Raw genomic sequence first — 56,960 nt, forward strand, 5'->3', positions numbered from 1 at the left:
GAACTCGACCTGCAGCGCCCGCGGCAGCGCGAGCCCGTAGTCGCGCTCCAGGAGATACGCGACCCCGCCCTTCCCGGACTGGCTGTTGACGCGGATCACGGCTTCGTAGCTGCGGCCGACGTCGGCGGGATCGATCGGCAGGTACGGGACCTCCCAGATGCCGGAGCCGCTCGCGCGCTGCGCGGCCAGTCCCTTGTTGATGGCGTCCTGGTGCGAGCCCGAGAACGCCGTGTAGACGAGCGTCCCGGCGTAGGGGTGGCGCGGGTGCACGGGCAGGCGGTTGCAGTGCTCGGCGACCGCCACCAGCGCGTCGATGTCGGAGACGTCGAGCCTCGGATCGACGCCTTGCGAGACCAGGTTCATCGCCAGCGTCACGACGTCGACGTTGCCGGTCCGCTCGCCGTTGCCGAACAGCGTGCCCTCGACCCGATCCGCTCCCGCCATCACGGCAAGCTCCGCCGCGGCGACCGCGCAGCCGCGGTCGTTGTGGGGATGGACGCTCAGGACGATGGCGTCGCGGCGGGTGACGCGGCGGCCGAACCATTCGATCATGTCGGCGTAGACGTTCGGGGTCGACATCTCGACCGTCGCGGGCAGGTTGAGAATGATCGGGCGCTCGGGCGTCGGTTGCCAGAGGTCCATCACGCGCTCGCAGATCTCGATCGCGAAATCGAGCTCGGTGCCGGTGAAGCTCTCGGGCGAGTACTCGAAGCGGACGTCGGTCGCGGGCATCGTCGCCGCCAGCTCGCGCGCGACCCGCGTGCCCTCGGCCGCGACGTCGACGATGCCCGCACGGTCGAGCCCGAAGACGACCCGCCGCTGCAGGGTCGAGGTGGAGTTGTAGAGGTGGACGATCGCGCGGCGCGCGCCGCGGATCGACTCGAAGGTGCGGCGGATCAGTGGCTCGCGGGCCTGGGTCAGCACCTGGATCGTGACGTCCTCGGGGATCGCGTCGGCCTCGATCAGCCAGCGCACGAAGTCGAAGTCGGGTTGCGAGGCGCTCGGGAAGCCGACTTCGATCTCCTTGAATCCCATCGCGACCAGGGCCTCGAACATGCGCCGCTTGCGCTCCGGACCCATCGGCTCGACGAGCGCCTGGTTGCCGTCGCGGAGGTCGACGCTGCACCAGAGCGGCGCCCGCGTGATGGTGCGATTCGGCCAGGTGCGGTCCGGAATGTCGACCGGCGTGAACGGTCGGTACTTGTCGACCGGCATCGGTCGCTTCGTTGGGATGGGCTGCGTCTTCATCTCGTCGTCCTCCGGGTTCGTCCACCGCTGTGGCGGGCCGGGTCGAGGGATGAAGCGCGGATGCCAGAAACGAAAAACCCCCTCCGGCCGGGCAGCGGGAGAGGGTTTGCAGAGACGCGCGTTCTAACGCGGGCTCAAGGCTCCACCGCCACGGGCTCGACTAGCCCTAGGAGTAGGCCGAGAAGCAGCGTGTGCGCTCGCGACGTCATGGTGCGTCCTTCTTATGCGAGCCGCGCGCGCGGGGTCAAGTAGCTACTCGTCGCGGCGCGCGCGAAACGGCCGGTCGCTATGGTCCTGCCACTCGAGAAGGAGGCCCATGCCATGACCAGGACCGTCGTTGCGTCGCTCGCCGTGCTGCTGCTCGTCTCCGCTCCGGCCGCCGCCAAGAAGACCGAGCCTCGCCGGCGTTTGTCGTCGCGCATCGCCGCGGAAACGTTGCAGCCCGGGAGCCCGTTCGACTGCGACACCCCGCGCGGCAGCGCCTGGTTCGGGTCGACCGCGCGCTGCCTCGCCGAGCTCTGCCGCGGCCGCAACGTCACCAACGCCGCGGTGGTCGGCGGCGACGGCCGGCTGCGCGCGAATCCGTGCGTGCGGCGCATCGACGACCGCCGCTGAGCAGCCGATCGGTCTCGGGTCTGGTGCCGTGCCATGCGCCGCGCTAGCGTTCGTCGGATGCACCACTACTCGTATCGAGAGTACCTCGCCCTCGAAGAAATCAGCAACGTCAAGCACGAGTTTCTCGACGGCGAGATCTACGCCATGACCGGCAGCTCGGTGATGCACGCCGGGCTCACGGCTGTCGTCTCGGGCATGCTGCTCCAACAGCTCCGGTACGGACCCTGCCGCGTCTTCAGCTCGGATCTGCGGGTTCGCGTATTGGCCACGGGGCTCGCCACGTATCCCGACGTGAGCATCATTTGCGGCGAGCCCGAGCTCGATCCCGAGAGCAAGCACACGATCACGAATCCGCGCGTCGTCGTCGAGGTGTCGAGCAAATCGACCGAGCGATACGACCGCGGTCTCAAGCTGCAACACTACCAGAAGATCCCGACGCTCGGTGCCGTCGTGCTCGTCTCGCAACGTGCGCAACGCATCGAGGTGTGGTCGCGCGGACCCGACGACGCGTGGACGAGCCGCGTGAGCGGACCGGGCGAGGTCGCGGACATCCCCGCCATCGAGTGCACGCTCCGCGTCGACGAGGTCTATCGCTAGCCCCGACACGCGCTCATTCGCGAAGCGCGCTGCCGAGCGCGATGGGTCCCGGATAGGCGAAGAGCGCGGGGGCTAGATCGTTCGCACCCGCTCGAGCACGCGTAGGAGCTCGCGGTTGAACACGTCGGGGTGCTCGGGGTGCATGAAGTGCCCGCCCGGCATGCCCGACGATCACCGCAGGCGTGCCACCCAGGGCGTCGACGAGCGCGAGCAGGTCCCGCCCGAGCGTGTCGGAGTCGTAGGCCTCGGTCGGCGGCACGTCGGTCGGCGCGTAGCCGCGTGTGAAGACGGCGACCGCGCGGAACCCCGCGGCGGCGAGCCCGGGGCGCGTCGCGTCCCACGAGTGGGCGGTGTCGGGGAAGCCGTGCACGAGCAGCACGAGCGGCCCCGTACCGGACTCGAGGTAGCCGAAGCGCAGGCCGTTGGCCGTGACGAAGCGCACGTCGTCGTCCATGGCTCCGGCTCGTAGATGCGCCGCCGAGCCGCGGCAGGTCGTCGCGGTCGTTGCAACGCGCCGCGGCCGCCCGCATCATGCCCGCGATGTCGTTCTTCCTCGTCGAGGTCTCCGAAGAAGAGATCCGCCGCGAGCGCCAGAAGGCACGCGATCTCCGCGCGACCCAGTGGTGGAAGCGCAAGCGCGCTGCCGGGATCTGCCAGCACTGCGGCGGCAAGTTCGCGGCCGAGGATCTCACGATGGACCATCTCGTGCCGATCGTCCGCGGCGGCAAGTCGACGAAGGGAAACGTCGTGCCGAGCTGCAAGCCGTGCAACACGGCGCGCAAGCACGACCTCCCATTCTGACGACGCTCTGACGAGCGCCGCCGCCGCTCGGACACGCGGGCGCGAGCCCCGTCTCAGCCGGCGCCGCCGTACGCGTCGATCATCCCGTAGCGGCGATACGCCCCGAAGAAGCCGTGCTCGTGGAGACCGTAGCCGACGGCGCCGTCGCTCGCCTCGAAGCGCGCGACGTGGTCGATGACGCCGTACTGTCCGAAGGACGCGATCTCGGCGACCGGCTTCACGAAGCCCTGCACGACCAGCGGTCCCTGGTACATGCCGTGGCGCCAGTCCTGCTCCATGCCGTAGCCGGTGCCGACGGTGAGGAAGCACGACGTGAGGAGGGTCGCGCGTACGTCGAAGGCGCCTCCCGGCGCGTGCGGAAACGACAGCAGCGACGATTCGATCATGCGCGTGCCGGGCGTCAGCACGTGGCGGTGCTCGGGGCGTCCGAGGTGCTGCGGGCGCTTCGCGGGATCGGCCCAGATGCGGACCGCTTCCTCGAGCGGGCGCTCGCCGTCGTCGGTCTCGTTCAGGATGTAGAGGATGGAGTAGTCGCGAAACTGCATCGGCGAGTAGTTCCACATGCCCGACATCTGGCCCTCCGCCTGGCGGATGCCGGGGTGCTCGGGCTCGCCGACGGGGCGGACGCCCCACGAGCGGTCGCGCGTGCCCCACCAGCGGTCGGGGGTGGCTGCGAAGGTCTCGCCGCCGATCGTGAGCGTGCCGGTCCAGCAGCCGGTCTGCGCGAAGCGCTTCGAGTCGAACAGCACGCGGCCGTACTTCCGGATGAAGTGCTGCGGCTCCTCGAAGGCCGGGACCGCCCCTTCCCAGGTGAGGTCGAAGGCGAGCGAGTGCTCGCTCGGCTCGAGGATCACCCGGACGCGCTTCAAGCCCTCGAGCACCTCGACGCGGAAGGGTCCGACGCTCGTGTCCATGCGGTCGCCGAGCTCGCGCGACGCGCGCACCACGTGGTGCTGGTCGCCGCGCCGCGCGCAGGCGAACGCGTCCTGCACGCCGAGGTTCGGGTACTGCCCCATCCCCATCACGAGGAAGAGCTCGTCGCTCGAGCCGTGCAGGTTGAAGTAGTAGCGATCGTAGAAATTGCGGTCGCTGGTGCCGACGTTGCGGATCACGTCGGCGATCTGGTGCAGCGGGTAGTCGTCCATCCGGGAGAGCATGGCGGCGGTCCTAGCCCGCATTTCTCACCAGGTCCACGTCGCGAGAGGGCCACGCGTGCGTGCACCCGGCGCGGCGACTGTGATAGCAGGCCCCGTCATGCCGATCCCGCAGGCCCGCGACGTCGACGCCACCCGCGGAGCGCTCGGCGCCTGGCTCGCCCGCAAGCTGCCGGCTGCGGCCGACGTCGCGATCGGCGAGGTCGGTCTCCCGAGCGGGAGCGGCTTCTCGAACGAGACGCTGCTGATCGAGGCGTCATGGCGCGAGGACGGCGCCCCCGTGAGCGCCCGCCTGGTCGCGCGCGTGAGGCCGACCGCCTACGCCATCTTCCCCGAGTACGACCTCCACCGGCAGTACCGGACGATGGAGCTGCTCGCGCCGAGCGGCGTCCCGGTGCCGCGCATGCGCTGGTACGAGGAGGATGCGAGCGTCCTCGGTCAGCCGTTCTACGTGATGGACCGCGTCGACGGCGTGATCCCCGCGGATCATCCGCCGTTCGCGACGAGCGGCTGGCTTTTCGATGCGCCGCCCGACCAGCAACGCGTGCTCGCCCGCTCCGCGCTCGCGGTCCTCGCCGACCTGCACCGCCTCGACTGGCGCGCCCTCGGCTTCGAGTTCCTCGCGCGTCCCGAGTACGGCGCGACTCCGTTCGAGCAGCAGCTCGGCTACTACGCGATGATGCTGCGCTGGGCCGCCGCCGGCCGCGCGATGCCGGTCGTCGACGCGACGCTCGCGTGGCTCCAGGGGCGCCGTCCGGAGGACGAGCCCGCCCCGAGCCTCACCTGGGGCGACGCCCGCATCGGCAACATGATCTTCCGCGATTTCCGTCCGGTCGCCGTGCTCGACTGGGAGATGGCGACGCTCGGTCCGGGCGAGGTGGACCTGGCGTGGTGGCTCGTCCTCGACCGCTACCACACGGAAGGCGTCGGCGCCGCGCCGCTTCCCGGTTTTCCGTCGCGCGCCGAGGTCATCGCGCAGTGGGAGGAGGGCGTCGGGCGCCGCGCGCGCGATCTCTTCTATTACGAGGTGTGGGGCGCGTTCCGTTTCGCGCTCGTGCTCATCCGGATCGCCGACCAGATGACCGAGTACGGCATCATGCCCGAGGGCTCCGGCTTCGAGCGCAACAATCCGGCGACGCAGATGCTCGCGAAGATGCTGGAGCTGCCGCCGCCGGCGTGAGTGGCCGGGTGGGCGGCTCCGTTTCGTTTCGGCCGGGATGGCCGCCGTCCGGGTTCAGCGCCGGCGGACGCGGTTCGCCGTCTCCCACACCGTCTCGAGCGCGCCCGACTCGCCGAGGAGCTCGTCCGGGTTGCGCTTGTCGATGTGGCCGATGAGCCCGCGGTAGACGCCGTAGCCGATCAGCTCGCGCAGACGCGGCGAGAAGCCGCGCGCGATCTCGCGCGGGATGCCGAGCTGCTGGTTTTCTTGTTGGCGCACCCAGCCCGCGCAGTAGTTCATCGCGATGCCGATGCGGACCGCGCCGCTCCGGTTGGCGCCGCCGCCGTGCCAGAGGCTGCCGTGCCAGACGAGCACGCTGCCGCGCCGCATGGCCGCCGGGATCGACGGGTGCTCCGAGCCGTACACGGGGCTGTGGTCGCGTCGGTGCGAGCCGGGGATGATGCGCGTGGCGCCGTTCTCCGCGGTGAACTCCGTGAGCGCCCACATCGTGTTGCAGACGGTCGCCACGTGCGGCTTCGGCAGCGGCAGGAGCTGGTCGTCGGCGTGGATCGGCTGCGCGATCTCGCCCGGGTGGATCGCGATCGACGAGAGCGACGACACCAGACATCCCGAGTCGAGCACGCCCTCGACGACGGGGAGCACGCGCGGGTGCACCGGGATCGCCTCGAAGGCCGGTCCGTGGACGAGCAGGTTGTAGACGCGCTTGGTCCGGCGGCCCTCGAAGTCGTTGCTCGCGAAGGCGACGGCAAGCGCGCGCTCGAGGTCGTCGAGCGTGGCGACCAGGGTGTCGGCCTCGCCGGTCGAGAGGACGTCCTCGACGACCGTGTAGCCGTCGCGCTCGATACGGGCGAGATGCTCGGCGGTATCGGTCATGCGGGCGTCTTACTAACGTCGGGCGTGGCGCGTCCATCCGGGGTGCGCCGCGTCCGTGCTTGCCTCGCGCGGCGACGACTGCTTTGAAAGCGCCTCCGCGGAGGAGGTCACACCATGAAACAGCTGCCGCTCGCCCACGTGCACTCCGGCAAGGTGCGCGACATCTACGCCGTCGGCGACGACACGTTGCTCATGGTGACGAGCGACCGCCTGTCGGCGTTCGACGTCGTGATGGTCGAGCCCATTCCGAACAAGGGCCGCGTGCTGACCGCGATGACGGCGTTCTGGTTCGAACTCTTCGAGGGCATGGTCGGGAGCCACCTCCTCTCGACCGATCTCGCCGATCTGCCGCCGGAGGTGCGCGGAGAGGAGGATCTCGCCGGCCGCGTGATGCTTTGCCGGCGCGCGGAGATGCTGCCGGTCGAGTGCATCGTGCGCGGCTACATCACCGGCTCGGCGTGGAAGGAGTACAAGAAGAGCGGGACGATGCACGGCGCGAAGCTCCCCGCGGGGCTCCTCGAGTCGTCAGAGCTTCCCGAGCCGGTCTTCACGCCGTCGACGAAGGCCGCGGTCGGCGATCACGACGAGAACATCTCGTTCGGGGCAGCCGTCGACCTCGTGGGCCTGGCGCTCGCGACGCGGCTCCGCGACGTGAGCCTCGCGCTCTACTCGCGCGGCGCCGCGTGGGCGCGCGAGCGCGGCATCATCATCGCCGACACCAAGTTCGAGCTCGGGCGCATCCCGGGGACCGGCGAGCTCGTGCTGTGCGACGAGGTGCTGACGCCCGACTCCTCGCGCTTCTGGCCGGTGGCCGAGTGGACGCCCGGGAAGACGCCGCCGTCCTTCGACAAGCAGCCGGTGCGCGACTATCTGGAGACGCTCGACTGGAACAAGACGCCGCCGCCGCCGCCTCTGCCCCGAGCGGTCGTCGACGCCACGAGCACGCGCTACGTCGAGGCCTACGAGCGCATCACCGGCCGGCGCTTCGCCGATTGGCCCGGCGTGCGCTGACGGCGGCGTTCGGGCACGCCCGACGGGCCACTCGCGGAGCCGGAGCGCTTCGGCGGCGGAGGCCGGTGGATGCGCGCGTGGCGGGCAATCGTGGTAGATCCCGGCCATGCCCGACCGCATCGTCGTTCGCGGGGCGCGCGAGCACAATCTCCAGAACGTCGACGTCGAGATCCCGCGCGAGAAGCTCGTCGTCGTGACCGGGCTCTCCGGCTCGGGCAAGTCGTCGCTCGCGTTCGACACGCTCTACGCCGAGGGGCAGCGCCGCTACGTCGAGTCGCTCTCGGCGTACGCTCGGCAATTCCTCGAGCAGATGGAGAAGCCCGACGTCGATCAGATCGAGGGCCTGTCGCCGGCGATCGCGATCGAGCAGAAGACGGCGAGCAAGAACCCGCGCTCGACGGTCGCGACCGTCACCGAGATCCACGATTATCTACGCCTGCTGTACGCGCGGTGCGGTCGCGCCCATTGCCCGCAATGCGGCCGGCCGATCGCGTCGCAGACGGTGCAGCAGGTCGTCGACCGCCTGCTCGCGCTCCCCGAGAAGACGCGGATCAATCTCTACGCGCCGGTCGTGCGTGGGCGGAAGGGTGAGCACCGGCGCGAGCTGCGGGAGCTCCGCCAGGCGGGCTTCGTGCGCGTGCGCGTCGACGGCGAGCTCCGGGAGCTCGCGGACGACATCGTGCTCCCGAAGACCGTCGCGCACACGATCGAGGTGCTGGTCGACCGGCTCACCGTCCGCGCCGGTCTCGAGAAGCGGCTCGCCGACTCGCTCGAGACGGCGTTCGCGCGCGGCGACGAGATCGCGCGTGTCGAGCGCCTCGCCGAGGACGGCGGCGTCGCCGAGGAGATGCTCTTCAGCCGCCGCTTCGCGTGCGTCGAGTGCGGGACGTCGCTACCCGAGATGAGCCCGCGCATGTTCTCGTTCAACAGCCCGCAGGGCGCGTGCCCGGCCTGCAACGGCCTCGGCGTGAGCCGGTACTTCGACCCCGACCTCATCATCCCCGACGTACGGAAGAGCCTCGCGGCCGGCGCGGTCGCCACCGTCGACCGCAAGACCGCCGCCCAGCTTGGCAGCGTGTTCGCGGCGCTCGGCGCGCGCTACGGGTTCCAGCTCGCGACGCCGTGGGACGAGCTCTCCCCGGCCGCGCGCAAGGTCGTGCTCGAGGGTACGGGCGGCAAGGAGCTCGAGATCGCGTACCGCAAGGACGGCAGGCACCACACCTTCGCGCGGGCGTGGGAAGGCCTGGTCGCGTTCTTGCAACGGCGCTACGAGGCGACGGAGTCGCCGTGGCTGCGCGACGAGCTCGAGAGCCTCATGAGCTCGCGGCCCTGCGCCGCGTGCGGCGGCGGCCGTCTTCGCCGGGAGAGCCTCGCGGTCAGGGTCGGAGGCAGGACGATCGCCGAGGTTTCGCGGCTCTCGGTCGGCGAGGCGGGCGCGTTCTTCGGCGCGATCGACCTCTCGCCGCATGAGCGTGAGATCGCCCGGCTCCTCTTGAAGGAGATCCGCGACCGCCTCGGCTTCCTGCAGCAGGTCGGGCTCGCGTACCTGACGCTCGACCGCACGAGCGCGACCCTGTCCGGAGGCGAAGGGCAACGCATACGCCTCGCGACCCAGATCGGGTCGAGCCTCTCGGGCGTGCTCTACATCCTCGACGAGCCGTCGATCGGCCTCCACCAGCGCGACAACACGCGGCTGCTGGCCACCCTGCGGCGCCTGCGCGACCTCGGCAACACGGTGCTCGTCGTCGAGCACGATCGCGACACGATGCTCGCTGCCGATCACGTGATCGACATGGGGCCGGGCGCGGGTCGGCAGGGCGGGACGATCGTCGCGGCCGGGCCGCCGGCCGAGGTGATGGCGAATCCGCGCTCGCTCACGGGCCGCTATCTCGCCGGCGCCGTGACGATCCCGACGCCGGGGAAGCGTCGCGCCGGCTCCGGCTGGAACCTCGTGATCCGGGGCGCCCGCGAGCACAACCTGAGGAACGTCACGGTCGAGATCCCGCTCGGCACGATCACGTGCGTGACGGGCGTCTCGGGCTCCGGAAAGAGCTCACTCGTGATCGACACGCTCTACCGGGCGCTCGCCCAGAAGCTGAACGGCAGCCGCGAGCGCGCCGGCGCCTACGACGAGCTCGAGGGGTGGCAGCTCCTCGACAAGGTGATCGACATCGACCAGGCGCCGATCGGCCGGACGCCGCGCTCGAACCCGGCGACCTACACGGGACTCTTCACCCACGTCCGCGAGGTGTTCGCGCAGCTCCCGGAGGCGCGGGCGCGCGGCTACGATCCGGGACGCTTCTCGTTCAACGTGAAGGGCGGTCGCTGCGAGGCCTGCAAGGGCGACGGCGTGCTGCGCATCGAGATGCACTTCCTGCCGGACGTCTTCGTGACCTGCGACGTCTGCAAGGGGCGCCGCTACGCCCGCGAGACGCTCGAGGTCCTCTATCGAGGGAAAAGCATCGCCGACGTCCTCGACCTGACGGTCGCCGAGGCCCTCGACTTCCTCTCCGCCTTCCAGCCGATCCGCACGAAGCTCGCCACCCTGCACGACGTCGGTCTCGACTACGTGCACCTCGGGCAATCGGCGACGACGCTCTCCGGGGGCGAAGCCCAGCGCATCAAGCTCGCACGCGAGCTCGCCCGTCGCGCCACCGGGCGCACCCTCTACATCCTCGACGAGCCGACGACCGGCCTCCACTTCGAGGACGTCCGCCGACTTCTCGCGGTGCTCGAGCGCCTGGCCGACCAGGGCAACACCGTGGTCGTGATCGAGCACAACCTCGACGTCGTCCGGACCGCCGACCGGGTCGTCGACCTCGGCCCCGAGGGAGGCAGCGGTGGCGGCGAGGTGGTGGCCGTCGGGACCCCGGAGCAGGTGGCGGCCGTGGCCGCGTCGCATACCGGCCGGTACCTCGATGACGCCCTGCGGCAGACACCCCCTGAACGGCAGCAACCTCAGATGGTTGGTTGACACTTCGCGGGACGGTTTATAAGAGACTGCTCAGCTCTGAATTGGGTAGATTTACCTGGAACCCCGCGCGGTATCTCGGGTAATCGGAGGGTCAGTCGAATGAGCAGCACCTCGAACGGCAGGACGATGCGTCGCGTCTACATGGACAACCACGCCACTACTCAGGTGGATCCGCGGGTGGTCGAGGCGATGCTGCCGTGTTTCACAGAAAGGTACGGCAACTCGGGCAGCCGCAACCACGCCTTCGGATGGGAGGCGGAAGCGCTCGTCGACGAGGCGCGGGAGCAGGTCGCCAGGGTGATCGGCGCGAAGGCGAAGGAGATCATCTTCACGAGCGGCGCCACCGAATCCGACAACCTCGCGCTCAAGGGCGTCGTCGAGTTCTACAAGGAGAAGGGCAACCACATCATCACCGCCACCACCGAGCACAAGGCCATCCTCGACACCTGCAAGGCGCTCGAGCGCAAGGGTCTGGCGACGGTGACGTATCTTCCGGTCGACGAGCTCGGCCTGATCGACCTCGACGAGCTCCGCAGCGCCATCACCGACGAGACGGTCCTGATCTCGATCATGCACGCCAACAACGAGATCGGGACGATCCAGCCGGTTCATGAGATCGGGAAGATCGCCAAGGAGCGCGGCGTGCTCTTCCACACCGACGCCACCCAGGGCGCCGGCAAGATTCCGGTCGACGTCGAGGCGATGGGCATCGACCTGCTCTCGATGTCGGCGCACAAGATCTACGGTCCGAAGGGCGTCGGCGCGCTCTACGTCCGGGCCCGCGGCCCGCGCGTGCGGCTCACGCCGCAGCTCGATGGCGGCGGCCAGGAACGCGGCTTCCGTTCGGGTACCCTCAACGTTCCGGGCATCGTCGGCCTCGGGAAGGCGATGCAGATCGCCGCCGAGGTGATGGAGAGCGAGAACGAGCGCCTGCTTCGCCTCCGCGAGCGCCTGCGCCAGGGCATCATGGGCAAGCTCGACGAGGTGTTCCTGAACGGGCATCCGATGCAGCGGCTCCCCGGAAACCTCAACATCAGCTTCGCCTTCGTCGAGGGCGAGTCGCTCCTGATGGGGCTCAAGGACATCGCGGTGTCGTCGGGCTCGGCCTGCACGTCGGCGACGCTCGAACCTTCGTACGTGCTGAAGGCGCTCGGGGTCGGCGACGAGCTCGCCCATACCTCCATCCGTTTCGGTCTCGGCCGCTTCAATACGGAGGAGGAGGTCGACTACGTCGCCGAGCGCGTCGTGCACGAGGTGAATCGTCTGCGCGAGATGTCGCCCCTCTACGAGATGGCCAAGGAAGGCATCGACCTCAAGACCTTCAACTGGGCGCGCGAGTAACGAGAAGAAGCGAAAGGACAACGATCATGGCCTACAGCGACAAGGTCCTCGACCACTACGAGAACCCGCGCAACGTCGGCAGCTTCGCCAAGGACGAGCCCGGCGTCGGCACGGGCATCGTCGGTGCGCCGGAGTGCGGCGACGTCATGAAGCTCCAGCTCAAGATCACCGACGCGGGCGTCATCGAGGATGCCAAGTTCAAGACCTTCGGTTGCGGCAGCGCGATCGCGAGCTCGAGCTACGTGACCGAGCTCATCAAGGGGAAGTCGGTCGAGGAAGCCTACGCCATCAAGAACACGCAGATCGTCGAGGAGCTGAACCTTCCGCCGGTGAAGATCCACTGCTCCGTGCTCGCCGAGGACGCGATCAAGGCGGCGATCGGCGACTGGAAGGGCAAGACGGGCACCGATTCCGAGAAGAAGGCGGTCTGAGGACGATCGGTGGCAGCCATCAGCCTCAGTGACGCCGCGGCCGAGAAGATCAGCGGCCTCGTCGCGTCGGAACAGAAGCCCGACCACGGCCTCCGTTTGAAGGTCGTCGGCGGCGGCTGCTCGGGGTTGCAGTACAAGATGGATCTCGACGTCGAGCGTGCCGGCGACAAGATCTTCACCAACGGCGACGCCAAGATCCTCGTCGATCGGAAGAGCTTTCTCTACTTGAACGGTACCGAGGTCCATTACGAAGAAGGCTTGATGGAGTCGGGGTTCAAGCTCAGGAACCCGAACATCAAGCGCGAGTGCGGTTGCGGCGCCTCGTTCACGGTTTGATCCGTGCGGATCGAAGGACATGACGACGAACACCGAAACCTCGTTGTGCCTCCATTGCGGCAAGCCGGCTGCCCATCAGCTCGTGTGCTCGGGCTGCGGCATCGTCGCGCCCGCCGGTCGGGAGACTGACTACTTCAGCCTCTTCGGGCTTCCCCGTCGCCTCACGGTCGAACTCGCCGACCTCGAGCGGCGCTACTACGCCCTCTCGCGCGAGCTCCACCCCGACCTCTTCCACGACCGTCCGCCCGCCGAGCAGGCCGAGAGCCTGCGCATGACGGCGCTCGTGAACCGCGCCTACAAGACCCTGAAGGATCCCGTGCAACGCGCCCTCTACTGGCTCGAGGCGCACGGAGAGTCGCTCGGTCGCGACAACGAGCGCGTGCCGGCCGCGCTCGCCACGCGCGTCTTCGAGGTGCAGGAGCAGCTCGACGAGCTGCGCGCGGCTCGCGCCCGCGGCGCCGGAGAAGCCGAGTGCCGCGCGATGAGCGCGGTCCGCAACGCGCTGCGCGACGACCTCGGCGCCTCCGAGGCGCGGCTCGCGCGCAGCTTCGAGGCCGACGACGGTGCGAGCGCCGCCGCGCTCACCGAGACCAAGAAGATCCTTTCTGAGCTGCACTACCTGCGGACGTTGCTGCGCGACGTGGAGAACGAGCTGTGAGTCCGGTGGAGCGACCCTCTCCCATCGTCGGCATCGACCTCGGGACGACGAACAGCCTCGTCGCCTGGCTCGACGACGAGACGCCGCGCGTGATCGCCGATCCGGCGACCGGCCGGGTCATCGTTCCGTCGGTCGTGTCGTTCCCGGCGGGGGCCGATCCCATCGTCGGTGACGAGGCGCGCGCGCTCGCGCCGACGGCGCCCGCCACGACCATCCAGTCCGTGAAGCGCTTCATGGGCCTCGGCCCGGAGCACGTGAGCGCCGCCGACCGCCAGCGTTACACCTTCGCCGACGCCGACCGCGGCGTGGTGCGTTTCGTGATCGGTGAACGCGCGGTCACGCCGCCCGAGGTCGCGGCGCTCGTGCTGAAGGAGTTGAAGCGGCGCGCGGAGGCGGCGCTCGGCTGCCCGATCAGGAAGGCGGTCGTCACGGTGCCAGCGTACTTCAACGATACGCAGCGCCAGGCGACCAAGGACGCCGGACGGCTCGCCGGCCTCGAGGTGCTGCGCCTCGTGAACGAGCCGACGGCGGCGGCGCTCGCCTACGGGCTCGGTCGCGCGAACGAGGGGACCGTCGCGGTCTACGACTTCGGCGGCGGCACCTTCGACGTGTCGATCCTCAAGATGGAGCGGGGCATCTTCGAGGTGAAGGCGACCGGCGGTGATACGCGCCTCGGCGGCGACGACGTCGACGAGGCCGTCGCGGCCTGGCTGCTCGGCGGCGCGGAGCTGCCGTCCGACGTCGCGAGCCGCCGCGACGTGCGAGCGCGCGCCCAGCGCGCCGCTGAAGAAGCGAAGTGCCGCCTGTCGTCGACCGACGCGACCGACGTGAGCGTCACGTTTCCGGACGGACGGACCATCGCCCGTCGTCTGACGCGCGCGGAGTTCGACGCCATCATTGCCCCCATCGTCGAGCGCACCCTCGCGCCCTGCCGCCAGGCGCTCGCGGACGCCGGCCTCGCGCCGGCGGCCGTCGACGCCGTCGTGCTCGTCGGCGGCAGCACCCGCATCCCGCTGGTGCGGACGAGGGTGGGGGAGCTCTTCGGTCGCGAGCCCTTGTGCTCGCTCGATCCGGATCAGGTCGTCGCGCTCGGCGCCGGGGTCCAGGCGGGAATCCTCGGCGGGCGGCGCAAGGACATGCTGCTCCTCGACGTCGTACCGCTCTCGCTCGGCATCGAGACCATGGGGGGCGTCATGACGCGCCTCATCGAGCGTAATACGACCATCCCGACGAGCCATACCGAGACCTTCACGACCGCCGTCGACAACCAGACTGCCGTGGCGTTGCACGTGCTCCAGGGCGAGCGCGAGCTCGCCAAGGATTGCCGGAGCCTCGCGCGCTTCTCGATCCCGATCGAGCTCGCGGCGGCCGGTTTCCCGCGCGTCGACGTGACCTTCATGATCGACGCCAACGGCATCTTGAACGTAACGGCGCGCGACGTGCGCACCGGCCGCGAGCGATCCCTCGACGTGAAGCCGTCCTACGGCCTCACCGACGAGGAAGTCGAGCGCATGCTCGAGGAGTCGATCGACTTCGCCGAGGAGGACGTGGCGGCGCGGCTCCTCGCGGAGGCGCGGATGGAAGCGGAGACGTTGATCCGACAAATCGGGCGCACGCTCGGGGAGTCGGGCACGCTGCTCCGGGACGGCGAGGGAGACGCCATCCGAGGCGCCATCGCGACGCTCGAAGCGGCGCTGCACGAGACCGACTACGACCGCATTCGCGATCTGGTGCAGGCGCTCGGCGAGGCGAGTACGCCCTTCGCCCACCGCATCATGGAGACGTCGCTGAAGCGCGCGCTCGAGAACAAGTCGGCGGGAGGTGAGCCATGGGTCTGAAGTGGGAGGACGCGGAGGATCTCGCGATCGCGCTCGCCGACGAGCACGCGGGGGTCGATCCGCTCACGGTGCGCTTCACGGATCTGCACCGCTACGTCACGGGGCTCGACGAGTTCGGCGACGACCCGAAAGGGTCGAGCGAAGGCAAGCTCGAGGCCATCCAGATGGCGTGGCTCGAAGAATATCGGGACCGGAAGGGCGACTGAGGACGCAAGGGGATCCACATGTCGATCATGCAAGTCAGCCGGAAAGTCGACTACGCGCTCCGCGCGGCGATCTATCTCGCGTACCAGAACGATCGCCGACCGTGCTCGGTCGCCGAGATCGCGGCGCGCGAGGCGATGCCCAAGAAGTTCCTGGAGAAGATCATCCAGAACCTGATCCATTCGGGGATCGTGCGCTCGACGCGCGGCGCGCAGGGCGGCTATGCGCTCGCCCGCGAGCCGGAGGCGGTGACGTTCAAGGACGTCATCGAGGCGGTCGAGGGGCCGGTCTCGTTGAACGTGTGCGTCGGGGACGCCGGTGCGGCGCTCGACTGCTGCGCGCAGTCGCCGCGCTGCTCGATGCTGTGGGTATGGCAGGAGGCACAGAAGCGGGTGATGGAGGTGTTCGCGACGACGACGCTCGCGGACGTGCTGCAGAAGCGTACGGCGGCGCTCGGGGAGATCGTCGCCAGCGCGGCGGCGGGGTGAGGGCGACTTTGCTCGAGCGGACGTGTGCGAGCCGAAGAGGGGAATTCCTATGAGCGACACCAACACCGAAGACCGATACGGCGGGTTCCTGCAGCCGAACGCGATCCTGCCGGTGCAGTTCTTCCAGACGCTGCGCTCGAAGGGGCAGTCCGACGGCGAGCGCCGCCTCATGCTCGCCGTCCTCGAGGACGCCGTGAACTGTTTCATGAAGCAGATCCACGCGACCGATCCGAAGGCGCGCCGGCTCTTCGAGGACGCCGAGGGATGGATCGCGGCCGAGGATCGCACCTGGTTCTTCTCCTTCGACAACGTCTGCGAGGCGCTCGGCTTGAATCCGGAGTACCTGCGAGCAGGGATCTTCAGGTGGCGGGCGGCCGAGCGGCGCCGTGTCGGCGACGCGGCGTTTGGGGACGCGGTCGCGAGCTGCGGATCGGATGCTACGGAAGATCGCGAAGCGGACGATGGAGGTCTCCGGCTCGTGAACCGTCTTTGAGCGCCGGATGATCGCGGATCACGTGCCGCGCGTCCGTGTCCGTTCACGCTCGGGTGCGGCGGGGACGCCGGAAACGGGCGTCACGCGTCGGTGAGCGCGAGGCCGATCTTGCGCGCGACCGCCGTGAGCGTCTCGCCGGCGCTTCCGTGCAGGAGCACGTGGGCGTACGGATCGTACGGCGTCGCCTCCCGGTTCACGATCACGAGCGACGTGCCGTTCTCGACCGCGGTGCGCGGGAGTCCGGCCGCCGGATAGACCTCCAGCGAGGAGCCGATCACGAGGAACACGTCGGCCTCGTCCGCGTCGGCGAAGGCCTGAGCGGTCTCGCGTTCGGGCATCGCCTGCCCGAACGAGATCGTCGCGGGCTTCAGCAGTCCGCCGCAGTCGCAGCGGAGGTCGTACTCGCCGGCGGCGAAGCGCGCCTGGACCGGCCCGCGTGGCTGACGTGCGCCGCAGGTGAGACACCCGACCTCGAGCGCGGTTCCGTGGATCTCGATGACGACGGCGGTCGAGCTCCCGGCCTTCTGGTGCAGGCCGTCGACGTTCTGCGTGACGATGCGGAGGAGGCCGCCGCGGCGCTCGAGCGCGGCGAGCGCGCGGTGGGCGGCGTTGGGCTGCGCGTCGCGGAGGACGGGGAAGAGCTCGTTCCCCATCTCCCAGTAGAGGCGGCGGGTCTCGGCGCTCGCGCGGAACTTGTCGAAGGTGAGCTTGGTCGGGTCGTAGCGCGTCCAGAGGCCGCCCGGGCTCCGGAAGTCCGGGATGCCCGACTCGGTGCTGATGCCGGCGCCCGTCAGCGCGACGATCCGGCGCGCGCCGGCGATGAGCTTCGCCGCCGTGTCGAGGTCGTGCTCCGCGATCGGGTGCATGTCGGGCTCAGGCGGCGAGGAGCGCGCGCTCGAGAAGCGCCGCGGTCAGGTCGTGTATCTCAGGATGCGTGCGCGCGCGAGGCCAATCTGCCCGTCCGACACGATCCGCTCGAGCCGGTCGGCGGCCGTTACCCGCGCCGCCGGCGCCCGAGCGCCGCGGGAGCCGCCGCCGTGCCGGTCGCGATCGCGAGCACCGCGAGCGTGAGGACGTAGGGGAGCATCAAGAGGAGGTGATACGAGACTGCCATGCCGGCCGCTTGCAGGTGGAACTGCGCGGCGCTCGCGGCCCCGAAGAGGAGCGCGCCTCCGAGGATGCCGAGCGGCCGCCAGCGTCCGAAGACGACGATCGCGAGCGCAATGAAACCGCGTCCGGCCGACATGCCTTCGACGAAGGTGTTGGAGTAGGCGAGCGAGAGGTAGCCGCCTCCGATCCCCGCGAGGAGGGCCGCGACGAGGAGCGCGCCGACGCGTACGGCGTCGACGCGAATGCCGAGGCTCGCGGCGGCCTCGGGCGCCTCGCCGACGGCGCGGAGCGCGAGCCCGAGCCGCGTGCGCGCGAGCACGAGCCACGCGAGCGGCACGAGCGCGAGCCCCGCCCAGACCGGCGCCGGCTGGCGGAGCGGCGCGAGCCACCACGCGTCGCCGCCGAGCGCGATCGGTTCGAAGGTCGGAACGGTGAGCGCGGCGCCGGTCACGCCGAACACGGCGCGGTAGGCGACGCCGGTGACGCCGAGGGCGAGGAGGTTGAGGGCCGCGCCAGCCACGACCTGGTCGGCGTCGAGTCCGACGACCCAGCCGGCGAGGAGCGCCCCGAGCAACATTGCGGCTCCGGCCGCCGCGATCATGCCGACGAGCGGGCTCCCCGTTCCCCAGCACGCGAGGAATCCGGCGAACGCGCCGGTCAGCATGAGGCCTTCGACGCCGATGTTGAGCACGCCGGCGCGCTCGCTCACGAGCTCGCCGAGCGCGGCGAAGAGGAGCGGTGTGCCGAGGGCCAGGGCCGAGCCGGCGAGCGCTACGAGCCATTCGGTCATACCGCCTCCGCGTGCGGCGCCGCACCGCCGCCGCCGCGCCGGCGTGTGAAGCGCGGCGCCTCCGCGGCGAGCAGCGCCAGGATGACGGTCGCCTGGACGATCGACGCGAAGACCGCGGAGACGCCGGCGCTCCGTTGCATGGCGCCCGAGCCGGCGGCGAGTGCTGCGAAGAAGAGCGCTGAGACGATGACTCCGCCCGGGTGGAGGCGGGCGAGGAGGGCCACCGCGATCGCGGTGTAGCCCTGGCCCCCGGAGAACTGCTCGAAGAGGCGGTGGGTGACGCCGGCCACCTCGATGCCGCCGGCGAGCCCCGCGAGGCCGCCGCTCACGAGCATCGCGCTCATCGTCGCCCGCCCGGGGGCGAGCCCGGCGAGACGCGCCGCGAGGAAGTTCTCGCCCGCGGCGCGCCAACGAAAGCCGAGGGTCGTGCGATGGAGCAGGAACCAGACGAGCGGCGCCGCGGCGAGCGCGAGCAGGACGCCGCCGTGCAGGCCGCTTCCGAGCGCGGGCAGCTCGGCGGCGGCCGGCAGCGGGTCGCTCTGCGGATACCTTCCGGCCGCCTCCATGAGTGGTCCGTGGACCGCGAAGCCGACGAGGCGAGCGGCGACGAAGTTCAGCATGATGGTCGAGATCACCTCGTTCACCTGCCGGCGGAGCTTCAACGCGGCGGCGAGGCCGGCCCAGAGCGCGCCGGCGACGATGCCGCACGCGAGCGCCGCCGGGAGCGCGAGCGTCCGGTCGCCCGCCGCCTGCGCCGCGGCCGTCGCGGCGAGCGCGCCCACCAGCAGCTGTCCGTCGGCGCCGATGTTCCAGACGCCGCTCCGGAACGCGATGGCGACCGCGAGGCCCATCAGCGCGAGCGGGCAGCTCTTCACGAGCGTGTCGACGAGCGCGAAACGGTCGCCGAACGCGCCTTCGACGAGGGCGCCGAGCGCGGCGAGCGGGTCGGCGCCGGCGGCCGCGAGTACGAGGCCGCTCACGAGGAGCGCGGCGCCGGCGGCCGCGGCCGGCGCCGCGAGCCGGCGCGGGTCGGGGCCGCGCGTCACGCGAGTCCCGCCATCGCGGCGCCGATGCGCTCGCGGTCGATCGGGGGAAGCGGCCCCGCGAGCCGGCCGCGATAGAGCACCCACAGGCGGTCGGCGACGGCGGCGAGCTCGTCGAGATCCGTCGAGAAGATGACGACCGCCGCGCCGGCGGCCGCGGCCGCCGCGAGCGTCGCGTGTACGTGGGCGGTCGCCGCGATGTCGAGCCCGCGCGTCGGGTTCACCGCGACCAGCACGCGCGGCGCCGTCGCGAGCGCGCGGCCGATCACGATGCGCTGCTGATTCCCGCCGGAGAGGGCGCCGATCGGGTGCTCGAGGCTCGGGGCGGCGACCCGGTACGCGCGGACGAGGTCGCCCGCGAAGGCGCGTGCCCGCGCTGCGTCGAGGATCCCGTGCGCGGCGAAGCGCGCCAGCAGCGGGGCGGCGAGGATCGCGTTCTCCCAGACCGTGAGCCCGGTCGCGAGCGCCTCGCGCCGACGGTCGCCGGGGATGAGGGCGAGACCGGCCGCGATCGCGGCCCGCACGTCGCCTGCGGGCAGCGTCGTGCCGTGGACGACCACCGTGCCGCGGCGCGGGAGGACGCCGGCGAGCGCCCCGGCGAGCTCGTCCTGGCCGTTGCCGTCGACGCCGGCGACGCCGCAGATCTCGCCGGCGGCGACGGTGAGGTCGACCGCCGCGAGCGCGACCCGGCCGCGGCCCGCGTCGGTCGTGACGTCGCGCGCGACGAGCGCGCCGGTCTCGCGCGGCGACGCCGTACGCGGGGCCGGACCAGCTACGCCGCCGGCGCCGACCATGAGGCGGGCGAGCTCGCGCGCCGTGACCTCGCGCGCGGCGACCGTCGTAACGCGCTTCCCCTCGCGGAGCACCGTCACGGCGTCGCAGAGCGCGAGCGCTTCGTCGAGCTTGTGGGTCACGAAGACGACGAGCATGCCGCCGTCGCGGAGCCGCCGCAGCGTCAGGAACAGATCCGCGGTCTCGTGCGGCGTGAGGACTGCCGTCGGCTCGTCGAGCAGGAGCACGCGCGGCGCCGCCGAGAGCGCGCGCAGGATCTCGACGCGGGCCTGCATGCCGACCGGCAGCGTGCCGCACGGCGCGCTCGGGTCGCCGACGTCGAGACCGTGCGCTGCCGCGAGATCGCGCGCCGCGGCGGCGAGCGCCGCCGGCGCGAGCCACGCGCCCGTCGTCTCCGGCTGTCCGAGCGCCAGGTTCTCCGCGACCGACAGGGCGCCGACCAGCGCGAAGTGCTGGTGTACGACACCGACGCCGGCCGCGCGTGCGGCGCGCGGATCGCCAGGTGCGAGCGGGACACCGTCGACGGCGATCGTGCCGTCGCCGGCGCGCGCCGCGCCGGCGACGAGGCGTACGAGCGTCGACTTGCCGGCGCCGTTCTCGCCGAGGACGCCGTGGATGGAGCCGGCCGGGAGGTCGAGATCGAGGGGCGCCAGCGCCGTGAGGTCTCCGTAGCGCTTGGCGATCCCGCGCAGCGAGAGCCTCGGCGTCGTCATCGCCGGCGGGTCGGGTCCGGCGATCAGAACGCCGCCGTCGGGACCTTCAGCTCACCGGCGCGGATCGCGGCCTCGGTCCGCAGGAGCGCGTTTCGCACATCGGCGGGGATCTTTCCCTCGAGCGCGGGATTGAACACGACCGCGACTGCGCCGTCGGCCATGTGCTCCTCGATGATGCGACTCTTGAACGTGCCGTCCTTCACCTCGCGGGCGATCGCGACGAAGGCCGCCGGAATGTCGATCACGGCGCTCGCGAGGACGACGTTCGGCGCGACCTCGTGCTGCGCCCGGTTCGAGCCGAAGGCGTAGATGCCGCGCTCGCCGGCCGCCTGGAAGACGCCGGGTCCAGCCGCGTCGGCGTTCTGCAGCACGAAGCGGCAGCCGCGGTCGATGAGCGCCAGCGTCGCCGTGCGCGCCGCGCCGACGTCGTCCCAGTTGCCGAGGTACGACGTCGGCACGGGGTAGCCCGGCTTCGCGTGCGCGGCGCCCGCCTGGAACGCGATGAACGTGCTCTTGACCGATGGGATCTCCATGCCGCCGACCGCACACGCCGCGCCGTCGGGCGCCATCCGGGCGGCGAGCTCGCCGAGCACGAAGGTCGCTTCCTCGAGGCGGAACACGATCGGCGCCACGTTCGGGCGAACCGTGCTGCCCGACGTCGTGAGGAACACCGTGTTCGGGAACTCGGGCGCGACCTTCGCCGCCGCGTCCTGGAACTCGAAGCCGTGGCCGATCACGAGCCGGAAGCCGCGCCGCGCATAGTCGCGATACGCCTGCTCGAACTCGGACGGAGTGCGCGTCTCGACCTGGCTGATCTCGGCGCCGAGCCGGTCGCGCACGGCGAGGAGCCCTTCGTATGCGGCGGCGTTCCAGCCGGCGTCGCTGATCGGACCCGGGCTCAAGAGAGCGACCTTGAAGCCTCCGGTGCTTCCGCCGGAAGTGCACGCGCCGATGCTTCCGACCGCCACGACCGCGGCGACGAGGCGCGCGAGACGTCTCGACATGGCGGCGGACGCTACCGGGCGTCGGAGCGGGCCGCAACTCCGGCGAGACCGGAAGGACGGCATTCGCCGAGGGCGTGGCTGCCTCGCGCGCTCGCGCCGGTTCCCTCGAGCACCGACGTTCTCCACGACCTGTCCCGGAGGAGGAGCCGGCCTCTCCGACGTGAAGCCGTGGTCACGTTCGCGGCAGAACGATCCTCGCGACCTGCTCGAGCACCCACTCAGCGTCCGCAAACGCGCGATCGGCGTCGGTGCGCGTGTAGAACTCGGATGGAATCAGGTCCTCACTACCGTAGAAGGCGATTTCGCGGTCCTTCCGCAGCGCCTTGGAGATCTCGGCCATTCGGTGCGCGTGCGGCCGTGCGGTGGCAGGCAAGCGCCCCGCCTCGGCAACGATGATGGCGCCGACGTCGTGGATCTGGGGCACCGTGACGCCGCTCGCGCGCAAGAGCGCCTTCAAGCAGAGCTCGATGATTTCCTGAGCTTCCCGCATCACGTCGGCGTGTGCGCCGCGCGCGAGCAATACCCGGAGCGCCTCGAGGCGATGGCCGGCGCGTGTCACGTAGTCGGCTTCGAGCTTCGGGTTCGTCATCCGGCCCTCCGCCAGTACGACACGCCATGGACCGAACGCCGCTCGAAGCGACCCGTGTCCACGAGCCCTCGAACGTGCCCCAGAAAGGCCGCGAGCCTATTCCCCGGGTCCGTGAGAATCGCGTGCCGCTCGCTCACTTCCAACCACAGGGACGACGGCTCAGCGTCGGGACCGGGGAGATGCACGAAATGCGGCGAGACGCCGGGAAGCACCGCGTGGATCCCGGACGCGACCTGCGCGTCCCACTCTCGGTACAAGTCTCGCCGTATGGGGTCCTTGGGTACGAGCACCACGAGCAGGTCCCAGTCCGAATCGACCCGCGCGCGACTGCCGACTCGCGATCCGAAGAGTGCGACGGCGAGGAGACGCGGGCCGTAGTAGGCCTCGATCGCGGCCGTCACCCGGTGCAGTCGCGGCTCGATCATGGAGGCAACCGTAGCATAGACGGGGAACCATCCCCACTCCCGAACGCCAGAGCGCTTGCCGAGGCGCGCGGAAAGCTGGCACTCGGCGTCGGCCTCGCGCGGCGCGGAGGCGTGCCCCGTCGCGAATTGCAGGGGTAGGTGAAACTCGCTACGAGCGGGACGATGAAGATCCGCGTGCGTGGTGGGGACCCGACGTCGATCGCGGCCGACGTCATGATCGTTGCGGTGGCCGCGGGGGAAGAGGACGGGCGCGAGATGCGAGCGCTCGCGCGGCGCGCCGGCGGCGCGGCGTTGAAGCGCGCGCTCGCCGCGACGCGCTTCCGCGGCCGATCCGGTCAAGCGACCGTGCTGCCGGTGCAGGGACCACGCCGGCAGGCGGTCATGGTCGTCGGGCTTGGCGACGAGGCGCGGATCGACGCCGAAGCCTGGCGGCGCGCCGCCGGCCAGGCCCGCCAGCTTGCCGGCACGCTCGGCGCGACGCGCGTCGTGGTCGCCGGCGGCGCGCGGGCCATCGACACCACGCAGCTCGCGGCCTTCGTCGAGGGCTTCGAGCTCGCCGCCTACCGTTTCGGCAAGTACAAGTCCGAGCCCGATCCCGTGCCGCCGGTCGCCGAGCTGACTTTCGTCGTCGCCGATCCGCCCGCCGAGGAGAGCTTGGCTTCCGTGTGGAGCGCGCTCGAGGTGACGCTCGCCGGCGTGACGCTCGCGCGCGATCTCGTGAACGAGCCGGCGGCGGTGAAGACGCCGACCTACATCGCCGACGTTGCGAAGAGGGCCGGAAAGGATGCCGGCCTCGAGGTCGAGGTCTGGGACCCGAAGCGCATCGCGAGCGAAAAGCTCGCCGGCCTCATTGCGGTCGCGCGCGGCAGCAGCGAGGAGCCGCGCTTCGTGCGCCTCCGCTATCGCGCCAAGGGCGCGAAGCGTCGAGTTGCGCTCGTCGGCAAGGGCATCACGTTCGACTCCGGCGGCCTGTCGCTGAAGCCCGCGAAGAGCATGGAGACGATGAAGTGCGACATGGCCGGGGCGGCGGCGGTGCTCGGCACGATGACCGCGCTCGCGCGCCTGAAGCCGGTGGTCGAGGTGGAGGGCTTCATCCCGATCACCGAGAACCTGCCGGGCGGAAGGGCGCAGAAGCCGGGCGACGTGATCCGCTACCGGAACGACAAGACCGTCGAGGTGCTGAACACCGACGCCGAGGGCCGCCTGGTTCTCGCCGACGCGCTCCTCCTCGCCGCGGATACGAAACCGGACGCCATCATCGACCTCGCGACGCTGACGGGAGCCTGCATGGTGGCGCTCGGCACGCAGGTCGCCGGGCTCTTCGCGAACGATCAGGCGCTCGCCGATCGTCTGCTGGCGGTCGGCGCCGAGACCGGCGAGCCACTCTGGCAGATGCCGCTCGTCGCCGAGTACAAGGACGACATCAAGAGCGCCGTCGCGGACATCAAGAACATCGGCGGCGGGCACGCCGGCAGCATCACCGCGGCGCTCTTCCTCCAGGAGTTCGTCGGCGCGACGCCATGGGTCCACCTCGACATCGCCGGTCCGGCGTTTATCGAGAAGGCGCTGCCGTACGCTCCGAAAGGCGGCACGGGCTTCGGCGTGCGGACGCTGGTCCGCTACCTCACGAGCCTCGCCGCCGGCGCGTGAGGTGCGGAGGTTGACAGGAATCAGTAGCTGCGTCTTCGCCCCGGCGAAGTTGACCGGATTCCCGTTGTCGGCCGTTCACGTTTGTACCGCCGTTCGCCACAGCCTGTCGTCGTGTGGCTCCCGGGTCCGCCACCACCTCATCCGATCACCTGGACGATATCGGCCTCGTCGATACGTCCGTCGTTGGTCGGTAGCGACGCGCCATCGTGCAGTGCTGTGGCCACGATCAGCATGTCGGCTGGATCGCGCAGGGTGGTGAGACGTGCGGCTCCCGCCATGATCGGCTCGCTGAGAGCACGCTTCGCCGCCGCGCAACTTCGTCGACGAGTCGAAGGCAGTGGACCTTGAGCTCGGAGATCGCCACCGTCTTCCTCAGGGGACGCTCCTGACAGGACTGTAGTCAACTGTAAATGGTCAAAAGGAGCACGGTCGTGCGCCTACGGGCAGACCCGCAGACCGTCAACGAATGTCGCTACCTCAGCCGCGCCGTTTGCCGGACGCGGCCTTCTTCGCGGGTTTCGTGGACTTGGCGCTCGGTCCGGACTTCGCGGGCTTCGTTGCGGCCTGGCGCGCCGGCGGCTTCCCCCGCTCGATGACGCGTCTGCGCGTGTCGACCTTCGCCTCGCGGACCGTCGCCGATCGCGTGTGCGCGGTCTGTACGTCGCGGCGGCCGCGCTGGTAGCGCCGCGGCGCCGTGCGCGCGATCTGCGTCGCGCTCCGTTTGCCCTGCGCGACCGCGGTGCTGCGGCTGCCCTTGGCGATGCTCCGTCCGTTCCGTCCGCCGCGGGCGCTTCGCACCACCTGGCGGCGTGGGTGCACCGGCTCGACGTAGGTTGCGAGGCCGATGCGCAGCGGCTCCGCCTTGCCGGCAGGGACGCGCAACGAGTAGCCGCTCGGCGTGATGCCGCTTCGGAGCGCCGGGTTCAGCTCGGCGAGCTCGCTCGCCGTGACGCCGCAGAGCTCGGCGGCGGCGCGTAGCGATACCATACGGTCGACGTCGACCATCTCGTAGTGCTCGGGTGTGTGATCGGTCGGGGTCTCGAAGCCGTAATCCTCTGGCGCCATCGCGATCTGCACCGCGGCGAGGAACTTCGGCACGTACGCCGACGTCTCGCTCGGCAGGTAGCCGCGCTCGCGCATGTCCCAGTAGTCGTCGACGTCTTTGTTCGCGAGGATGCGGGCGACCCGGTACTCACCCGTGTTGTAGGCGGCGAGCGAGAGCTCCCAGTCGCCGAACATTCCGTGCAGATCCTTCAGGTACGCCGACGCGGCCTGCGTCGACTTGATGGGGTCGCGACGCTCGTCGACGAGCGAATCGATGCGGAGCCCGTAGCGCCGTCCGGTAGCCGGAATGAACTGCCACGGACCGGCGGCGCCCGCCGGAGACACCGCCTGGGGCCGGTATCCGCTCTCGATGAGGGGCAGGTACGCGAGCTCGGCGGGCAGGCCCTCGCGCACGAGGATGTCGCGCATGGACGGCAGATACTTGGCCCCCCGGGTGAGGGCGCCGTCGAAGAAGCCGCGTAGATGGGTCTGGAAGGCCGTGACGCGGCTCTGGACGGCCGGGTTCTCGACGTCACCCAAGGCCGATGGCACGTCCGGCTTCGCGTTCGCCCGGGCCCCGGCCGCCGCTCCCGGCGCGGCGCTCGTCATCGCCTGCTTCGCACTCGGACCGACGTGGAAGCAGCCACTGACCAGCATCGCGACCAGCGGGAGCAGGATGTGCGGACCGCCTCGGCGGAGCCACCCGTTTTCCCATGCGTTCGTCATTGCACCCCCTGAACCCCCGTCGACCTTCCGCCCACCCCACGAACGCTACCGGGCCGGTCCACGGCTCTGCCAGTCCCAAACGGCTCCGGGCGCTTGTACACGAAAAATTCCGGGATGCAAGCAAAAATCCGAGGCGGCGCGCCATATTAGGGCATGTGGTCGGGCGCTGGACGAGGCGCGTCAGAAGGCTTCGCAGGCGCGCTCGCAGGCGCGCTCGTATGACATTGTCCATGCGATCCGATGCGGCGTGCGCCCGGTCCGTCGAGCGGCCGCCATGCGAACGGGCACAGTGTTGCCGGGGTCGGGTTCCGGCTGGTAAGCCCGAACGCTCGTGTCGCTCACGTCGAAACGATCTCGCGCCGCCCGGATGGGACTTGCGGCGGCCCTGATCGCGGTCTCGGCGCTCCTCGGACAGGCGATCTTCCCGCACGTTCATGCCGCCCCGCTCGCGAACAAGGCGCCAACCGTGCGTGAGCTCGCGATTCCGGCGTGCGGCGAGCGCCGTCCCGCCGCTCTCGCCGCGACGACCCTTCCGAGCTCCGACGGCGACGCGCATCGGCACGCGCCGTCGAGCTGTCCGCTCTGTCGGGCCCAGATCGACGCCCGCTCGTCGGTGCCGTCGACGGCGCTGGCGTTGCCGGCTCCGACCCTCGGCGTCACGCCGTCCGTCCCGGATTCAGAGACGGCGCTCGCCGTCGCCGTCCGTGATTTCGCCGCTCCGCGCGGTCCTCCCAGCGCCTCCTGAAGCGAACGCTCTCCGTCTCGACCTAGACCCGAGACGCGTCGCGCGGATCGCGACGCCTTGCTTCGTCATTGGAGGAACCGATGAAGATTCACCACCGCTGGATCGCCGGCGTGGTCGCGGCCGCATTGGCCGCGACGCTCGCACCGGCACGGGTGCGCGCCGCCGACGACCTGGAGTCGCTGCGGCGCGAGATCGACGAGCTCCGCCGGCGCGACGCCGAGCGCCAACGCGAGATCGACGCGCTCGAGACCGAGGTGCAGCGCTTGCGGGACGCCCAAGGGATGCCGCAGCCCGCGGCGTTGCCGTCGCCGGCCGCCGCCGCGAGCGCCCTCGACCGCGCCGTCGGTGCGCTCGCGACGGAGCCGAGTGCGCCCGCCGCGCCCGTATCGTCGCCGGCGCTCGTCGCTCGCAGGATCGGGTCGGCCGAGATCAAGCTCCTCGACGTGTCGTTCGATACGATGCTGGCCGCTGGGGGCTCGACCGTGCCCGACCACGAGGTCGAGGAGCTCGAGGGCGGGGACCACGACCCGCAGCGGCGCGGCTTCACGCTCCAACAAGCCGAGCTGTCCTTCACGGGTGCCGTCGACCCCTACTTCACCGCCGAGGCGCACGTCGTCCTCAGCCCCGACCACGTCGAGCTCGAGGAGGCGTTCTTCACCTCGACGTCGCTGCCGTGGAACCTGCAGCTCGAGGGCGGCTACTTTCTGACCGAGTTCGGGCGCATCAACCCGACCCACTCGCACGCCTGGGACTGGATCGACCAGCCGATCGTCGTCACCCGCATGTTCGGCGGCGAAGGATTGCGGTCGCCGGGCGCGCGGCTCGCCTGGCTCTCGCCGCTGCCCTGGTTCGCCGAATTCCAGGTGGGCGTCCAGAACGCGAACGAGGAGCACACGACGCCGAGCTTCATGGGCGACGAGGCGATTGGCGGCCGCCCGGCCGAGAAGACGAACACCGGCAGCATGAAGGACCTCCTGTATCTGGCCCGCTGGAAGAACGCCTGGAACTGGAGCGGCGGCGTGACGACGCAGCTCGGCTTCTCTGGCCTCTTCGGCCCGAACGCGACGGGCGGCGACGGCCGCACCTATCTCTACGGCACCGACATGGTGTGGAAGTGGCAGCCGCCCGACCACTTCCGCGGCTGGCCCTTCGTGACGTGGCAGAGCGAGATCATGCGGCGCGACTACCGTGCCGCCGCCTACGTCGATCCCGAGGATCCGAACGCCGACCTCGCGGGCGATACGCTTCGCGACTGGGGCCTCTACGCGCAGGCGCTCTGGGGCTTTCACTATCAGTGGGCCGCTGGGCTCCGGTACGAGTACGCGGGTGGCAGCGGCGCCAGCGTCGACGGCCGACAGAACGATCCGCGCCGTGACGATCGCCATCGCGTCGCGCCGCTCATCATCTGGCAGCCATCCGAGTATGCGCGCATCCGGCTGCAATACGACTTCGACCACGCCGAGTTCCTCTCCGAGAAGGACGCGCACAGTGTCTGGCTTGGCTTCGAGGTGCTCTACGGCGCGCACCCGGCGCATCAGTACTGAGGAGACGGACCATGCATGGAGCGATCGTAATCGTCGCGGCGGCGGCACTGCTCCCGGCCGTCGCGTCGTCCGCTCGGGCCGAGCAACTGCTCGCCGTCTGTGCGACGGTGCCCGAGCTCGGCGCCATCGTCCGCGAGGTCGGTGGCGACCAGGTGGCCGTCGAGGTCTTCACCAAACCGACCGAAGACCCGCATTTCACACCGGCGCGTCCGAGCCTCATCAAGTCGTTGAACGCCTGCGAGCTGCTGGTTCAGGTCGGCATGGATCTCGAGATCGGCTGGCTTCCGTTGCTCGTGAAGAACGCGCGGAACGCCGCGGTGCTGCCCGGAGGCGCCGGCTTCCTCGACGCCTCGGCCACGATCACGCCGATCGACGTTCCGACGGGAGCCGTCGACCGCTCGATGGGCGACGTGCACCCGTACGGCAATCCGCATTATCTGCTCGATCCCGTGAACGGGATGCGGGTCGCGGCCGCGGTGCGGGACAGGCTCGCGGCACTCCGCCCGGCCGGGCAGACGGGCTTCGACGAACGGCTCGCCGCCTTCCGGCGGCGCGTCGCCGTCGGTCTCGTCGGCGCCGGGCTCACCGAGAAGTACGACGTCGAGAAGCTCGCGCTCCTCGCCGAGCACGGGAAGCTCCTCGAATTCCTCCGCAGTCAGGGGGAGGAGAAGGATCTCGGCGGTTGGCTCGGGGTGCTCGCCCACGACTTCGGCGCCAAGGTGATCGACGATCATCCCATGTGGCCGTACTTCGCGCGCCGGTTCGGGCTCGTCGTCGCCGCCCACCTCGAGCCGAAGCCCGGCATCCCGCCGACGACGAAGCACCTGGCCGACGTCATCGCGCTCGTGAGGCGCGAAGGGATTCGCGTGGTGCTCGCCTCGGCCTACTACGACCCGCGCCATGCCCGCTTCGTTGCCGGCGAGACCGGTGCCAAGGTGCTGGCGATGGCGAATCAGGCGGGGGCGCGGCCCGGGACGGAGGACTACGTGGCCTTCATAGACTACGACGTCCGGCAGGTCGCCGAGGGGCTGAAGCCGTGAGCGGCGCCGACCCGTTGGTGCGCGCCGTCGATCTGGCCCTCGGCTACGGCGGCGCCGTCGTGTTGCGGGACGTGCAGCTCGAGATCCGCGCCGGCGAGTACTGGTTCCTCGTCGGGCCGAACGGTTCGGGCAAGAGCACCTTCACCCGCGCGCTCTTCGGTATGGTCCGGCCGGCGGCGGGCGAACTGTGGGTCGATCCGGTGCGCGCGCCCCGACAACGCTGGGCGTTCGTGCCGCAGCGGAGCGTGGTCGACCCGTCGGTGCCGACGACGGTCCGCGAGCAGGTGGCGCTCGGGCTCGTCGGGATCCGCGTGACAGGCGAAGAAGCGGCGGCGCGCGTTGCGCACGCGCTCGAGCAGGTCGATCTTGCCGGGCGCGCCCTCGACGACTTCTGGGCGCTCTCGGGAGGGCAACGGCAACGCGTCATGCTCGCGCGCGCTCTCGTCCGTCGCCCGACCCTGCTCGTGCTCGACGAGCCCGAGGCCGGGCTCGATCTCGCGGCCGAGGAGCGGCTGCTCGCCCTCCTCGACGTGATCAATCGCGATTACGGCGTGACGCTCGTCCACGTCTCCCACGATCTCGGCAGCGTCGGCCGCCATGCGACGCACGTGGCGCTCTTTCACGACGGCGGCGTCGAGAGCGGGCCGGCCGCTGCGGTTCTGACGCGTGCACGGCTCGAGCGCGCATATGGGGTCGCCGTGCCGGCGGCGTTGGGGGCGATCGCGTGATCGCGAGCTTCGTCGCCTCGTGGCCGCTCTTCCACGACGCCTACCTTGCCGGGTGCTCGATCGCGCTCCTGCTGGCGCTCCTCGGCGTGGTCGTCGTGACGCGCGACCAGATCTTCTTCGGCGCCGCCGTCGCGCAGGCGTCGGTGCTCGGGATCGCCGTCGCGGTCTCGGTCGGCGGCCTGCCGGTGCTCGCCTGGTGCGCCTGGTGCGACGACGACTGGACGCACACCCTCGTCGGCGGAGTCTTCGCCGTCGCGGGCGCGCTCGCGACCGCGACGGCGCACCCGCGCGGCGAGAGCCCCGAGGCGCTCACCGGTTGGGTGTTCCTCACCGGAAGCTCCTTCGCGGTGCTCCTCCTCGCGCACAGTCCGCACGGGATGGACGAGATCAATCGCCTCCTCGCGAGCACCATCATCGGCGCGAGCGCCGTGGACGTCGCCCTCCTCACGGTCCTGTTCGCTGTGACGGCAGCCGCGGCCGCGACGTGGAGCGCGCCGCTCCGGCTGGTGCTCATGGACCCCGAGATGGCGAGCGCCGTCGGGCTCCGCATCGGGACGTGGCATCGCGCGCTCGCGATCGCGCTCGGTGTCGCCATGGGTCTCGCGATCCACGTCTCCGGCGTCGTGTTCAGCTTCGGCTTCCTGGTGCTGCCGGCGCTCGTCGCGAAGCAGCTCTGCCGTGAGGTTGGCCAGATGCTCTGGGTGAGCCCGCTCGTCGGGCTCGTCGCGGCGATCACGGGGTTCGTGGTGGCAAACGACCGCGACCTTCCGCCGGGGCAGGCGGCGGTCGCGGTCCTCTGCGTTCTGCTCGCCACCGCGTGGACCGGGCGCCGCCTGCGCGGCCGGTAGGGCGCGTCGGAACGATCGGCGCCTCTCAGCCCCGCGCCATGTTGCGCAGCACCATCTGCAGGATGCCGCCGTGGCGCAGGTAGTCGACCTCGATCGGGCTGTCGACGCGCGCGATCGCCGTGAAGACGATCGCGCTGCCGTCGGCGCGACGGGCGCGGACGGTGAGCTTCTTGCGGGGGGTCAGGGCGCCGAGACCCTCGATGGCATAGACCTCGAGACCGTCGAGCCCGAGCGTCGTCCGGCTCTGGCCCGCCTCGAATTGCAGCGGCACGACGCCCATGCCGACGAGGTTGCTGCGGTGGATGCGCTCGTAGCTCTCGGCGATCACCGCCTTCACGCCGAGCAGCAGCGTGCCCTTGGCGGCCCAGTCGCGCGAGCTTCCCGACCCGTACTCCTTGCCGGCGACGATCACGAGCGGCGTGCCCGCCGCGCGGTACTTCTCGGAGGCCTGGAAGATCCGCATCTCGACGCCGTCGGGGAGGTGCAGCGTCCAGTCGCCTTCCTTGCCGCCGACGAGCTCATTGCGGAGACGGACGTTCCCGAACGTGCCCCGCACCATCACCTGGTGGTTGCCGCGGCGCGCCCCGAAGCTGTTGAAGTCGCGCGGTTCGACGCCATGCTCGACGAGGAAGAGGCCGGCGGGGCCGTCCTTCGGGATCGAGCCGGCGGGCGAGATGTGGTCGGTGGTGACCGAGTCGCCGAGCATCGCGAGGACGCGCGCGCCCGCGATGTCGGCGAGCGGCTGCGGCGTCGGCGGGAGATCGGCGAAGAAGGACGGCTCCTGGATGTAGGTCGAGTCGGGCTCCCAGGCGTAGAGGTTGCCCTCCGGCACCGGCAGGCTCTGCCAGGTCGGGTCGCCGGTGAAAACCTCGGCGTAGGTCTTGCGGAAGAGCTCGGGCGTGACCGCGCGCGCCATCGCCTCTCGCACCTCGGCGTTCGTCGGCCAGACGTCCTTCAGGAAGACGGGCTTCCCGTCCTTGCCGGTGCCGAGCGGCTCCTTCGTGAGGTCGGCGTCGACGCTGCCGGCGAGCGCGTAGGCCACGACGAGCGGCGGCGACGCGAGATACGCGGCCCGCACCTGCGGGTGGATGCGGCCCTCGAAGTTGCGGTTGCCGGAGAGCACCGCCGCGACGACCAGGTCGTTGTCCTTGACGGCTGCTGCGACGGCATCGGGCAGCGGACCGCTGTTGCCGATGCACGTCGTACAGCCGTAGCCGACGAGGTCGAACTTGAGCGCCTCGAGCGAGCCGAGCACGCCCGCGTCGCGGAGATACTCGGTCACGACGCGCGAGCCGGGCGCCAGGCTCGTCTTCACGTACGGCTTCGGCGTGAGCCCGCGCGCCACCGCCTTCTCGGCGAGAAGCCCCGCGGCGAGCATGACCGAGGGGTTCGACGTGTTGGTGCAGCTCGTGATCGCCGCGATGACGACGCCGCCGTGCGTGAGCGTCGCGGTGTCGCCGCCCCTCGTGATCGGCGCGCCCTTGCCGGCGCCGGAGGCGAGCCGCTTCTCGTACGCGCCCCGGAAGCTCTGCCGCACGCCGCCGAGCGGGACGCGGTCCTGCGGGCGGCGCGGGCCGGCGAGGCTCGGCTCGACGGTCGAGAGGTCGAGGGTCACGATCTCCGAGAACGTCGGCGCGGCCGTCGCCGCCGTCCGGAAGAGCCCCTGTTCCTTGCAGTAGCGCTCGACGAGGTCGACGCGCGCCGTGTCGCGTCCGGTCGCGCGGAGGTAGCGGAGGGTCTCGTCGTCGACCGGAAAGAGGCCGGCGGTCGCGCCGTACTCCGGCGCCATGTTGGAGAGGGTCGCGCGGTCGGCGAGGCCGAGGTCGGCGCACCCGGCGCCGAAAAACTCGACGAACTTGCCGACGACGCCGTGCGTGCGGAGCACCTGCGTCAGCGTGAGCACGAGGTCGGTCGCGGTCGTCCCCGGAGGGAGCTGCCCCGTGAGATCGCAGCCGACGACGACCGGCAGCAGTTGGTAGAGCGGCTGGCCGAGCAGGACCGCCTCGGCCTCGATGCCGCCGACCCCCCAGCCGAGGACGCCGAGGCCGTTGATCATCGTGGTGTGCGAATCGGTGCCGACGAGCGTGTCGGGGAAGGCGAACGCGCCGCCGGTCTCGCTGCGGACGTCGACGACGCTCGCGAGGTACTCGAGGTTCACCTGGTGGACGATGCCGGTGCTGGGCGGCACGACGCGGAAGTTCTCGAAGGCCTTCTGGCCCCAGCGCAGGAGGAGGTAGCGCTCGCGGTTCCGCTCGTACTCGCGCTTCACGTTCTCGGCGAAGGCCTCCTTCGACCCGAAGAAGTCGACCTGCACGGAGTGGTCGATCACGAGGTCGGCGGGGACGAGCGGGTTGATGCGCTCGGGATTGCCGCCGGCGCGCGCGACCGCGTCGCGCATGGCCGCGAGGTCGACGACGGCCGGCACGCCCGTGAAGTCCTGCAGCACGACGCGCGAGGGCAGGAACGGCAGCTCGTTCGCCTCGACGGCGGCGGCGGGATTCCAGCGCGCCAGCGCCAGCACGTCGGCGGCGTTGGCGAAGGGCTTGTCCTGATGCCGGAGGACGTTCTCGAGCAGGATCTTGACCGTCACGGGCAGGCGGTCGAGCGCGACCCCGCTCTCCTTCGCGAGCGCGCCGAGACGGTAGTAGTCGACCGCGAGGCCGGATCCCGCGAGGCGGGCGCGGGCGCCGAAGGCATCGGATTGCGTCGTCATCGGATCCTCCCCAGAGGGTGCACTGTGCCCCTCGCGACCGGGGGGCGCAAGCTTCCGGGGCTGTACGACGGCCGCGTCGGCGCTATGGTGGCGCGCGTGCGCACCCGGCTCGCCGTGACGCTCGCGCTGCTGACCTTCGTGCTACCGGCGTGCTCGCGCCTCGGACTCCTGCCGAGCTCGCTGCCGCCCGCGGGCCGCGAGCCGCTCGAAGGCTTCGGCGCCGAGACCACGGGCGGCGCGGGCGGTCGCGTGATCACCATCGGCGAGCCCACGGAAGACGCCGTGCGCGCCGCCTTCGCCGACGCGGCCGCGAGCGGGAACGCGATCATCCGCTTCGCGGTCACGACGCCGATCCGTATCGAAAAGAAGCTTCCGATCCTCGGCAGGCCGCACCTCACGATCGAGGGCGGTGGAGCGACGCTCGACGGCTCGGCCATGAAAGAAGGCTCGGCGATCGTCGACATCCGGACGAACGACGTGATCGTCCGCGATCTGCGTCTGCGCAACGGCGACGATAACCTGCGGGTCGACGGACCCGAGGCCTACCGCGTGGTCGTGACCCACGTGTCGTCGACTGGCGCCCGCGACGACGGCATCTCGATCGGCTACGGCGCCCACGACGTGACGGTGCAATACAGCCTGGTCGCGGGCGCGACGCGCGGGATCTATTGCAAGTACGCCGGCACCGACAACATCTCGCTGCACCATGACTGGCTCATGAAGAACGCGATCCGGAGCCCGATCATCTCGGGCACGATCGTCGCCGATGTCCGGAACGTCATCGTCGAGGACTGGGGCGAGTGGGGGAGCCGTTTCGAGGACGGCGCGACGGGTAACGTCGTCGGCGCGCTCTTCGCGCTCTCGCCGCACGCGCGGTCGATCGGCGGGAAGCCGCACGCGGCGCTGCGCTTGAAGGGCGCCGGGCCGGTGCATCTCTCGGAGAACGCCGTGCGCGGCGTCGTCGAGCCCCTCGTCGGCGGCAGCGCGCAGGCGCCGATTCCGGCGCCGAAGGTGACGACGCTCCCGGTCGGTGCGATGGAAAAGGTCGTGCGCGCGCGCGCCGGCTGCCTGCCGCGCGACGGCGTCGACGCTGCCTACGTGAAGGCGACGAGCGGGTGGACGGTCAGCGAGACCGAGCCGCTCCGCCTCGGCGCCGGGAAGTAGCGGCCGGCGCGGCGCGATGTGCCGCGGCGCCGATCGCGCTCAACGCGGCGGCGGCCGTCGGCTAGCGCGGGGTCGACTCGAAGATGCGCTTCGCCGTCGCGTAATCGGGCTTGCCGTTCGGGGCGCGCGGCACGCGCTCGACGACGAGCAGATCCTTCGGGATCTTGTAGTGGGCGAGATGGCGCTTGGTCTCGGCGAGGATCGCGGCCGGCGTGTCGGTGGCGCCGGCGGCAAGCGCGGCGATGCCGACCACGCGCTGTCCGAAGCGCTCGTCCGGGACGCCGAAGACCAGCGAGTCCTCGACCGCCGGGTGCGTCTTCAGCGCCTCTTCGACCTCTTCCGGGAAGACCTTCTCGCCGCCCGTGTTGATGCAGTTCGAGCCGCGGCCGAGCAGCGTGATGCGGCCGTCGGCTTCGACGGTCGCCATGTCGCCGGGAAACGCGTAGCGGACGCCGTCCACCTCGCGGAAGGTGCCTGCCGACTTCTCGGGATCCTTGTAGTAGCCGAGCGGCACCATGCCGCCGTTGGCGACCAGTCCGATCTCGCCCGACCCCGGCGCGACCTCGCGGCCGTCCTCGGTGAAGACCTTGGTCGTCGGGTTCAGCTTGAAGCGCGCGGTCTCGGCGGTCGTGCCGGCGCGCACCGTCGACTGCCCCATGCCGCCCTCGGTCGAGCCGAGCACGTCGACGATCGTGAGCCCGGGCATGTGCCGCACCAGCCCCTGCTTCACCTCGAGCGAGAACATCGTGCCCGACGACACCATCAGCCGGAGGCAGGAGAGCTCGAAACGCCCGGGCCGTTCGCCGAGCGTACGCAGCAGCGGCTTCGCGAAGGCGTCGCCGACCACCACGACGAGGTTCACACGCTCGCGCTCCACGACCGACCAGAGCTCGACCGGGTCGAGCGACTTGCCCTCGAGCAGCACCGCGGTGCCGCCGAGCATGTGCGGCACCATCATGCCGAGCCAGCAGCCGGTGCCGTGCATGAGCGGCGGTCCCGACATGCTCACCCACGCGGTACCGTCGGCGCGCGTCTTCCTGGCGATCTCGGGCAGGAGCGCGGCGTCCGGGATCTTCGGCTGCCCGATCATCGACGGGTAGGTCTTGAGGAAGAATCCGGCGAAGTCGGCCATCGAGTACATCACGCCCTTCGGCATGCCGGTCGTGCCGCCGGTGTAGAGCATGTAGATCTCGTCGCCCCGCGGCGCGATGCGCGCGGCGGGCGCGACGCTCGATTGGATCGCTTCGTAGGACACGGCGCCCTCGACGCGCACCGCGCCTGCCGCCGCGGGCCCGTCGTCGACCTCGACGAAGAGCTTCACGCGCGGCGCGCGCGGGCGCACCGCCGCGACGCGATCGGCGAGCGACGAGTGGAAGACGAGCGCCTCCATGTCGGAGTTGTCGATCAGGTACGCGAGCTCCTCGTCGAGGTAACGGTAGTTCACGTTGATCGGGATGCCGCGGATCTTCATCGCGGCGAAGTTCGTCTCGCAGTACTCGGGCGAGTTGTAGAGGTACATCCCGACCTTGCTGTGCGGCCCGAGCCCGGCGTCGAGGAGCGCCCGCGCGAGGCGAGCGGCGCGGAGCTCGTAGTCGCGCCACGAGATGCGGCGCGTGCCGTGGACGACCGCGGGGGCGTCGGGCGTCGCGTCGGCGACGGCTTCCCAGATGGCTCCGAAGTGGACGTGCATGGTCGGGCCGTCTTTAGCGCGACGCGCGCGGGTGGTGCCAGCGGGGCGGGCGGAATCGTGCGGCCGTGGTCCGGGAGGTCGGCCCGAACCGCGCTCCGGGCCGGCCGGGACGAGAGAGCGCGCTCGATGGCGCGGTACGGTGCGTCGTAGTACGAAGCCGCGTGCCGCACGCCCCGTTCCACGTCCGTCCCGGCGAGAGGCGCGCCCCGTTCGTGTTCACCGTCGAGCATGCGTCGGCGGCGGTGCCCGACGAGTACGCCGCCCTCGGCCTCGGCCCGGCCGCGCTCGCGGAGCACGTGGCCTGGGACATCGGGGCCGCAGCGCTCGCGCGCGCTCTCGCGGCCGAGTTCGCGGCGCCGGTCGTCGAGAGCGGCTGCTCTCGGCTCGTCGTCGACTGCAACCGCGACCTCCACGACCACGACCTCATCGTCGAGGAGACGCACGGGGTCGCGGTGCCCGGAAACCACGCGCTCGATACGGCCGCGCGCGCCGACCGGATCACGCGCTGGCACGCGCCGTACCACGCGGCCGTCGACGAGGTGCTCCGGATGGGGGCGGCTTCGACGGTTCTCGTGAGCGTGCACACGTTCACGCCGGAGCTCCGTGGCCGGCGGCGCGCGCTCGAGGTCGGCGTGCTCTACGACGACCACGTCGGCCTCGCCGGTACGCTCGCCGACGCGCTCGCCGCGACGGGTCTCGTCGTCCGCCACAACGAGCCCTATTCCGGGCTCGACGGCCTCATCTACTCGGCGCGCGTCCACGGCGCGCGCCACGGGCTCCGCTACGTCGAGCTCGAGGTCAACAACGGGCTGCTCCGCGACGATGCGGGCGTCGGTCGGATGGCGGGCAAGGTGGCCGCGGGTTTGCGCGGGTTACTGCGATAGCGCCGGCCCTGCGCGTCATCGGCGGCCGGTTTCGCGAAACGCGCCGCCGTGGCAAGGAGAGTGGATGGCCGCCGATCCACCGTCGCCGTCGGACCGCAAGCGCCGTGCCCGGGAGCTCTGCCGCGAGTACCTCATGCCGGCCCGCGTCGCGGCCTGGGAGAATCTTGGCGTTCCGCTCGTGATCGGGCGGCGCGAGGGCTACCGCATCTGGGATCTCGACGGGCACGAGCTCTTCGACCTGCACCTGAATGGCGGCACCTACAATCTCGGCCACCGTCATCCGGAGCTCGTCGCAACGCTGCGCGCCGATCTCGAGACGCTCGACGTCGGCAACCACCACTTTCCGTCCGAGGCGCGCGGCGAGCTCGCGGAGAAGCTCGCGCGGCTGACCCCCGGTGATCTCCACTACTCGGTATTCGTGCCCTCGGGCAGCGAGGCGAACGACCTCGCGATCCGGGTGGCGCGGCGCGCGACCGGCCGGCGGAAGATCGTCGCCCTCGAGGAGGCCTTTCACGGCCGCGCCGGTCTCGGGGCCGCCGCCGGCCGCGACGACATGGCGCGCTACTTCCTCTCCGACGACCCGAGCGAGTTCCTGACGGTCCCGTTCGACGACCTCGACGCGATGGACCGCGTGCTCGCGCCCGGCGACGTCGCGGGCGTGCTCATGGAGACGCTGCCGGCGACCTACGGCTTCCCCGTGCCTTCCGACGGCTACCTCGCCGGGGTGAAGGCGCTCTGCGAACGGTACGGGACGCTCTACGTCGCCGACGAGGTGCAGACCGGCCTCGGGCGGACCGGCGATCTCTGGGGCGTCGAAGGGTTCGGCGTCGATCCCGATCTGCTGGTCACGGGCAAGGGCCTCTCGGGCGGGCTCTATCCGATCGCGGCGGTCGTGATGACCCGGCGGGCGGGTGCGTGGCTCGGCGAGCAGGGCTGGGGCTACGTCTCGACCTTCGGCGGCGCCGAGCTCGGCTGCCGGGTCGCGTCCCGCGTACTCGATCTCTGCTCGGACCCCGCGGTGCTCGCCGGCGTGCGGCGTACGGCCGAGCGGGTCGCGGCGGGGCTCGCCGATCTCCGCGCTCGGCATCCGTTCCTGGTCGGCGTCCGCCAGCGCGGCGTCGTGATCGGTCTCGAGACGGCGAGCGAGCTCGGCGGCATGCAGCTCTCGCGCGCGCTCTATCCGCGCGGCGTGTGGGCGATGTTCTCGGGCTTCGCGCCGTCGGTCCTGCAGTTCAAGGTCGGGCTCCTCGTCGACGACGCGTACTGCGACGAGTTGCTCGCGCGCCTCGACCTCGCACTCGGCGACGTGGAGCGCGAGCGCGCGTGACGACGGCTTCGGCGGCCTTCGCGGCGCTTGCGACCGACGAGCAGGTCGCGCGGCTCGCCGGGCTCGCGACCCGCGCGCTCGCGTCCTGGGATCTCGCGGCGCCGCGGGTCGAGCTCGTGAAGTACCGCGAAAACGCGGTGTTCCTCGTGACGACCGCGGACGGCGGGCGCGCGATCCTGCGCGTCCACCGGCCGCGCTACCGGAGCGACGACGACATCCGTTCCGAGCTCGCGTGGATGCGCGCGCTCGACGCCGACGGCATCCCGACGCCGGCCGCCATCGCGACGCGCACCGGCGAGTGGCTCACGACGGTCAGCGCCGCCGGCGTCCCCGAGCCGCGCCAGTGCGACCTCATGACATGGGTGCCGGGGAAGCCTCCGGGAACGCTCGAGGCCGGCGTCGCCGCGGACGCCGCCGGCCTCAGGACGCTCTATCGGACCGTCGGCGGGCTCGCCGCACGCATGCACGCGCACGCCGCCGCGTGGCCGAAGCCCGCGCGCTTCAGCCGGCCCGCATGGAACGTCGCCACCCTCGTCGGCGACGACCCGACCTTCGGCCGCTTCTGGGAGCTCGACGCCATCGGCGCCGAGGAGATGCCGATCCTCCTCGCGGCGCGCGACCGCGTCCGCGCGCGCCTCGCAGCGCGGCCGGCCGACGTGTTGATCCACGGCGACCTGGTTCCCGACAACATCCTCGTCGACGGCGCGACGACCCGTGTGATCGACTTCGACGACTTCGGCTGGTCGTGGATCGGCTTCGAGGTCGCGACCTCCCTCTACACCTTGCAAATGGCGGGCGGCTTCGACGATGCCCTCGCCGGCTATCTCGAGGGCTATCGCGAGCTGCGGCCGTTCCCGGAGGCCGATCTCGAGCTGCTCCCCGATCTCCTGATGGCGCGCGGGCTCAGCTACCTCGGCTGGCCCGTCGGCCGCCCGGAAATCGAATCGACGCGGAACCTCGTTCCGATGCTCGTCTACGCGGTGACCGACGAGGCGCGGCGCTATCTCGACGCGTCCGGGTGAGCGGGCGCCGGACAGCAATCGGGGGGGCAGACGTCGGGACTCGGCGGCAGCGGACCGACGCTCCGGGGCGGCGCGCCGCGCAAGCGCTCGAGCACGAGCTCGCGGACGCAGGCGACGAAGCTCGGATGCGTGCCGACGGTGGCGGCGCGGACCATCGCGAGGCCGAGATCGTCGCAGAAGCGCCGCGCTTCGACGTCGAGGTCGTAGAGCACCTCGACGTGGTCCGAGAGGAAGCCGATCGGAGCGATCACGATGCCGGACACGCCCGCCGCGTGGAGCGCGCGGACGTGGTCGAGCACGTCGGGCTCGAGCCAGGGAACCTGCGGCGGCCCGCTGCGGCTCTGCCAGGCGAGGTCCCAGCGGACGTGTCCGAGACGCTCGGCGACGAGCGCGGCGTTCGCGCGGAGCTCGCGCTCGTAGGCGCAGCCGTCGGCCATGGAGCGCGGCACGCTGTGCGCCGTGAAGACGAGGCGCGCGGTGTCCCGGGCGCCGGGCGCGAGCTCCCCGCGCAGTCGTTCCCATGCCGCGCGGACGCATTCGGACGTGGCCTCGACGAAGCCCGGGTGGTTGAAGAAGCGCCGGAGCGGCTCGATCGTCGGCGCGTCGGCGACCGCCTCCCGGGCGCGCGCGATGTCCTCGAGGTACTGCCGGCATCCTGAGTAGGAGCTGTGGGCCGACGTGACGAAGGCGAGGGCGCGGCGCACGCCGGCCGCCTGCATCTCGCCGACCGCGTCGGCGAGCAGCGGGTGCCAGTTGCGGTTCCCGAAGAAGATCGGGAGGTCGATGCCGTGCGCCGCGAAGTCGGCGCGGAGCGCGGCGATGAGCGCGCGGTTCTGGTCGTTGAGCGGGCTCCGTCCGCCGAGGTGACGATAGCGCTCGCCGACGATCGCGAGTCGCTCGCGCGGGATACCGCGGCCGCGCGTGACGTTCTCGAGGAAGGGCATCACGTCCTCGGGACGCTCGGGGCCGCCGAACGAGACGAGGAGGAGCGCGTCGTAGGCGGTCATCGCGGTCGTTTCAGAGGCGCGCGACGATGGCGTCGGCCATCGCGATCGTGCCCGCCGTTCCGCCGAGGTCGCGCGTCACCCGGGTGCCCTCGCGGAGCACCGCCGCCGTCGCGGCGGTGATGCGATCGGCATGCGCGCCGAGCCCGAGGTGGCGCAGCATGGCGAGCGCCGACACCAGCAGCATCATCGGATTCGCGCCGTCGCGCGCCGCGAGCTCGGGCTCGTCCTCGTAGATCGCCTCGAAGACGGCGAGGTCGTCGCCGAAGCTCGCGCTCGGCACCACGCCGAGCCCGCCCGCGAGCCCGGCGCAGAGGTCCGACACGAGGTCGCCGTAGAAGTTCTGCATCACCATCACGTCGAACTGGTAGGGGTTCATGACGAGCTGCATGCAGGTGTTGTCGACGATCAGCTCCTGGAGGGCGATCGCGGGATGGTCCTTCGCGACGGCGCGGCAGCAGTCGAGGAAGAGGCCGTCCGAGCGTTTCATGATGTTGGCCTTGTGGACGGCCGTCACCTTCTTCCGGCCGGCGGCCGCCGCGTGCGCGAACGCGAAACGCGCGATCCGCGTGCACGCCTGCGCGGTCGTGACCTTGATGCTTTCGACGACGCCGGGCACCACCCGGTGCTCGATGCCGGCGTACTCGCCCTCGGTGCTCTCGCGGACGACGATGAGGTCGAGGTCGGGATACCGCGAGGCGCGGCCGGGGAAGCTCTTCACCGAGCGCACGTTGGCGTAGAGGTCGAGCATCTTGCGGAGCGCGACGTTCGGGTTCTCCTGCGTCTCGCCGAGCCTGGCGGCGAGGTGGCCCTTCAAGGCGACGCGCGTCCGCAACACTGAACCGACGAGCTCGGCCGGGATCGCCGCGCCCTGCCGGCGGAGCGCCTCGTCGCCGGCCGCGACGCGCTCCCACGCGACCGGCACGGCGGCGGCCGCGAAGATCCGCGCGACGGCGTCGGCGAGCGCCGGGCCGGCGCCGTCGCCGGGGATGAGCGTCACCGTGCGCTCGGCGCTCACGTCGTCGCTTCCCGCAGCGCGGCGACGATCGCGTCGCGGACGTCGGTCGTCCCCGCGCGCCCGCCGAGGTCGCGCGTCCGGACGCGGCCCGCGGCGAGCACGGAGCTCGTCGCGTCGACGACGCGCCGCGCGGCCGCGTGCTCGCCGAGGTGCTGCAGCATGAGGGCGCCGGAGAGGATCAGCGCCAGCGGGTTCGCGAGGTTCTTGCCGGCGATGTCGGGCGCGCTCCCGTGCACCGCCTCGAAGACCGCCGCGTGCGTGCCGACGTTCGCCCCCGGCACGACGCCGAGTCCGCCGACCAGTCCGGAGCACAGGTCCGATACGATGTCGCCGTAGAGGTTCTCGAGCAGGACGACGTCGAAGCGGGTCGGATCGAGGACGAGCTGCATGCAGAGGGTGTCGACCGCGATCTCCTCGTAGCCGACGTCGGGGTGGCGCGCCGCGACCACGCGGCAGCAGTCGAGGAAGAGCCCGTCCGTCATCTTCATGATCGAGGCCTTGTGCGCGGCGGTGACTTTGCGCCGGCCGTCGCGGCGCGCGAGCATGAAGGCGTACTCCGCGATCCGGAGGCACGCTTGCTCGGTGAAGACCTTGAGGGTCTCGATCACCCCCGGCACGACCTCGTGCTCGAGCCCGGCGTAGAGGCCCTCGGTGTTCTCGCGGATGATGACGAGATCGACCCGCTCGTGGCGGGTCGGGACGCCCGGCAGCGTGCGCACCGGCCGTACGCTCGCGTAGAGGTCGAGCGCCTTTCTGAGGCGCACGTTCACGCTCTGGAAGCCGCCGCCGATCGGTGTCGTCACGGGGCCTTTCAGCGCCGTCCCGGTCTCGCGGATCGCGGCGAAGACCGACTCGGGGAGCGGATCGCCCTCGTGCTCGATCGCCGGCAGCCCGGCGGCGCGCTCCGTCCACTCGATCCGGACACCCGTTGCGTCGATCACGGCGCGCGCCGCGTCCGCTACCTCCGGCCCGATGCCGTCTCCCGGAAGGAGCGTGACGCGATGACCCATGTCGCGGGCACCTTAGCGCGCTCGGCCGGTGCGCGCACGCCGCGCGCGGCGGACGGATCAGGGAGTGGGAAGGTGCCGCCGTCGGGTCAACGAGAAGGACGTCGTTCCAGAGTACCGAGACCGCCGCCACCGGCCATCGTTTGATTGTTCCCCAGGGTCAACGAGAAGGACGTCGTTCCAGAGTACCGAGGGGCTGATCGGGAGCCCGCGGATCGACGAGCACCAGTCGGGCGGCCGCGAGCGCGTCCTCCGGGAGCGTGACGGTCCGCGTGACGGCGTCGCCCGGGACGAGGGCGGCCGGCCGCAGGACCCGGGCGGACACTTCGCCCCGCGGATCGTCCGACGGCCCGTACCAGCGGATCACGAGGGGCGTCGGCTCGATCGGGTCCGGATGGCGGTAGGTGACGAGCCCCCGGTTCTCGAAGGTCACGGCGAGCCGGCCCGGATCCGCCGGATCGAGCGCGAGACGGACCGCGAGGGCCGCCGGGTCGCTCGTGGTCGGGGCCGACGGCGGGAGGGCGTAGAGCATCTCGGTGCCGGCCCGGGCGAGCTCGACGAGGTGCGCCGCGCTCGCCACGGACGGCAGGAGCCCCGTCGCGGTCGGGATCGCGAGGTGGACGACGACGCTCCCGAGCCCGAGGGCGGCCAGGGCTCCAGCGGCGCGGGCGTCGCCGGGGACCCGCGCTGCGTAGTGGGCGACGTCGTCCTGGAGCGGGGTCAGGAAGGAGTTGTAGCAGGCGGCGACCCGATGGCCGTGATACGCGCCCGCGAGGACGAAATCGCCCATGCGGAAGAACCGGCCGCGCCCGAGCTCGTACGGGACGTCGAGGACGGCTCCGGGCGGGATGCGCTCGTAGGCCGCGAGTACCACGTCCGGCGGGCGGACGACGTAGGCCTGCAGCGTGACCGTGCGTCCGAACGCGCGCCGCGCGATGCCCGGAACGAACACCTCCGCGAGCGCCGCCGCGACCAGGACGAGCGCGATGGCGGCGCGTGCGCCCGCGCCGCGTCCGCGCCCGAGCGCCGCGACGCCGAGGCCCGCGAGCGCGCTCGCGACGAGGTACCACCCGGTCACGACCGCGCCACCGCGGCGTACGGCATCGAAGCCCGGCACGATGCCGCCGAGGAGGCCGAAGAGCGAAGGGATCGCGAGGTCGATTCCCGGCACGCGCAGCCCCGCGCTGGCGCCCCAGGCCACGACGAGACCGGCGACGAGGAGCGCGGCCCGCGGGGGCGCTGCGTCCGCGGGATCCCGCCGCCGGGCGCGCGCGAGGAGCGCCGTCGCCGCCAGCACGAGGACGACGGTGCCGGCGTACGCGCCGCCGCCCGGCGCGAAGTCGCCGGCCGTGTAGAGAAGCTGGTGGCGCCCAGCGAGCGAGCCCCACGTCTCCTTGAACGTGAGATACGGACCGAGCACGAGCGCGACGGCTCCGACGTTCGCGAGTCCGGCGGCGGCGAGCTTCGGGAGGACGGCGCGCCAGGCGTCGCGGCGGCGCCACAGGCCCGCGACGCTCACCGCCGCGACCACGATCGCGTGCGGCACGAGCGGGTAGATGCTTTCGAGGCTCTGCAGCGAGCTGCAGAGCGCGACCGCGGCCGCCGCCGGCCAGGCCGGCCGGCGGAAGAAGCGATGCAGGGAGAGCAGCGTCAGGACGGTCCAGTGATTCGCCACCGCCGACAGGTGCACGAGGTCGCCGAGGCGTGCCGGGTGGATCGCGAAGATCGTCCCGGCGACGAGCGCCGCGGCCGCGCTGCCGGTGTAGCCGCGCACCAGGAGATGCATGGCGAAGCCGGCGAGCGCGACCGAGAGCACCGTGACCGCGTTGTAGGTGAGGACGGGGTCGCCGCTCAGGGCGTACGGCAGGAGGCCGAGGAGCCCCTGGCCGAGCTCGTGCTGACCGAGCATGAGCGCGTGCCGGAGGGGATGGCACTGCGGCCCGTCGAGGAGCGTCGACGGGGCGTGGAAGAGGGCGCGCGCGTGCGCCGTCACGACCGCGACCACGAGCTTCTGGTCCGCCATCGTGATGCCGCGCCACGCAGGCGGCACGTCGGCCGGGATCGCCGCGAGCCGCGCCGGCGCCGGCAGCACGGCGCGCAAGGCGAAGAGCGCGAGCGCGACGTAGAAGCCGGCTGCGAGGATCGTGCGCGCGCGCGTCGTCATGCGTCGGGATGTGAGACAGAGCGCAGCCGCGTGACCGCGTCAACGGCCGATCGGCCGATCGGATTGACGCGCGCCGCTCGACTCCGTAAGAGCCCGTCGTGCGGCGACGAGACTCGTTCCGGCTCCGAACATCGTCGGGCCGCCGCACCATGCTCCTCGGAGTCGTGGTGGCCGCGGGGCTCGCAGTGCTCGGGTGCGCGCCCGGCCCTGCCGCGCTCCCCGACATCGTCCTCGTAGTGATCGATACGCTGCGGGCCGATCACCTGGGATCGTACGGCCATGGGCGGGCGCAGACCCCGCGCCTCGACGATTTTGCCGCGCGCGGAACGCGTTTCAGCATGGCGCGCGCGACCAGCTCGTGGACGCTGCCGAGCACCGCGAGCATCCTGAGCGGTCGCTATCCCGCCGAGCACGGAGCCGAGCGCATGACGCTCATGATCGGCGAGAAGCAACTGATGATGGCCGAAATGCTTGCCGCCGGCGGATACGACACCGCGGGGTTCTCTGCCAACGCGGCGGTGGTGACGCCGGAATCAGGATTCGCCCAGGGGTTCGGCCGCTTCGACGTGCTCGAGCGCCGCGGGGAGCAGAGCGGCCCCGATCCGGTTTGGCCGAGCAGCGCGCAGAAGCCGGCACAGCCCGATGCGACCGCGGACGTCGTGACCGATGCCGCTCTCGCCTGGGTCTCGTCACGTGCGGCGGCGAGCCATCCGTACTTCCTGTACGTGCACTACTTCGATCCGCACGCGAGCTATTCGCCTCCACGAGCCTACGCCGAAAAGTTCGGGGTCCGGTCCGACGATCCGCTGCGTGGACCGGGGCAGGCCCTGGTGATGCTGAAGAAGACGCTGACCGATCAGGAGCTCGCGACGTTGCGTGCGCTCTACGATGCCGAGATCGCGTTCATGGACCACGAGGTCGGACGTCTCCTCGACGGTCTCGGGTTCGGCCGGAGGCGCGACGTGGTCGTCGTGATCACCGCCGATCACGGCGAGGAGTTCGGAGACCACGGCCGCATGCAACACACGAAGACCCTCTACGAGGAGGTCTTGCGCGTACCACTCCTGATCGGCGGCGGCGATTTTTCGAGTGGGCAGGTCGTGGCCGCGCCGGTGTCGCTGGTCCGCATCTTTCCGACCATCGCGGAGCTGGCGCGGGTCGCGCCGCCATCCGGGCTGCCGGGACGCTCGCTGCTCCCGGTGCTGCGGGGAGCCGCGCCCGCGCCCGAGCCGGAGACGGTGTTCGCCGATCTCCCGTCCGGGGCGGTTCATCGCGCCGCCGTCGTCGACGGCTCCTGGAAGCTCGTGCTCGACCATGGATTCGCTCCGGTGCTCTACGATCTCGCGGCCGACGCGGGCGAGACCACGCAGCGGAATCAGAGCCAAGGCGCGCGTGCCACCGCGCTGCAGAAGGCCATCGGCGAGCACAATAAGATCTGCTACCGCGCGCGCGCCGCCGCGCCGCCGGTGCCGATCACCGTCGAGCCCGATCGGCGCGAGCGTCTCCGGCAGCTCGGATACGTCGTGGATTGAAGCTCCTCGCGGTCGCCTACTTCTCGAGCTCTTCGCGGATCGAGTAGATCTTCTGCCGCGCCTCGGCGACGTAGACGTCGAGGTTCCGCCGGTGGTTCGCCGTGAGGCCGGCGTCGCCGCCGTCGAGCACGATGAACGGCTTCAGAAGCGCGGCGCGCTCGAGGGACGAGGCGACCTCCTCGACGAGCGGCGGCAGGGCGTCGCGGTCCGCGAACGAGCGGTCGTACTCGCGCTGGATCGCGCGCAGGCAGGCCGCCATCACGTGGGCGTAGCCCTGCGCGTGGTAGAACATGTCGTCGCTCTCCCACGGCCGGACGCGGTGGCCGTCGATCTCGGTGCGGTAGAGGCTGGCGTGCGCGTCGCCGAGCATGTCGCTCCACGCCTGGAAGAGCCGCAGCAGATCCATGTGGCGGAGCGTGAGCGGCTTCGACGTCTGGAGCTCGGGCTTCAAGCCGCGCACGTAGTCCTCCAGGTACCGGACGCCGAGCGCGTAGCGTCCCTCGGCGGTCGGGTAGAAGAACCGCCATTCGTCGTAGCGGAAGGCGTTGTCCGCCTTGTCGAGGTTCGCGTCGAAGGGGTCGCTCGAGATCTTGGTGAGATGCTCCTTCACCACCTGGGTGGTCCGGCGGACGGCCTTCAGGATGCCGAGCTGGCGGTTGGCATTGTTGTCGGCCAGGACGCGCGGACCCCAGAGAAAGAAGTCGTTCGGGCGCCAGCCGGTGCCGGAGAGCTCGTGGCGCATGATCGCGGCGAGCGTCGTCGCGAGGAGCGTCCCCGGCGGCGGGGTCTCGCCGGGCGGCGTGAGCGCGTCGAGGTCGAGCGGCAGGCGGTCGTGGCGGATCTGGCCGAAGTGCAGGACGCCGACGCCCGCGAGCCAGAGCAGCGCCAAGAGCGCGAAGCGGTTGAACACGAGGCGGCCGAGCCAGGTCATGCGTCCTCCGGTGCGGCGCTCACGGCCGCACGAAACGTTGGTAGATCTTCGGCAGCTCACGCGGCAGCGCCGTGATGTCCTCGATCACGAGATAGCGGGAAGCTTCGCACATCTCCTTCAGGTAGTCGTGCCCGGCCTTGTCGACGGTGATGCAGAATGGCGTCACGCCGGCGCGCGCCGCCTCCTGGAAGGCCATCGTGGTGTCCTGGATGCCGTAGACGTTCGAGCGGCGGTCGTCGCCGTAGTCGACGTCTTGCGGGAACCCGTCGGAGAGCAGGATCACGTGCTTCGAGCGCGCGGCGACGTTGCGCATCTTGGCCACCGCGTGGCGCAGCGCCGCCCCCATGCGCGTCGAGCGCTTCGGCTCGATCGCGCCGATCCGGCCCTTCACCGCGCTCGTGAGCGGCTCGTTGAAGTGCTTCACGAGGTAGAGCTCGACCTGCCGGCGGCCGTGGCCGGAGAATCCGCAGATGCCGTAGGTGTCGCCGATCTCCTCGAGCGCCTCGGCCATGACGACCAGCGCCTCCTTCGTGATGTCGATGACGCGGCGGCCGGCCGGCGCGTCGGGCACGGGCTCGTCGGTCGAGGCGCTCATGTCGACGAGGAAGAGCGTCGCGACGTCGCGCTCTTCGCGCTGCTTCGCCTGGTAGAGCTTCGGCGACGGCGGATGCCCCGAGCGCCGGTCGGCGCGCGCCGTGATCACGGCGTCGAGATCGAAGTCCTCGCCGTCCTCGAGGCCGTGGATCACCCGGTAGCGCTCGGGACGGATGCGCTGGAACTGGCGGCGCACCTCCGGGAGCAGGTCGGCGTGGGTCGCGAGGGTCTGGTGGAAGAAGTCGCCGGTGTCGCTCTCGAGCGGGATCTCGGCGAGCCGGCACCAGGCGTGGCGGTAGTCGGCGATGCGGTAGTCCCACTCGTCGTAGAGGAACTCGCCCTCGCCCGCCGCGTGCGGCAACGCCGCCGCGCGGCCGCTCTGCGCCTGGCGCAACAGGTTCTGCAGCTCGGCCATGCGCTCGCGCGGGAGCTTGCCGGCGAGATCGGACACGTAGAGGCCGAGCGCGGCGAGGTCCTCGCCGTGGCCCTGCGCCGCCGTGATGCGCACGCCCGATTGCAGGAGCTTCAGGAGCTCCTCGGGATCGAGCGGCACGCCGGCCGGACCGTCGCTTTCCTCGTCCGTGAGGGCGAGGGCGACTTCGTCGCCCAACTGCTGGTCTATCGGATCGGGCGCCTCCGGCGCCTTCGTGGCATCCTCCTCGCCGCCGCCGAGCACTTCGCCGCCGTCGAGGTAGAAGCGCGCGTCCTCGGCGAGGGCGGCGAGATCCTCGTCGTCGGCCGGCCCGTGCATCGCGCTCGCGAGCAGCGCGCCGGGCTCGCCGCGCATCATGTCGTCGTACACGGCGCGGGTGACGGCGGCGCTGTCCGCGACGGTCGCCGCGGGTGTCCCGAGCCGCGCCGCGAGCGTCGGCACGCGGCGCGCGAGCTCCGGCAGGCGCGCCTCGCGCAGCAGGTGGACGAGGTGCCCGAGGGTTCCGGGCAGGCGGCGCCCTCCGTGCTCGAGCTCGGCCGCGACCGCCGCGAGGTCCCCGGCGAGGCCGCGATAGCGGCGCGCGATGCCGGCGTCGACGCGGACGCCGTCGAAGATGGCGAAGAGCTCGCCCGCGACGCCGGGGTGGTCGAAGCCCGCGAAGAAGCGCTCGAGGGGCGGGTCGAGGGCGTCGCTCCCGAACTCGCGGCGCCCGGCGTGCTGCGCCGCGATCAGTCGGTAGAGGCGGAGGTTGCTCTCGGCCTCGGCGAAGGTCGCGAGCGCGGCCGGAAAGAGCGCGGTCTCGCGGCTCGGCGCATCGTCGCCCTCCGGCGTCGCCCGCTCGTCGAACGGCGGGCGGTAGCCGACGTCGGCGCGCCCCGCGACCTGCCAGCTCCGACCGGTCAGCATCTGGAGATAGCGCTTCAGGAGCCCCTGCACTTCGGGAAGCTCGACGGCCGTCGACTCCGCCGCGAGCACCGCGCGGCTCGTCCGCGAGTCGAGACCGAAGTAGGCGGCGCCGGCGTCGGGATGCTCGACCGCACGCTCGAGCCCCGCCGCCACCCAGCGCTCGATCCCGTCGATGCCGGTGCGCTCGAGGAGCCGGGGCAGCATCCGGTAGAACGGGACGGTGCCGGTCGGGAACACCGCCGCGACGCGGCCGGCGAGCGCGATCAGCGGGGCGCGCACGTCGCGGGGCGTGTGGCCGAGGATCGCGCGCAGGACCGGCAGGAGGTCGGTGAGGGTGTCGGCGGCGTCGCGTGCGACCGGCCGCAGGCTCGCGAGGAGGTCCGCGCGCGCCTCCGGGACGACGGCGAGCGCGGCCGGGAGCGAAAAGTACGCCTCGACGCCGAGCGCGGGGGCGCGCTCCGCGGCGAGGGTCGCGAGCTCGAGGACGCCGCCGCGCTCCGCCTCGTCGAGTTCGCGGAGGGCCGGCGGCAGACTCGCGAATAGGTCGACCCGCGCCCGACCCGCCGCCGCCGCGGCGCGCCCGAGCGCGGCGAAGCGCGCGTAGTCCCGCGGCGCGAAGAGCGGCGCCGCGAGCCCGGTCGCTTCGAAGAAGGCGAGCGCTAGGACCTCGCCGTCGAAGCCGTGGCGCGCGAGCGACAACCCTTCGGCGACCCAGCGCCGGAGCCGTCCGTCGCCGGGCGCGAGACCCGCGAGCGCCGGCAGGCTCGCCGTGACGAAGGCCTCGCCGAGGCGGCGCGACACGACCAGCACGTCGCTCGCGAGCGTGAGCCAGGCGTCGAGCTCCGCCGCCGGCAGGCTCGCGAGCGCGGCGGGCGCCTCGGCGAAGTAGGACGCGGCGGCGTTCCGCGAGCCGTGGTCGCCGAGCGCGAGCCGCTCGCCGCCAGCGACCCAGCGCGCGAAGGCGCCTTCGCCGAGCGCCCACGCGGCCGGCGCCTGCCGGCAGTACTGCTGGGCGAGCGTGAGCGACGTCGCGGCGAGCCGGTCGCCGACCGCGAGGAGAAGATCGCGCGCGTGCGCCGGAAGCGCCGCGAGGCGCGGGCGCAGTTCGGCCGCGCCCGCGTCGAGGTGGCGGCTCTCGTACCACAGGCTGCGAAGACGCCTCACGGCCACGTCCGGTCGACTCTAGGGGAAGATCGAGGCAACCATCTCGTCGAGCGCGCGGCGCATCTCGGCGTCGTCGGTGAGGGAGCGGCTGATCGCGGCGGTGCAGGCGCGCCGCGCCGGGATGCCGTTCGCCATGAGTTTCGCCGCGTAGATGAGGAGCCGCGTGCTGACCCCCTCGGCGAGCCCGCCGCCGCGCAGGTTCCGCACCTTCTCGCCGAGCGTCGCGAGCTCGAGCGCGATGTCCATGTCGGTCTCGCCCTCGTGCGCGACGATCTGCGCTTCCTTGTCGCGCGGCGGGTAGTCGAACTCGAGGCTCACGAAGCGCTGTCGGGTCGACTGCTTCAGGTCCTTGAGCACGCTCTGGTAGCCCGGGTTGTAGGAGATGACGAGCAGGAAGTCGGGATGGGCCTCGAGGATCTCGCCCTTCTTGTCGATCGGCAGGATGCGGCGGTGGTCGGTGAGCGGATGGATCAGGACGATCGTGTCTTTGCGCGCCTCGACGATCTCGTCGAGGTAGCAGATCGCCCCGTGCTTCACGGCCTGCGTGAGCGGGCCGTCGATCCACACCGTCTCGTCGCCCTCGATGAGGTAGCGGCCGACCAGGTCGCTGCCCGTCAGGTCCTCGTGGCAGGCGACCGTGACGAGCCGGTCGCCGCGCGTCCGCTCCGGGTGGAGCTTCGCCGCCATGTACTCGACGAAGCGCGTCTTGCCGCAGCCCGTCGGTCCCTTGAGGAGGATCGGCAGGCGCTTCGCGTACGCGGCGGTGAAGACCTCGATCTCGTCGCCGATCGGGAGATAGTAGGGCGTGGCCATGAGCGCGCGATTCTAGGGGCGGCCCGGCGGCCAAGCAATCGCGACGGGCGCCGCGGAGTCTCGGTTTGGTGGTGCATCGCAGTCTTCGTCGGTGTCGCCGGCGGGTGGGTCAGGGAGGGCTCCTACGGTCGCCGGGTCGCTGGTCCCGGCGCTCAAAGCCCGCCGGAGCTTCTCCGTCCTGCGCACGACGCGAGCTGACGGCTCCCCGAAGCCCTCTCTGACCCACTCGCAGGCGATTCCATCGAACACGATCGCTGTGACGGCTTGTCGACTCCGCGCGCGCATAGACCTGCGATCGAGCGCGCAGACATCTGTTGTTCGAACGGATGCAGCACGCAGGCGGGTCGGGGATGGTTTCGGGGAGCCGTCAGCTCGCGTCGTGCGCAAGCCAGAGAGCCACCGGCGGGCAGTATGCGCTGGGTGGCACGAACCCGGCGACCGTAGGAGCCATCGCCGACCCGCCTGCGTGCTGCTACCGATCGCTTCATGGCTGCCGACGAAACCGAGACACTGCTCGGCGCGCATCGGGCGCCGTCCCGGCTCGGGGGGCGCGTGCGATCCTCGTGGCGTTGCGTCGTGCGAGCGCGGCACGTACAGCGGGCGCCATGCCGAAAGCCACCACCGCCGCCAGGATCGCCAAGACCGCGCCGCCCGCGTGCTTCACCGGGTTCGCCGACCGCGACGCCCGCTTCTTCACCAAGCTCGCCAGGAACCAGAGCCGCGACTGGTTCGCGGCCAACCGCGACGAGTACGAGGAGGGCTGGCTCGCGCCGATGAAGGCGCTCCTCGCCGCCGTCCGCGAGAAGCTCGCGCCGCGCTACGCGCACGAGGAGATCGCGCCGCCGAAGGTGTTCCGCATCTACCGCGACGTGCGGTTCTCGAAGGACAAATCGCCCTACAAGACCCACGTCGGCGGCTATCTCGGCATCGCGGGAAGCGGCGCGGGACCGTCCGGCGCGGCGGCGCTCTACTTCCATGTCGGCGCGGGCGAGCTTTTCGCCTGCGCCGGGCAGTACGTGATGGACGGCGAGCAGCTGAAGCGCTTCCGCGCCGCGGTCGACGACGCGAAACGCGGGCCCGAGCTCGCGAAGCTCGTCGCCGCGCTCGGACGCGCCGGCTTCACGATCGACTCCTACGAGCGGACGCAGCGCGTGCCGCGCGGCTTCGATCCCGAGCACCCCCGCGCGGAGCTCCTGCGCCGCAAGGGGTTGATCGTGATGTTCCCGGCGCCCGCGCGCGCGCTCCTCACGTCGCCGAAGCTCGTCGACGCGCTCGTGGCGCACGCGAAGAAGGCGGTGCCGCTCGTGGAGTGGCTCGCCGCGGTGACGGGCTAGCGGCGCTCCCGGTCGCGGGCGGTGTCGGTCGCGATCACGTAGAGCGGCCGGCCCTTCACTTCCTCGAAGATGCGGCTCACGTAGGTGCCGAGGATGCCGAGCGCGACGAGCTGGATGCCGGAGAGGAACGCGACGGCGACGAACACCGACGTCCACCCCGCCGGCGTCGCGCCGCCGAAGAGGCGGCCGAGGATCCCGTAGGCGACGAGGAGCAGACTCAAGCCGAAGACGGCGAAGCCCATCCACGCGACGAGCTGGAGGGGGAAGTTGGAGAACGCGGTGACGCCGTCGAGCGCCAGGCGGACGAGCTTCGTGTAGGGATACTTCGTCTCGCCCGCGAAGCGCTCGGCGCGCTTGTAGCGGACCTCGGCGTGACGGAAGCCGAGCCAGCGGATGAGCCCGCGGACGTAGCGGTTGCGCTCCGGCATGCGGTTGAGCGCGTCCGCGACCCGGCGGTCGAGGAGGCGGAAGTCGCCGACGTCCGGCGTCATGTCCACCGACGCGATCCGCTGCAGCACCCGGTAGAAGGTCCGGATCAGGAAGAGCCGGAGCGCGCTCTCGCCGGGGCGCTCGGTGCGCACGGCCGACACGACCTCCCATCCTTCGCGCCACTTGGCGACGAGCTCCGGGATCACCTCCGGCGGATCCTGCAGGTCGGCGTCGATGACGACGACGGCGCGGCCGCGGGCGTGCTCGATGCCGGCCGTCACCGCGGCCTGGTGGCCGAAGTTCCGACTCAGGCGCAGAACGCGGAGGCGCGCGTTCCGGTCCGCGGCGTCGAGCAGGATCGCGGGCGACTCGTCGATCGAGCCGTCGTCGACGAACACGACCTCGTAGTCGGGCGTCGCCGTTTCGAGCATGGCGACGAGCCGCTGGAGCAGCTCCGGAAGCACGGCGCGCTCGTTGAAGATCGGGACGACCACCGACAGCTCCGGAGCCGCGCCCGGCGTGGCGGTCGAGGCGTCCATGCTCTCGCTCCCGGGCTCGCTCGGCGCCATGGCTCGGACGGGCTAGGCCGGGCGCTCGGCCAGGCAGAGGAGGGACACGCCGACGGGCAGCCGCCAGCGCGCGAGCCAGCGCCCTTCGGCGCCGAAGAGGCGCGCGAGCGTGTCGTTCACGATCCCGGGTTTCGTCATCGTGAAATCGGACTTCACCTGATCGGAGAGCGGCTCGCCGCGCAGCCGCCGCGCGACCCGCACGGCGGCGACCACCGGGAAGAGGAGGGCGTTGAAGTACGACAGGCGACGCGGCACGAGACCGGCGGCGCGCATGAGCCCGCCGAGCTCGGCGAGCGTGTAGCGGCGGCGATGGTGGCTCACGATGTCCTGGTTGCCCCAGAGGAACCGGAACGCCGGGACGGTGACGAGCACGTGGCCGCCGGGACGGCAGACGCGCGCCAGCTCGACGAACGCCGCCCGGTCGTCCTCGACGTGCTCGACGATGTCGAAGGCCGTCACGAGGTCGAAGGCGGCGCTCGCGATCGGAACGTGGATGATGCTGCCGAGGAACATCGGGCACGCGACACGCGTTCGCGCGAAGCGGATGGCCTCGACCGACATGTCCATGCCGATCACGGTGCCGTACGGCTCGAGGAACTTCAGCATGGCGCCGGTGCCGAAGCCGATGTCGAGCATGCGGAGCGGCGTCGCCGCCAGCGGCTCCAGGAGGCGCGTGAAGATCTCGCGCCGGCCGCGGAACCACCAGTGCGTGTCCTCGATCTCGGAGTACTCGGCGTAGAAGTCCCGCTGCATCTACTTCGTGACCGTTTCCATCGCGGTCCCGCTCGCCGCGTCGGCGATCTCGATGGTGCGCGCGTCGGTGACGGCGAACTTCTGCTTCGCGTCCGCGAGGATGGTCTCGAGGCGCGTGCGGAACATGGTGCGCGCGAACTCGGGCATGCTCGTCATCGGGAAGTCGGCGACGAGCACGCGGACACGGGTCGGGTCGGGCCACTCGATGCTCTGGATCTTCGGCCCGAGGATCTGGTGGGCGCGGAGCTGCGCCTCCACCTGGCTCGGGAAGTCCTTGCCGGCGCCGACACTCGCGGGCGGCGCGCTCGGCGCGGCCCCCGCCGTGCTCCCCGTGGGGACGCTCGCGATGTTCGCGGCCGCCGCCCCCGGCGGCGTGGAGGAGAGCTGCGTCTTCACGCGGTCGATGCGGGTTCGCGTGTCGTCGTCGGTCGCGAGCTCGCGCGCCTTCTCGAGCGAGGCCATGGCCTTCTCGCGATCGCCCTTGGCCTCGTAGGCGAGACCGAGGTTGAAGTGCGCCTGCAGGAAGGTCGGCTTCGACGCGAGCGCCTGCTGATATCCGGCGATCGCCTTGTCGATCTGCCGTTGGTAGAGGTACGCGGTCGCGAGGTCGGTGCGTACGCTCGCGTCGTCCGGGCTCTTCGCGAGGTAGCGTTCGTATTGCTGCGCGGCCAGGTCGAACTTCTGCTGGTCGTAGTAGGCGTTGCCGAGGCCCCGGATCGCGTCGCCGTCGTCGGCGCTGATCGAAAGCACGTGCTGCCACGAGGCGAGGGCCTGCTCGCCGTAGCTCGGATCCATCGCGGCGGCGCGCGCCTGAACCTGCGCGAGGCTCTTCCATGCGGCGACGTCCTGTGGCGCGGCGTTCGCCTTCTCGGCGAGCTGCGTGACGAACTTCTTCGCGTCGTCGGGGAGGCCGACCGCGGGATGGTCGGCCGGCATCTCGCCGCTGGCGGCGACGCCGGCGGCGCCGCCCGCGGGCGCCGCGGGTCGGCCGCGTCCGGGCGCGCTCGACGTGGCGGGGCCCGGCTGCAGGACGCCGACCCACACCAGCAACCCGGCCGCGAGGAAGAAGGCGAGGACGACGAGGCCGGGCAGCTGGTCGCGGAGGCTCGTCGCCGCCGCCCCCGTAGGGGGCAGGGCGGCGGGCGCGCTGCCGACGGCCTGCCCGCAGCCCGCACAGAAGCGCGCCGTCGCCTGCAGGCGCTCTCCGCACGCGGAGCAGAAACGCGCGCCGCTCTCCCTGCGCTCGGCCGCGGTCATTTGTGGCCGACGACCAGCGTGGAGAGGAGGCCGGGAGGCAGGACGTCGGCCTCGGCGCGCGCGAAGCCGGCGGCGAGCAGCCACTCGCGGATCTCGGCGAAGGCGTAATCGCGTCCGTGCGTGAAGAGCAGCATGGCGATCGAGAAGATCGCCGCCGGCGCCGGGCTCGTGCCGGACTCGTCGGTCACGTGATCCTTGATCATCACGCGCCCGCCCGCGACGAGCGCGCCGTGGATCTTGCGCATGAGCGCTCGATTGGTTTCCTCGTCCTCCCCGTGGATGACGTTCGAAAGGAAGACGAGATCGTAGCCAGCCGGCAACGGATCCCGGAGGTAGTCGCCGGCGACGAGCTCGATCCGGTCGGCGACGCCGCTCGCGTCGAGGTGGCGGCGCGCGACGGCGAGCGTGCCGGGGAGGTCGAAGATCGTGGCGCGGAGAGCGGGGTGCCGGCGCACCATCTCGATCGCGTACGAGCCGGGACCGCCGCCGAGGTCGAGGAGCCGCCGCACGCCGCCGAGATCGAGCGTCTCGGCGAGCACGCGCGCGTCGCCGCGTGCGGCGACGATGCTCGCCATCGCGTCAATGAAGCGCGTAGTGGCCTCGGGGCTCGACTGGAACATATCGGGGTCGCGCGCCGGTGCGCCGGTGCGGACGGTCTCGGCGAGGTGCTCCCAGAGGGGCCAGAGCGACGCGTCGAAGCGCACGTATCCCGTGTACGAGGTGGGCGACGCCGTCGTCAGGTAGGTGCGGGTGACGTCGGTCTCCTTGAACAGGTCGCCGTCCTTGCGGACGATCCGCATGGCGACCAGCGCGTTCAGCAGGAGCTCGGTCGCGCGGGCGTCGGTGCCGGCCGCGGCGGCGATCGCGGCGGCCGTGCGGCCGGGCGCGTCGAGCCGATCGAAGAGGCCGAGCGTCACGGCGGCATGCAGGATCCGCGCTTCGGCATAGCCGCCGTTGATGCGGGCGAGCTCCCGAAATTCCATCGCGGGGTATGTAACAGGTCGAATCCGGGCTTGCCAGACGAGAGGCGGCGTCGTGCGGCGCCCGCATGTGATAAGAGCGCGCGCGGTGACGGGCGGACGCGAAAGCGGGACGAGTGTGGCGGCGCCGGACGAGAGCGGCGCCGGCGCCGCCGGGCGGCTCGCGTTCCTCGCGCGCTGGATCGCGCGGCCCGCCGTGCACGTGGGCGCGCTCGCGGTCATCGCCACCGCGCTCGGCC

At 71.4% G+C, this 56,960-nt stretch carries 53 protein-coding genes (1 of these 53 running past the window's edge); 27 read left to right on the forward strand and 26 right to left on the reverse strand.

Annotation, left to right across the window (positions count from 1 at the left end; all coding sequences use genetic code 11):
* Positions 1-1,248, reverse strand: a 1,248-nt coding sequence (locus IT293_06185; protein ID MCC6764232.1) for a 2-isopropylmalate synthase, incomplete at its 3' end; no start/stop codon positions are given.
* Positions 1,249-1,569: 321 nt separating this feature from the next.
* Between IT293_06185 and IT293_06190 the strand changes: the two genes are divergently transcribed.
* Together IT293_06190 and IT293_06195 are read left to right on the forward strand one after the other, a co-directional pair.
* Positions 1,570-1,863, forward strand: coding sequence for a hypothetical protein (locus IT293_06190; protein MCC6764233.1), 294 nt, complete (start codon positions 1,570-1,572; stop codon positions 1,861-1,863).
* Positions 1,864-1,896: 33 nt separating this feature from the next.
* Positions 1,897-2,460, forward strand: a complete 564-nt coding sequence (locus IT293_06195) for a Uma2 family endonuclease (protein MCC6764234.1) — start codon at positions 1,897-1,899, stop codon at positions 2,458-2,460.
* 13 nt (positions 2,461-2,473) lie between these two features.
* On the opposite strand, the gene IT293_06200 is transcribed toward IT293_06195, so the two are convergent.
* Entirely contained in the window at positions 2,474-2,914 is a 441-nt protein-coding gene (locus IT293_06200) for an alpha/beta fold hydrolase (protein MCC6764235.1), read from the reverse strand.
* Positions 2,915-3,000: 86 nt separating this feature from the next.
* On the opposite strand from IT293_06200, the gene IT293_06205 reads away from it, so the two are divergent.
* A complete protein-coding gene (locus tag IT293_06205; GenBank protein MCC6764236.1) occupies positions 3,001-3,261 on the forward strand; it encodes an HNH endonuclease in 261 nt (86 codons plus the stop codon).
* Positions 3,262-3,314: 53 nt separating this feature from the next.
* On the opposite strand, the gene IT293_06210 is transcribed toward IT293_06205, so the two are convergent.
* Complete coding sequence (locus tag IT293_06210) at positions 3,315-4,418, reverse strand: hypothetical protein (protein ID MCC6764237.1); 1,104 nt, start codon at positions 4,416-4,418, stop codon at positions 3,315-3,317.
* Positions 4,419-4,515: 97 nt separating this feature from the next.
* On the opposite strand from IT293_06210, the gene IT293_06215 reads away from it, so the two are divergent.
* Complete coding sequence (locus IT293_06215; GenBank protein MCC6764238.1) at positions 4,516-5,595, forward strand: phosphotransferase family protein; 1,080 nt, start codon at positions 4,516-4,518, stop codon at positions 5,593-5,595.
* Between the two features lie 54 nt (positions 5,596-5,649).
* On the opposite strand, the gene IT293_06220 is transcribed toward IT293_06215, so the two are convergent.
* Positions 5,650-6,468 (reverse strand): phytanoyl-CoA dioxygenase family protein, encoded by an 819-nt coding sequence (locus IT293_06220; GenBank protein ID MCC6764239.1) that lies wholly within the window; start codon positions 6,466-6,468, stop codon positions 5,650-5,652.
* Between the two features lie 114 nt (positions 6,469-6,582).
* Here IT293_06220 and IT293_06225 point away from each other — a divergent pair, with 114 nt between their 5' ends.
* The 10 genes from IT293_06225 (at position 6,583) to IT293_06270 (ending at position 16,242) form a co-directional block, all read left to right on the forward strand.
* Positions 6,583-7,479, forward strand: a complete 897-nt coding sequence (locus tag IT293_06225) for a phosphoribosylaminoimidazolesuccinocarboxamide synthase (GenBank protein ID MCC6764240.1) — start codon at positions 6,583-6,585, stop codon at positions 7,477-7,479.
* Between the two features lie 106 nt (positions 7,480-7,585).
* Positions 7,586-10,453: an excinuclease ABC subunit UvrA gene (gene uvrA, locus IT293_06230; GenBank protein MCC6764241.1), complete on the forward strand. Its 2,868-nt coding sequence runs from the start codon at positions 7,586-7,588 to the stop codon at positions 10,451-10,453.
* A gap of 126 nt (positions 10,454-10,579) precedes the next feature.
* Complete coding sequence (locus IT293_06235; GenBank protein ID MCC6764242.1) at positions 10,580-11,794, forward strand: IscS subfamily cysteine desulfurase; 1,215 nt, start codon at positions 10,580-10,582, stop codon at positions 11,792-11,794.
* A gap of 26 nt (positions 11,795-11,820) precedes the next feature.
* Positions 11,821-12,225 (forward strand): Fe-S cluster assembly scaffold IscU, encoded by a 405-nt coding sequence (gene iscU, locus IT293_06240; GenBank protein ID MCC6764243.1) that lies wholly within the window; start codon positions 11,821-11,823, stop codon positions 12,223-12,225.
* 18 nt (positions 12,226-12,243) lie between these two features.
* Positions 12,244-12,561 (forward strand): iron-sulfur cluster assembly accessory protein, encoded by a 318-nt coding sequence (locus IT293_06245; GenBank protein MCC6764244.1) that lies wholly within the window; start codon positions 12,244-12,246, stop codon positions 12,559-12,561.
* Positions 12,562-12,580: 19 nt separating this feature from the next.
* On the forward strand, positions 12,581-13,219 hold the full coding sequence (gene hscB, locus IT293_06250; protein ID MCC6764245.1) for a Fe-S protein assembly co-chaperone HscB: 639 nt from the start codon (positions 12,581-12,583) through the stop codon (positions 13,217-13,219).
* Positions 13,216-15,057: a Fe-S protein assembly chaperone HscA gene (hscA, locus tag IT293_06255; protein ID MCC6764246.1), complete on the forward strand. Its 1,842-nt coding sequence runs from the start codon at positions 13,216-13,218 to the stop codon at positions 15,055-15,057. The genes hscB and hscA overlap by 4 nt, the downstream gene beginning before the upstream one ends.
* A complete protein-coding gene (gene iscX / locus IT293_06260; GenBank protein MCC6764247.1) occupies positions 15,048-15,263 on the forward strand; it encodes a Fe-S cluster assembly protein IscX in 216 nt (71 codons plus the stop codon). Before hscA ends, iscX begins: the two co-directional genes overlap by 10 nt.
* An 18-nt stretch (positions 15,264-15,281) precedes the next feature.
* Positions 15,282-15,749, forward strand: a complete 468-nt coding sequence (locus IT293_06265; protein MCC6764248.1) for an Rrf2 family transcriptional regulator — start codon at positions 15,282-15,284, stop codon at positions 15,747-15,749.
* A gap of 49 nt (positions 15,750-15,798) precedes the next feature.
* Positions 15,799-16,242 carry a hypothetical protein gene (locus IT293_06270; protein ID MCC6764249.1) on the forward strand — a complete coding sequence of 148 codons (444 nt, stop codon included), beginning with the start codon at positions 15,799-15,801 and terminating at the stop codon, positions 16,240-16,242.
* Positions 16,243-16,322: 80 nt separating this feature from the next.
* On the opposite strand, the gene IT293_06275 is transcribed toward IT293_06270, so the two are convergent.
* The 7 genes from IT293_06275 to IT293_06305 form a co-directional block, all read right to left on the reverse strand.
* On the reverse strand, positions 16,323-17,108 hold the full coding sequence (locus tag IT293_06275; protein ID MCC6764250.1) for a Sir2 family NAD-dependent protein deacetylase: 786 nt from the start codon (positions 17,106-17,108) through the stop codon (positions 16,323-16,325).
* A 128-nt stretch (positions 17,109-17,236) separates the two neighbouring features.
* Positions 17,237-18,142, reverse strand: coding sequence for an ABC transporter permease (locus IT293_06280; protein MCC6764251.1), 906 nt, complete (start codon positions 18,140-18,142; stop codon positions 17,237-17,239).
* The gene (locus IT293_06285; GenBank protein MCC6764252.1) at positions 18,139-19,188 is read right to left on the reverse strand and encodes an ABC transporter permease; all 1,050 of its coding nucleotides are present in this window, start codon (positions 19,186-19,188) and stop codon (positions 18,139-18,141) included. Before IT293_06285 ends, IT293_06280 begins: the two co-directional genes overlap by 4 nt.
* A complete protein-coding gene (locus IT293_06290; protein MCC6764253.1) occupies positions 19,185-20,690 on the reverse strand; it encodes an ATP-binding cassette domain-containing protein in 1,506 nt (501 codons plus the stop codon). The genes IT293_06285 and IT293_06290 overlap by 4 nt, the downstream gene beginning before the upstream one ends.
* Positions 20,691-20,713: 23 nt before the next feature.
* Positions 20,714-21,694 (reverse strand): BMP family protein, encoded by a 981-nt coding sequence (locus tag IT293_06295; protein ID MCC6764254.1) that lies wholly within the window; start codon positions 21,692-21,694, stop codon positions 20,714-20,716.
* 172 nt (positions 21,695-21,866) lie between these two features.
* Entirely contained in the window at positions 21,867-22,283 is a 417-nt protein-coding gene (locus tag IT293_06300) for a HEPN domain-containing protein (protein MCC6764255.1), read from the reverse strand.
* Entirely contained in the window at positions 22,280-22,708 is a 429-nt protein-coding gene (locus IT293_06305; GenBank protein ID MCC6764256.1) for a nucleotidyltransferase domain-containing protein, read from the reverse strand. The genes IT293_06300 and IT293_06305 overlap by 4 nt, the downstream gene beginning before the upstream one ends.
* 162 nt (positions 22,709-22,870) lie before the next feature.
* On the opposite strand from IT293_06305, the gene IT293_06310 reads away from it, so the two are divergent.
* Complete coding sequence (locus tag IT293_06310) at positions 22,871-24,358, forward strand: leucyl aminopeptidase (GenBank protein ID MCC6764257.1); 1,488 nt, start codon at positions 22,871-22,873, stop codon at positions 24,356-24,358.
* A gap of 137 nt (positions 24,359-24,495) precedes the next feature.
* Here IT293_06310 and IT293_06315 read toward each other — a convergent pair whose 3' ends face one another.
* On the reverse strand, positions 24,496-24,636 hold the full coding sequence (locus IT293_06315; protein MCC6764258.1) for a hypothetical protein: 141 nt from the start codon (positions 24,634-24,636) through the stop codon (positions 24,496-24,498).
* Positions 24,637-24,835: 199 nt separating this feature from the next.
* Positions 24,836-26,128, reverse strand: coding sequence for a lytic transglycosylase domain-containing protein (locus tag IT293_06320; protein ID MCC6764259.1), 1,293 nt, complete (start codon positions 26,126-26,128; stop codon positions 24,836-24,838).
* Between the two features lie 367 nt (positions 26,129-26,495).
* Here IT293_06320 and IT293_06325 point away from each other — a divergent pair, with 367 nt between their 5' ends.
* From IT293_06325 to IT293_06345, 5 genes are all read left to right on the forward strand, one after another.
* Entirely contained in the window at positions 26,496-26,873 is a 378-nt protein-coding gene (locus IT293_06325; protein ID MCC6764260.1) for a hypothetical protein, read from the forward strand.
* 80 nt (positions 26,874-26,953) lie between these two features.
* A complete protein-coding gene (locus tag IT293_06330) occupies positions 26,954-28,417 on the forward strand; it encodes a hypothetical protein (protein ID MCC6764261.1) in 1,464 nt (487 codons plus the stop codon).
* An 11-nt stretch (positions 28,418-28,428) separates the two neighbouring features.
* Positions 28,429-29,457 (forward strand): zinc ABC transporter substrate-binding protein, encoded by a 1,029-nt coding sequence (locus tag IT293_06335; GenBank protein ID MCC6764262.1) that lies wholly within the window; start codon positions 28,429-28,431, stop codon positions 29,455-29,457.
* Entirely contained in the window at positions 29,454-30,185 is a 732-nt protein-coding gene (locus tag IT293_06340; protein MCC6764263.1) for a metal ABC transporter ATP-binding protein, read from the forward strand. The genes IT293_06335 and IT293_06340 overlap by 4 nt, the downstream gene beginning before the upstream one ends.
* Entirely contained in the window at positions 30,182-31,033 is an 852-nt protein-coding gene (locus IT293_06345) for a metal ABC transporter permease (protein MCC6764264.1), read from the forward strand. Before IT293_06340 ends, IT293_06345 begins: the two co-directional genes overlap by 4 nt.
* 25 nt (positions 31,034-31,058) lie before the next feature.
* Here IT293_06345 and acnA read toward each other — a convergent pair whose 3' ends face one another.
* Complete coding sequence (gene acnA, locus IT293_06350; protein MCC6764265.1) at positions 31,059-33,746, reverse strand: aconitate hydratase AcnA; 2,688 nt, start codon at positions 33,744-33,746, stop codon at positions 31,059-31,061.
* 24 nt (positions 33,747-33,770) lie between these two features.
* On the opposite strand from acnA, the gene IT293_06355 reads away from it, so the two are divergent.
* Positions 33,771-34,910: a hypothetical protein gene (locus IT293_06355; protein MCC6764266.1), complete on the forward strand. Its 1,140-nt coding sequence runs from the start codon at positions 33,771-33,773 to the stop codon at positions 34,908-34,910.
* Positions 34,911-34,971: 61 nt separating this feature from the next.
* Here IT293_06355 and IT293_06360 read toward each other — a convergent pair whose 3' ends face one another.
* The gene (locus IT293_06360; GenBank protein MCC6764267.1) at positions 34,972-36,600 is read right to left on the reverse strand and encodes an AMP-binding protein; all 1,629 of its coding nucleotides are present in this window, start codon (positions 36,598-36,600) and stop codon (positions 34,972-34,974) included.
* 161 nt (positions 36,601-36,761) lie between these two features.
* Here IT293_06360 and IT293_06365 point away from each other — a divergent pair, with 161 nt between their 5' ends.
* The 3 genes from IT293_06365 to IT293_06375 all read left to right on the forward strand — a co-directional run bounded on the left by IT293_06365 (position 36,762) and on the right by IT293_06375 (position 39,833).
* Complete coding sequence (locus IT293_06365; protein MCC6764268.1) at positions 36,762-37,484, forward strand: N-formylglutamate amidohydrolase; 723 nt, start codon at positions 36,762-36,764, stop codon at positions 37,482-37,484.
* 64 nt (positions 37,485-37,548) lie between these two features.
* The gene (locus IT293_06370) at positions 37,549-38,811 is read left to right on the forward strand and encodes an aspartate aminotransferase family protein (protein MCC6764269.1); all 1,263 of its coding nucleotides are present in this window, start codon (positions 37,549-37,551) and stop codon (positions 38,809-38,811) included.
* A complete protein-coding gene (locus tag IT293_06375) occupies positions 38,808-39,833 on the forward strand; it encodes a phosphotransferase (GenBank protein ID MCC6764270.1) in 1,026 nt (341 codons plus the stop codon). Before IT293_06370 ends, IT293_06375 begins: the two co-directional genes overlap by 4 nt.
* Here IT293_06375 and IT293_06380 read toward each other — a convergent pair.
* The 4 genes from IT293_06380 to IT293_06395 all read right to left on the reverse strand — a co-directional run bounded on the left by IT293_06380 (position 39,812) and on the right by IT293_06395 (position 45,026).
* On the reverse strand, positions 39,812-40,840 hold the full coding sequence (locus IT293_06380) for a ferrochelatase (protein ID MCC6764271.1): 1,029 nt from the start codon (positions 40,838-40,840) through the stop codon (positions 39,812-39,814). The genes IT293_06375 and IT293_06380 overlap by 22 nt on opposite strands.
* A 10-nt stretch (positions 40,841-40,850) precedes the next feature.
* Positions 40,851-41,855 (reverse strand): NAD-dependent isocitrate dehydrogenase, encoded by a 1,005-nt coding sequence (locus IT293_06385; protein MCC6764272.1) that lies wholly within the window; start codon positions 41,853-41,855, stop codon positions 40,851-40,853.
* A complete protein-coding gene (locus IT293_06390; protein ID MCC6764273.1) occupies positions 41,852-42,865 on the reverse strand; it encodes an NAD-dependent isocitrate dehydrogenase in 1,014 nt (337 codons plus the stop codon). Before IT293_06390 ends, IT293_06385 begins: the two co-directional genes overlap by 4 nt.
* A 157-nt stretch (positions 42,866-43,022) precedes the next feature.
* Positions 43,023-45,026 (reverse strand): hypothetical protein, encoded by a 2,004-nt coding sequence (locus IT293_06395; protein MCC6764274.1) that lies wholly within the window; start codon positions 45,024-45,026, stop codon positions 43,023-43,025.
* A gap of 149 nt (positions 45,027-45,175) precedes the next feature.
* Here IT293_06395 and IT293_06400 point away from each other — a divergent pair, with 149 nt between their 5' ends.
* A complete protein-coding gene (locus IT293_06400; GenBank protein MCC6764275.1) occupies positions 45,176-46,558 on the forward strand; it encodes a sulfatase in 1,383 nt (460 codons plus the stop codon).
* Positions 46,559-46,574: 16 nt separating this feature from the next.
* Here the strand turns inward: IT293_06400 and IT293_06405 are convergent, their stop codons facing one another.
* The 3 genes from IT293_06405 to IT293_06415 are packed head-to-tail and all read right to left on the reverse strand — an operon-like array spanning position 46,575 to position 51,399.
* Positions 46,575-47,489 carry a DUF2333 family protein gene (locus tag IT293_06405; GenBank protein MCC6764276.1) on the reverse strand — a complete coding sequence of 305 codons (915 nt, stop codon included), beginning with the start codon at positions 47,487-47,489 and terminating at the stop codon, positions 46,575-46,577.
* Positions 47,490-47,508: 19 nt separating this feature from the next.
* Entirely contained in the window at positions 47,509-50,586 is a 3,078-nt protein-coding gene (locus IT293_06410) for a VWA domain-containing protein (GenBank protein ID MCC6764277.1), read from the reverse strand.
* Positions 50,587-50,604: 18 nt separating this feature from the next.
* Positions 50,605-51,399: a CbbQ/NirQ/NorQ/GpvN family protein gene (locus tag IT293_06415; protein MCC6764278.1), complete on the reverse strand. Its 795-nt coding sequence runs from the start codon at positions 51,397-51,399 to the stop codon at positions 50,605-50,607.
* Positions 51,400-52,004: 605 nt separating this feature from the next.
* Between IT293_06415 and IT293_06420 the strand changes: the two genes are divergently transcribed.
* Positions 52,005-52,733: a DUF2461 domain-containing protein gene (locus tag IT293_06420; GenBank protein ID MCC6764279.1), complete on the forward strand. Its 729-nt coding sequence runs from the start codon at positions 52,005-52,007 to the stop codon at positions 52,731-52,733.
* Here IT293_06420 and IT293_06425 read toward each other — a convergent pair.
* Genes IT293_06425 through IT293_06440 form a run of 4 tightly spaced genes read right to left on the reverse strand, consistent with a single transcriptional unit; the run spans position 52,730 to position 56,724 of the window.
* A complete protein-coding gene (locus tag IT293_06425) occupies positions 52,730-53,701 on the reverse strand; it encodes a glycosyltransferase family 2 protein (GenBank protein ID MCC6764280.1) in 972 nt (323 codons plus the stop codon). The two genes, IT293_06420 and IT293_06425, sit on opposite strands and share 4 nt — an antisense overlap.
* A gap of 42 nt (positions 53,702-53,743) precedes the next feature.
* Positions 53,744-54,484 (reverse strand): class I SAM-dependent methyltransferase, encoded by a 741-nt coding sequence (locus tag IT293_06430; GenBank protein MCC6764281.1) that lies wholly within the window; start codon positions 54,482-54,484, stop codon positions 53,744-53,746.
* Positions 54,485-55,741, reverse strand: a complete 1,257-nt coding sequence (locus IT293_06435; protein MCC6764282.1) for a tetratricopeptide repeat protein — start codon at positions 55,739-55,741, stop codon at positions 54,485-54,487.
* Entirely contained in the window at positions 55,738-56,724 is a 987-nt protein-coding gene (locus IT293_06440) for a methyltransferase domain-containing protein (protein ID MCC6764283.1), read from the reverse strand. The genes IT293_06435 and IT293_06440 overlap by 4 nt, the downstream gene beginning before the upstream one ends.
* 85 nt (positions 56,725-56,809) lie before the next feature.
* On the opposite strand from IT293_06440, the gene IT293_06445 reads away from it, so the two are divergent.
* Positions 56,810-56,960, forward strand: the beginning of a protein-coding gene (locus IT293_06445; GenBank protein ID MCC6764284.1) for a glycosyltransferase family 39 protein. 1,316 nt of this gene lie beyond the right edge of the window; the window shows 151 of its 1,467 coding nt (coding positions 1-151); its start codon is at positions 56,810-56,812; the stop codon falls past the right edge of the window.

The organism is Deltaproteobacteria bacterium (genome assembly GCA_020848745.1).
Taxonomy (GTDB): Bacteria; Desulfobacterota; Binatia; order UTPRO1; family UTPRO1; genus UTPRO1.

Coding starts and splice junctions, on each gene's coding strand:
- IT293_06190 (MCC6764233.1), top strand. CDS start 1,570: ATGACCAGGACCGTCGTTGCGTCGCTCGCCGTGCTGCTGCTCGTCTCC.
- IT293_06195 (MCC6764234.1), top strand. CDS start 1,897: ATGCGCCGCGCTAGCGTTCGTCGGATGCACCACTACTCGTATCGAGAG.
- IT293_06200 (MCC6764235.1), bottom strand. CDS start 2,914: ATGGACGACGACGTGCGCTTCGTCACGGCCAACGGCCTGCGCTTCGGC.
- IT293_06205 (MCC6764236.1), top strand. CDS start 3,001: ATGTCGTTCTTCCTCGTCGAGGTCTCCGAAGAAGAGATCCGCCGCGAG.
- IT293_06210 (MCC6764237.1), bottom strand. CDS start 4,418: ATGCTCTCCCGGATGGACGACTACCCGCTGCACCAGATCGCCGACGTG.
- IT293_06215 (MCC6764238.1), top strand. CDS start 4,516: ATGCCGATCCCGCAGGCCCGCGACGTCGACGCCACCCGCGGAGCGCTC.
- IT293_06220 (MCC6764239.1), bottom strand. CDS start 6,468: ATGACCGATACCGCCGAGCATCTCGCCCGTATCGAGCGCGACGGCTAC.
- IT293_06225 (MCC6764240.1), top strand. CDS start 6,583: ATGAAACAGCTGCCGCTCGCCCACGTGCACTCCGGCAAGGTGCGCGAC.
- uvrA (MCC6764241.1), top strand. CDS start 7,586: ATGCCCGACCGCATCGTCGTTCGCGGGGCGCGCGAGCACAATCTCCAG.
- IT293_06235 (MCC6764242.1), top strand. CDS start 10,580: ATGCGTCGCGTCTACATGGACAACCACGCCACTACTCAGGTGGATCCG.
- iscU (MCC6764243.1), top strand. CDS start 11,821: ATGGCCTACAGCGACAAGGTCCTCGACCACTACGAGAACCCGCGCAAC.
- hscB (MCC6764245.1), top strand. CDS start 12,581: ATGACGACGAACACCGAAACCTCGTTGTGCCTCCATTGCGGCAAGCCG.
- iscX (MCC6764247.1), top strand. CDS start 15,048: ATGGGTCTGAAGTGGGAGGACGCGGAGGATCTCGCGATCGCGCTCGCC.
- IT293_06265 (MCC6764248.1), top strand. CDS start 15,282: ATGTCGATCATGCAAGTCAGCCGGAAAGTCGACTACGCGCTCCGCGCG.
- IT293_06270 (MCC6764249.1), top strand. CDS start 15,799: ATGAGCGACACCAACACCGAAGACCGATACGGCGGGTTCCTGCAGCCG.
- IT293_06275 (MCC6764250.1), bottom strand. CDS start 17,108: ATGCACCCGATCGCGGAGCACGACCTCGACACGGCGGCGAAGCTCATC.
- IT293_06280 (MCC6764251.1), bottom strand. CDS start 18,142: ATGACCGAATGGCTCGTAGCGCTCGCCGGCTCGGCCCTGGCCCTCGGC.
- IT293_06290 (MCC6764253.1), bottom strand. CDS start 20,690: ATGACGACGCCGAGGCTCTCGCTGCGCGGGATCGCCAAGCGCTACGGA.
- IT293_06295 (MCC6764254.1), bottom strand. CDS start 21,694: ATGTCGAGACGTCTCGCGCGCCTCGTCGCCGCGGTCGTGGCGGTCGGA.
- IT293_06300 (MCC6764255.1), bottom strand. CDS start 22,283: ATGACGAACCCGAAGCTCGAAGCCGACTACGTGACACGCGCCGGCCAT.
- IT293_06305 (MCC6764256.1), bottom strand. CDS start 22,708: ATGATCGAGCCGCGACTGCACCGGGTGACGGCCGCGATCGAGGCCTAC.
- IT293_06310 (MCC6764257.1), top strand. CDS start 22,871: ATGAAGATCCGCGTGCGTGGTGGGGACCCGACGTCGATCGCGGCCGAC.
- IT293_06315 (MCC6764258.1), bottom strand. CDS start 24,636: ATGGCGGGAGCCGCACGTCTCACCACCCTGCGCGATCCAGCCGACATG.
- IT293_06320 (MCC6764259.1), bottom strand. CDS start 26,128: ATGACGAACGCATGGGAAAACGGGTGGCTCCGCCGAGGCGGTCCGCAC.
- IT293_06325 (MCC6764260.1), top strand. CDS start 26,496: ATGGGACTTGCGGCGGCCCTGATCGCGGTCTCGGCGCTCCTCGGACAG.
- IT293_06330 (MCC6764261.1), top strand. CDS start 26,954: ATGAAGATTCACCACCGCTGGATCGCCGGCGTGGTCGCGGCCGCATTG.
- IT293_06335 (MCC6764262.1), top strand. CDS start 28,429: ATGCATGGAGCGATCGTAATCGTCGCGGCGGCGGCACTGCTCCCGGCC.
- acnA (MCC6764265.1), bottom strand. CDS start 33,746: ATGACGACGCAATCCGATGCCTTCGGCGCCCGCGCCCGCCTCGCGGGA.
- IT293_06360 (MCC6764267.1), bottom strand. CDS start 36,600: ATGCACGTCCACTTCGGAGCCATCTGGGAAGCCGTCGCCGACGCGACG.
- IT293_06370 (MCC6764269.1), top strand. CDS start 37,549: ATGGCCGCCGATCCACCGTCGCCGTCGGACCGCAAGCGCCGTGCCCGG.
- IT293_06380 (MCC6764271.1), bottom strand. CDS start 40,840: ATGACCGCCTACGACGCGCTCCTCCTCGTCTCGTTCGGCGGCCCCGAG.
- IT293_06390 (MCC6764273.1), bottom strand. CDS start 42,865: ATGGGTCATCGCGTCACGCTCCTTCCGGGAGACGGCATCGGGCCGGAG.
- IT293_06395 (MCC6764274.1), bottom strand. CDS start 45,026: ATGACGACGCGCGCGCGCACGATCCTCGCAGCCGGCTTCTACGTCGCG.
- IT293_06400 (MCC6764275.1), top strand. CDS start 45,176: ATGCTCCTCGGAGTCGTGGTGGCCGCGGGGCTCGCAGTGCTCGGGTGC.
- IT293_06405 (MCC6764276.1), bottom strand. CDS start 47,489: ATGACCTGGCTCGGCCGCCTCGTGTTCAACCGCTTCGCGCTCTTGGCG.
- IT293_06415 (MCC6764278.1), bottom strand. CDS start 51,399: ATGGCCACGCCCTACTATCTCCCGATCGGCGACGAGATCGAGGTCTTC.
- IT293_06420 (MCC6764279.1), top strand. CDS start 52,005: ATGCCGAAAGCCACCACCGCCGCCAGGATCGCCAAGACCGCGCCGCCC.
- IT293_06425 (MCC6764280.1), bottom strand. CDS start 53,701: ATGGACGCCTCGACCGCCACGCCGGGCGCGGCTCCGGAGCTGTCGGTG.
- IT293_06430 (MCC6764281.1), bottom strand. CDS start 54,484: ATGCAGCGGGACTTCTACGCCGAGTACTCCGAGATCGAGGACACGCAC.
- IT293_06435 (MCC6764282.1), bottom strand. CDS start 55,741: ATGACCGCGGCCGAGCGCAGGGAGAGCGGCGCGCGTTTCTGCTCCGCG.
- IT293_06440 (MCC6764283.1), bottom strand. CDS start 56,724: ATGGAATTTCGGGAGCTCGCCCGCATCAACGGCGGCTATGCCGAAGCG.